The sequence below is a fragment of the Clostridium fessum genome (genome assembly GCF_003024715.1).
Classification (GTDB): Bacteria; Bacillota; Clostridia; order Lachnospirales; family Lachnospiraceae; genus Otoolea; species Otoolea fessa.
In genome coordinates this window covers 1-57,671 of the sequence record NZ_PYLO01000006.1, presented here as the reverse complement: position 1 = coordinate 57,671, position 57,671 = coordinate 1, and the positions used below count along the sequence as shown (strand labels likewise).

Genomic DNA, 57,671 nt, shown 5'->3' with positions numbered 1-57,671 from the left:
TAAATGTAGGGGAAAACCTCCTTGCAAAATAGATGCACTCCCAGTGTACATATAGTTATCCACATTATCCACATAGTTTTCAACATATTATGTAAAGGAACTATGTGGATTTTTTGCGCCTAAATGCGGAAATGGGGAAATGTCGAAAATGTTGATAAAATAAGGATTTTGTCGGGGGCAGGGTTGTTTTTTGAGGATTCTTGAAGGCTTTTTCCACATTATCCACATTATCCACAATCAAAATAGTGGAAAAATCGGTCTAAAAGTGTCGGTCGCGAACCATAATTAGGAGTATTTCTTTTTAAAAAAAGGTATGTTATGATAGGAACAGACGCAGTGAGCCTGTGATAAATGGATGAAAATTGTCTTGTCCGGAGCAAAACTGTGGAAAAGTCCGGAAACAAAATAAAAACGGTGGAAAAGTAAGAAAACAGGAAGATTTAGATGGAACAAATAGAGAATATTTTAAAATAAAAGTAAAATACAGCAGTTTGAACGGTTCACACAGCCACAGGCTGCTTATAGATAAATGGTAACAGGAAATGTGAGAACGCAGAATGGCTAAGAGGGAAGTTAGAAGATGGGAATAGGACTCAAAAACCGGCTGGCGGTGGGCGCAACGCCGGTTTCGGACGTATTTATTGATACATATATGGCGGGAGCCAGTGGAGAATATGTGAAGGTATATCTGTACCTGCTCCGCCACCAGCAGGAGGAAGTCTCGATCGGACAGATCGCGGACGCGCTCAACCACACGGAGGCGGACGTGCAGCGCGCGCTGGCATACTGGCAGAGAGCCGGGGTGCTGGGAACGGAAGTCGGTGAAGAGGCACAGCGATCGTTTCCGGAGACGCCGGGACAGCAAATTTCACCTGTTTTTGCTTCAACGGAATCCCTGGCAGGCGCTGGTTCTTTTGCGCCATCTGCCAAAACTGATGCCCGGGAAGCCGCAGCCTGCGATATGTCACGCCTGACCTCGGATGAGTCGTTTAAGCAGCTCATCTATATTGCCCAGCAGTATTTAAACAAGCTGCTCACACCGACGGACTGCCAGATTCTTGGAAATCTCTATTCGAATCTGGGATTTTCCGGGGAATTGCTGGAATACCTGATTGAGTACTGCGTGCAGAACCACCACACCAGCCTGCGCTATATGGAAAAGGTGGCGCTCGGCTGGCATAAGCGCGGCATCAAGGATGTGGAACAGGCGAAAGCGAGCGGCAGGGGCTACACGAAGGGTTCATTCGCGGTTATGCGGGCGATGGGGCTTTCGGACCGGAGCCCGGCGGAGGTCGAGAGTGAATTTATAGAAAAATGGTTCTGGGAGTACGGTTTCACGCGCGAGCTGATCGTCGAGGCGTGTAGCCGCACGATCCGGCAGATACATAAACCGTCGTTTGACTATGCAGACAAGATCCTGCGGGATTGGAAAAATGCCGGGGTCAAGAGCTTCCGGGATGTGTCAGAGCTAGATAAAAAACGGAAGGAAGAAAGCGGGGCGAAGCGCCGGCAGGCGTCTGCAGGCAGCAGCCGTTCTTCCAACCGGTTCCACAATCTGGAGGAACACGGATATGATTACGACGAGATGGTATGGAGCATGATAAACGGAGCGCAGAAGACAGGAGGGGACGATGGCACTCAGTAATTCGCAGTATGAATCGATCATGCGTGTTTATAACCGGACACAGCTTCAGAAGAAACATGAGCTGGACGCGCGGGTTGACGAGGTCTATGAGAAAATACCGGCGGTCCGGGAGATGAACGACGCGATCGCCGCCGCGGCGGTCAAGAACGCGAAAGAGCTTCTGGCGGGCGATGCGGACGCGGTGAAACGTCTGCGAGGGACAATCGCAGACCTGAAAGAGCAGCGCCAGGTGCTGATGAGCGCCTACGGCTATCCGGCGGACTATCTGGAGATGCAGTATAATTGTCCGGACTGTAAGGATACCGGGTACAAAGACGGCAAAAAATGCCACTGTTTCCGTCAGCGGGAGATCGATCTGTTATACGCCCAGTCGAATATCCGGGAAGTGCTGGAGCGGGAAAATTTTTCTCATTTTTCCTATGATTATTTTGATGACACGAAGATCGATCCGCGTAGCGGCAAGACTGCCCGCGCGTATATGGAGCAGGTGACGGCGTTCTGCCACCGCTATGTGGACGGATTTAAAGAAGAAAAGGGAAATATCTTATTTACCGGAAAAACGGGGCTTGGAAAGACGTTTTTAAGCAACTGCATCGCGAAAGAGCTGATTGAGCGCTGTTTCAGCGTCGTGTATCTCCCAGCGGTGGAGATGTATGAGATATTTTCAAGGGACCGCTTCGCAAATGATGCGACCGATGAGGATCGCGACCGCTCCCAGTATTTATTAGAGTGCGATCTGCTGATCATCGACGATCTGGGGACGGAGCTGGTGAATACGTTTACGACTTCCCAGCTCTTCTATGTGGTCAACGAGCGCTTAAACCGGAAGAAAGGCACGATCATTTCCACCAATCTGCCGGTCAATGAGATGCGCGACGAGTTTACCGATCGCGTCATGTCACGGATCATAAGCCAGTATCAGATCATTCCGCTCTACGGCGAGGATATCCGGATACGAAAAAAGCTGGAAAACCGGTAATGGGTTGACTTATAAGGGACATAATGATATAAAAGAGACGTTAGAATGCGCTAACATATGCAAAAAAAGCGAATTAACAGAGAGTAAACAGGCTGGAGGAAAATGGAAAATGTTGTACGAAGAGAAAATCATTGAGACGATACCGGTAGGTCCGCTGGGACTGATTCCATTAAAGGGATGTGAGGAACTGGTAGGCAAGGTAGACAAATATCTGGTGGACTGGAGAAATGAGCGCGAGAGCGAGCACAAGACGTCGATCGCATTTTCAGGTTATCAGAGAGACTCCTACATCATCGGGGCAAACACACCGAGATTTGGTTCCGGCGAGGCAAAGGGCGAGATCAAGGCGTCGGTGCGCGGCGATGATCTATATCTGATCGTGGATGTCTGCAACTACAGCCAGACATATTCTCTGTGCGGCATGGTAAACCATATGTCCCCGGATGATCATTATCAGGATCTGAAACGTGTCATTGCGGCAGCAGGCGGAAAAGCACGTCGTATCAACGTAATCATGCCGTTTCTGTATGAGAGCCGCCAGCATAAGCGCTCTGGCCGCGAGTCCCTGGACTGCGCGCTGGCGCTGGAAGAGCTGGTAGATATGGGCGTTGAGAATATCATTACCTTTGACGCACACGATCCGCGTGTCCAGAACGCGATTCCGCTCAAGGGATTTGAGACCGTTCAGCCGATTTACCAGTTTATCAAATATCTGCTGAAAAATGAGAAAGAGCTGGAGATCGACAGCGATCACATGATGGTCATCAGCCCGGATGAGGGCGGTATGTCCCGCGCTGTCTTCTTCTCCAACGTGCTGGGACTCGACATGGGTATGTTCTACAAACGCCGCGATTACACCAGGATCGTCAACGGACGCAACCCGATCGTTGCCCATGAGTTCTTGGGATCCAGCGTAGAGGGCAAGGATGTCCTGATCATCGATGATATGATCTCCTCCGGCGAGAGCATGTTAGATGTAGCGAAGGAATTAAAGAGCCGCAAGGCGAGAAAGGTATTCGTATGCGCGACCTTCGGTCTGTTTACCAACGGACTGCAGAAGTTTGACGAGTACTATGAGAACGGTCTGATCGACCGCGTCCTGACCACCAACCTGGTATACCAGACACCTGAGCTTCTCTCCAGACCGTACTATATCAGCGTCGATATGAGCAAATACATCGCGCTCATCATCGATAACCTGAACCACGATGCCTCCTTAAGCGAGCTGTTAAATCCGACTGGACGTATCAATAAGCTGCTGGCGAAGTATCGGGCGGGAATACGGGACTAAAAATAGACCTTTAAAATAGAAACAAAAAGAACGTCATTTCCGGACCAATACATGTCAGAAAATGGCGTTCTTTTTAATGTCATAGGAAACAGGCAATGTCACGGTTATGTATGAAAGGAGTCCTACAACCGCACTTCATGCACCGCAGCTCCTTCCGCCTTCAGCACCCGCATCTCCCTCTCATGACAAGTAAATACAAGAATCTGCCCGGAATAGGCGGTTGGCAGCCATTTGAGGACGGTTCTCAGGCGCTCGTCGTCGTAGAGGACGAAGCTGTCGTCAAAGATGAGCGGCAGCCGGTCTGCATCGCCCTGGATAAAGTGGGCGGCGGCGAGGCGCAGCGCCAGATAGATCTGGTCGGCGGTGCCGCTGCTGACCTGTTCAAGCGGGATCAGCTTCCGGCGGGTATTTAAAAACGCATTCAAGTTCTCATCGATGCTGATGCTGGAATAAATTCCGCCGGTAATTCCGGCGATCAGGTCGGACGCAGTCTTATTTAAGTACAGGCCGAAAGAATCCCGGATGGTCGTGGAAAGCTCTTTTAAGGTATCAAGCGCCAGATCCACGGAGGCGATCTCCTGATGGATGCGCTCATTTTCATTTAAAATGTGTTTGAGCGCCGCTGCCCGGTCTTTGCAGGCGGATAGGTGCTCCAGCTTTTTCTCTAACTCCCACTGGACGCGCTGTTGTTCCTCGATGACAAGGCTGCAGTCATTCTGCTTTGCCATCAGCGCCGAGATCTGTTCGGAACGTTTTACCAGTGAATCCTCCGAGTTTGTAACGGCGTGGCAGAGCGTGATGAAGCGGTCCAGCCGCTGGGACAAAAGCTTCATGGATTCATCCGAAATCTCGGATTCGCCCAAGTGGCGGCTCAAAATCTCCGATAAAACAGAGGCACTTTTCTCCGCCTCCTGCCTGCGGCGGCTCCGGTGCCGTGTGACGCAGATTCCCAGCATGAGAAGCACAAGAGCGGCGACGCCAAATATGAGGGCGGTGGGACCAGCTCCCAGCCACGGGGACGGAAGCGGGAAGAACGCCAGATATCCGCAGTATGCGGCGCAGATGGCGCAGATCGCCGCTGCGATAAAGAAAAACACCTGGAAAAACCGGGATCCCTTGCTGGAGGAAGACACCTGTGCATGCTGATAGTCCTGGTAGAGTGTTTCAGCCTGACTGCGGTACGCCTCGATGGACGCCTCATCCGTAAAGGAAAACTCATCCAGTACCTGACGGCTCTTCTGCAGCCGGTCGGATAAATCTTCTTTTTCTATTTTCTGATGTTCCAGTTCATTTCGGACCGAGTCACGTAGTTTTGAGTATTCCTGTAACTGATTCTCATATTTTGGCGAAGAAAGCTCGCGTTCCAGCGCGCGGATCTCGCTAAGAAGGGAGGTATAGTTGACCGAAGCCTCCGGGCTTAACTGGGATTCAAATTGTTTGCGCTGATTTTTCAGATAGGCGGTCGCCTTAGTGATATTGAGCGCCATATTGCCAGAGGTATTCATGTTAGCAATATAGTTTTTCAGTTCCGAAACCATGCCTTCATCGGTCGCACTCTTTAACTGGCTGATGCTGATGGTGTTGTTGTACATGGTTTCACTCATGCCGCCCAAAATTTCCTGCAATACGGCGCGGCCGTCCGGTTCCTCGCGTCCGGTCGTCTCGTTGATGACGGTAAATTCCTTCTTGTTTTTCTGGAACGAGCGCTCGATCCGGTAAATGGTGCCGTCGTCGGATTCAAGCCGGAGCTGCCCCTCGTAGGTGCCGCTGTTTTCCCACGGCTCATATTTGCTGTAGATGTCGTTTCTGGCGGCGCGCCCCCTCTGACGCTCGATGCCGAAGAGCATGCCGCGGATAAAGGTGTGGATCGTGGATTTGCCGGCTTCATTTTTACCGTAAATGACGTTTAACCCGTCCTCAAAGGAGACGGCTGTGTCATGAAATTTTCCAAACCCACTGATATAAAGATCAAGAAAACGCATGGAAGCTAACTCCTTTCATCGGTGGTGAGAAGCAGGGCGTGGATGCCGTAAAACAGCGCCTTTTTCTCCACCGGGCTCATGTCCGGTTTTTTCAGTGCCTGGATGTAAAAGCCGATCATATCGCTTGGATGCTCGGCAAACAGGGCGGAAAAATCGTATTGCGGTTCCGTCTCATCGATGATATCCGCGATGCGGAAACGCAGCTTTAAGGCGTCCAGATCGAAGAAAATATCGGGATCGCGCATGCCCTGCACCTTGAAGCGGAAAATATTGTCATTGCCGCGCTGTTCGATCTCATGGGCGATTTTTAAGTACAGTTCCGTGTTGGTCGTATCTGGCGTGACGCGGACGATGAGCGGGATGTAGCGGAGCTTCGCCATCGGAATAAAGTCCAGTGTCGTTACCTGACCGTTTTCCGGGTCGATCTCGCCGTAAAGGATACCGTGCCTGCCGGTCTCGGTCTTATCAAGCGGCTCCGGGGAACCGCAGTATGCCATCTTTTTGTCCAGTAGGATCTCTGGCCTGTGGATGTGCCCCAGTGCGATATACGAAAATCCGGAGGAAGCCAGCGCCGCCCGGTCGATCGGGACGTGGTTTGCGTCGCCGCCGTGCCCCAGCAGAATGTGGATTTTTCCATCCTCCGGCGCTTCAAGAGCATCAAGGCGCGGCTCCGGGATCTCCGCAGTATAGTAAGAAAAGCCGGTCACCTCGGTGTTGATATCCTCAAAATAGACGGATGAGACATCCTCACTTTCCAGAAACGTCACGTTGGAAGCCCAGGAAAAGCTTAAAACAGCTGAATTTTTGCGGATCCGGTCGTGATTGCCCGCGATGATGACAACCTGTGTCTGCGGGATCGTGGAAAACAGGTAATTGACCTCTTTCAGGTCGCGCAGCAGCGGCTGGCGGTGGAACAGATCCCCCGCGATGAACAGGCAGTCCACGCGCAGCTCCTTTGCCTTGGCGATGATGGCGGTAAACGTATCGCGGATATCGCGGCTGCGCTCCCGGCTCCAAGGCTTGTCGCTGTCCGGGGACATGCCCCAGTGGATATCGCCGGTATGGATAAATTTCACATTCTCTCCCCCTTTCAGGAGTCTGTCACTCCGTATGTACATATTGAAATAATAATAGAAAAGGGACTGCTGCAAATAGCAGAAAGCAGATTCCAGTATTTGCGACAGCCCCATAGTTGCTTATTGTTTACAGTTCACAGTTGTTTACGGTTCTCGGGAACGGGATGACATCACGGATGTTGGAAACGCCGGTTAAGTACATCACGCAGCGCTCGAATCCAAGACCAAATCCGGAGTGCCTTGCGGAACCGTATTTACGCAGATCCAGATAGAAATCGTAGTCCTCCTTTTTGAGTCCAAGCTCGTCCATACGCGCCTCTAACTTCTCTAAGCTGTCCTCACGCTGGCTGCCGCCGATGATCTCGCCGATGCCCGGTACGAGACAGTCCATCGCTGCAACGGTCTTGCCGTCCTCGTTCATCTTCATGTAGAATGCCTTGATCTCCTTCGGATAATCGGTAACGAAGACCGGTTTCTGGAAGATCTTCTCGGTTAAGTAGCGCTCATGCTCGGTCTGTAAGTCACAGCCCCAGAATACCTTGTAGTCGAATTCGTCGTTGTGCTCTTCGAGGATGCGGACAGCCTCGGTGTAGGTTACATGACCGAACTCGGAATTTAATACGTGGTTTAAGCGGTCAAGGAGTCCCTTGTCGATGAACTGGTTGAAGAAATTCATCTCTTCCGGTGCGTGCTCTAAGACGTAGCGGATGACATATTTTAACATATCCTCGGCAACTTCCATGTTGTCGTTCAGATCCGCAAATGCCATCTCCGGCTCGATCATCCAGAACTCAGCTGCATGACGGGTCGTGTTGGAGTTCTCTGCGCGGAAGGTCGGTCCGAAGGTGTAGATATTGCGGAATGCCATCGCGTAGGTCTCGCCGTTTAACTGACCGCTGACAGTTAAGTTAGTTGGTTTTCCGAAGAAATCCTGGGAGTAGTCAACCGTGCCGTCGTCCTTTTTCGGAACATTGTTCAGATCCATCGTGGTAACCTGGAACATCTCACCGGCGCCCTCGCAGTCACTTGCGGTAATCAGTGGAGTGTGGACATACACGAAATCGCGCTCCTGGAAATACTGATGGATCGCGTAAGCTGCCAGGGAACGTACACGGAACACAGCCTGGAAGGTGTTGGTTCTCGGACGCAGGTGGGAGATGGTACGCAGATACTCAAGGCTGTGGCGTTTCTTCTGAAGCGGATAATCCGAAGCGGACGGTCCCTCAACGGCTACCTCGGTCGCCTGAATCTCGAACGGCTGCTTTGCCTCCGGGGTCGCAACCAGGGTACCTTTTACGATAATGGATGCGCCTACGTTTAACTTGGAGATCTCCGCAAAGTTCGGCATTGTATCATGGTAAACAACCTGAAGCGTCTCAAAGTAGCTGCCATCGCTCACAACGATGAAGCCAAAGTTCTTGGAACCGCGCACGCTTCGTACCCAGCCGCCGATCTGAACTTCTTTGTCCAGATACGTCTCTCTGGAACGGTAAATTTCTCTTACAGTGGTTAAATTCATCTCAGTAAACTCCTTATTTTGCAAAATAAACTTTCTCATGCGGACTGCCCTGCAGTGTGCAGACCGTGTTTAACTTTCATTATACTGTATTTTCCTTGTAGATTCAAGGGACGGAGGGAAATTTGCTAGGGGAAGAAACCTGCCCGTATAAAAAGTGACAGCTTTAAAAATTAACAGAAACAAATGCAAAAACAGAAGGAAAGGGCAGAAAACAAGCTGGGTATTGTGTCAACTCTGTGAATACTTGTTTTACAGAGACAAATGCCCGGTGTTAGAATGGGGATAAAGAAAGAAAACCGCGGAATACTTTCAAAGAGTCTATCAAACGGAAAGGGTGTAGACAGAAGAATTATGACTGAACTTGACGCAAATAAAAAAGCGGAAGAGCTTCTGAAAGGTGCGTACGATTTACATGTACATTCATCGCCCTCTGTTTTTCCGAGAGAATTGGATGGATTCCAGTTGATCCGGGAGGCAGACGCGGCAGGAATGGCGGGAGTGATGCTGAAAAGTCATTATGAATCAACGGCTTTGCGGGCAGAACTGATCAACCGCTACAGCGGCTGTAAGGCGAAAGCGTATGGCGGGCTCTGCCTCAACTGCCCGGCGGGCGGCTTGAATGTATACGCGGTGAAAAATGCATTGCGGGCGGGGGCAAAAATTGTATGGATGCCGACCCGGGATGCGAAAAACAGCCTAGTATTCGGAAACATGGAGGGAGATTTCTTCGACCGCAGGGGTATTACCATTCTGGAACAGGATGGAACATTAAAAGAATGCGTCTACGACATCATGGATGCTATCAAGGAAAAAGACGCATTTCTGGCAACAGGACATATCAGCCCGGAGGAATCCCTGATTTTATGCAGGGAAGGACGGAAACGGGGGGTCAATATGATTTTGACACATCCAGAGTTTCCAAGGACGAGGATAGGAAGAGACGATCAGGCGGAACTGGCGAAGCTGGGGGTTGTGATTGAGAAGAACTGGTTTAATCTGGCACAGAAAAGTGTGATGCCGGAAGAGATGGCAGAGACGATTCGGACCGTTGGAAGTGGACACGTATATCTGGCAACGGACCGCGGGCAGAAAGGGGCGCCGACACCCGTTTCGGAATTGAAACGGTTTATCGCCGTGATGCTGACCTGTGGGATTGCGGAAGCACAGATACGGGACATGGTCCAGAAGGTACCGGAAGAAGTGGTATGCAGATAAATTTATATAAATGCACATTTTTTAGAAGGAGGATTTTACATTATGAGGAAAGACAGAGTATTGGCAGGGGCATTAGCGGCAGTGACAGCGCTCAGCATGACAGCGTGCGGCGGCGGACAGGCAGGTGGTACCACACAGGCAGCGGCGGCAGGAACACAGGCGGCAGTCGAGAACACCGCTAACCCGAATGCCGAGACAACACTCAGCATCGGTTATACGACCGCAGCAAACGCAGATGATCCGTATCACTTTACAGCAACCAAATTCAAAGAGATCGTGGAAGAAAAATCCGAGGGCAGAATTGCGGTCAACCTGTATGCGAGCAGTCAGCTTGGTTCCGAGCCGGAGATGTGGGAAGGCATGCAGACCGGAACATGCGACATGGCAGTCATGACGAATGCATATGTTTCTTCTTATGTACCGGCAAACGGTGCATTGGATCTTCCGTTCATTTTTAGCGATTTGGCACAGGCACGTGAGATCGTAGACGGCGATTTCGGTCAGTCCCTGATCGACAATATGGACGGAACAGGCGTTACATGTCTTGCATTTTCTGAGGGCGGATTCCGTCAGTTATGTACAAAGGACAAAGAAATCAAAGCACCGTCCGATTTGAATGGACTGAAGATCCGCTGCATGGAGACAAAGATTTACCTGTCTGCTTATAAGGCACTGGGTGTAAATGCAACCCCGATGGCATGGGGCGAGCTTTTAACTGCTCTGCAGCAGGGTACCGTAGATGGCTGTGATGCACCGTTAAGCGTATTATATACCAACGGTTTCCCGGATATCTGCAAATACATTGATAATGTAAACCTGTTCTATTCTCCACTTCCGGTATGTATTTCTACCAGCGTATATGAGTCCTTATCTGAGGAAGATCAGGCGATCTTAAAAGAAGCAGCACAGGAAGCAGCCAAAGAAACACGTGAAAATAACGATGCAACCGCTGAAAAGATGGAGTCGGATCTGACGTCTCAGGGCATGACGATCGTATCTTCTGAGGATGTAGATACAGAGGCATTCCAGAGTGCCGTACAGCCGTGCTATGACGAGATGGAATCCTACATCGGTTCTGAGTGGGTGGATCAGATTAAATCCCTGACCGGCACGGAGGAGTGATTGCAGAAAGAGGGTTTGACAGCATGAAAAAATTAGAGCAGGTTTCAGACATAATTAATAAGTGCGTCAGTTACATAGGAATGGTGATCTTTATTGTCCTGATTGTTGCCTGTGTGGCACAGGTGTTTTTCCGCTTCATTCTGAATAATTCACTGTCATGGAGCGAAGAACTTGCCCGGTACTGTTTTATTTGGATGCATATGCTGGGGGCTTCCTTGTTGATTGAGGGAAGCGGACATGCTACAGTAACAGCAATCCTGGATCTGATGCATGGAACGCTTCGAAAAATTGTCGATATTATCATTGAATTAGTTATCTTTTTTGATGGAACCGTAATGCTGTACGCAGGCTTAAAGCTTGCGTACAGCTCCAGAACCAACTTGAGCACCGCGCTTTCTGTCCCGATGTGGTGTATCAATTCCTCCGTGGCAGTCGGCGGAATCCTTCTGATGTTCCAGGCATTTGTAGCGATTGCGATGATCGTATCAGCGACAGAGAGAAAGGAGGATAAACCGGTATTATGACACTTGTATTAGTAGTATTATTTGGTCTGATGCTTTTAGGCATTCCGGTTGCATTTGCAATCCTTTCTGCCGGAATGGCATATCTGGCGACAACGGGAGGAAGTATGCTGGTAGTCGCACAGCGGCTGATTTACGGTCTTAACTCTTTCACACTGCTTGCAGTCCCACTGTTTATCTTGGTAGGAAACCTGATGGATTTCGGTGGTATTTCCAAACGTCTGACCGATTGGGCGAAGAGTATTTTAGGCTGGCTTCCGGGCGGACTTGGAATTGTAACCGTATTCAGTTGTGCGATCTTTGCAGCGCTGACGGGCTCCGGTCCGGCGACGGTAGCAGCGATTGGTTCAATTATGCTTCCTTCCATGCTGAAGGCAGGTTATTCCAGAGAAACGAGCGCGGGGTTAGTTGCATCGGCAGGTGCATTGGGACCAATCATTCCTCCGAGTATTCCCATGATTATTTATGGAGTTACAATGAATCTTTCAATTCCGGCAATGTTTATGGCAGGGGTTGTCCCGGGACTTGTTATCGCACTGGCGTTATCGTTAGTCAATGTCGTATTCGCATACAGGAATCCGGAGGTTCTGAAACATGCGAAGACGATGAAGTTTGATTTTAAAGAATCCATGAAATTGTTCTGGAAAGCGCTGGGCGCTCTGGGACTTCCGGTTCTGATTCTAGGCGGTATTTATGGCGGTATCTTTACACCAACCGAATCCGCAGCGGTCGGCATTGTTTATGCGCTGATTCTGGGTTTTGCATTGAAAGAACTGAAAGTAAAAGATTTACCGAAGATCCTGATCAATTCCCTGAAAACATCGACAATGGTCAATTTCATCATCGCGGCGGCGTCCCTGTTCTCCTGGGTTGTATCGAAATCCCAGATCGGAATCGTGATTTCCAATGCATTTATCAGCTTCGTAGGTGGCAGCCAGGCACTTTATCTCTTCGTACTAGTTGTAGTGCTCTTAATTGTAGGCTGTCTGATGGATAATGTAGCGGCAACTCTGATTCTGGCACCAATTTTAATTCCGGTTGGAATTGCACTCGGATGTAATGAACTCCACATCGGTATGCTGTTCTGTATTTGCCTGGTAGTTGGATTCGTAACACCTCCGTTTGGATATAATCTGTTTACGGCGGTTTCGATTTCAGGCTTGAATTTTAAACAGATTGTAAAGGGAGCGCTTCCGTTCCTTTTGACGGAAATATTGCTTCTGTTTGTATTTGCATATGTACCGGGAATCATCACATGGCTTCCGAGACTAATGGGGTACGGATACTAAGTATTAGAAAAATACGTAAGAAAAAGGGGCTGTGAAAAGACAGCAGAAGAGACTTGAAAGGTCAATGCGCTGTTTTTTTACGGCTCCTTTTGGTTAGAATAAGAAAATAGATAGAACTGAGAACTGGCGGAGGAAACAATGAAAATAGGATTCGAAGTTTTTTTGGTGGTAGCCAGAGAAATGAGTATTACAAAAGCTGCAAATGAGCTTCATATTACACAGCAGTGCGCCAGCGATCATATAAAGAGGCTGGAAAAAGAGTATAATGTCGTGTTGTTTGAGCGGCGTCCCAAATTCCGTCTGACGCAGGCTGGCGAGATCATGCTTCATAACCTGTTAAATATCCAGATTATGGAGACGAGTATGAGCCGGAGTCTGGCGGGGATAGCGGAGGGGACGGTGGGCGGTTTTACCTTGGGAATCAGTACATCCCGCGCGCCGATCATACTGCCCCGTGTGCTGCCGCGATATTACCAGTGTTACCCGAAGGTAAATATATCCTTTACGGAGGAGGACACACAGATCCTGGAGGAACGCCTGTTGAACGGACAGGTAGATTTATTTATCGGGGTCAATACGTCACCGCATCCGGATTATAAAATCCAGACCCTGACGACGGATGAGATCATCCTGGTTATCTCCGCCAAGCTTTTGAGGCGGGAATTTAGCAAGCAGGAGATCCGGCAGATGGAGGATGGGATTGATCTGAAACGGTTTTCCAACATTCCGTTTACGCAGAGTTTCAAGACCGGAAAAGTCAACCATGCGATTCAGGAATATCTGGACAGTTATAATGTAAAGCTTAATGTCATCTATAACATCAGTGATAGTGAGACGCAGATTCTGCTCTGCGCGTCCGGCATCTGTGCGGCGCTGTGCCCGAAAATGCTGCTGGCAGCTGCTTACCGTCACAATCAGACCTGTAAGCCAGAGGATGAACTCTATATGTTCCCGATCCGGAACCTGGGACGGGAGTTAAAGATTGAGCTGGTCAGCCACCGGAATGCGATGCATCCGATGTATATACAAGACTTTGTCCATATCTTACAGGAGGAGCTGCCGCGGATTGCAGATTCGATGAGTCTGGAAGAATTGAGAAAGAATATACAGTAAAAAAGCCTTGAATCGGAAATGCTTTTGAGTCAAAAGTGTCTCAGATTCAGGGCTTTTTTTCAGTTCACGGGAGGTTCGCTCTTAGATTCCACATCCCGGAATTACGAAAATATTATGTAAAAGGAACGAAAAATGTCGGAAAATGTACAAAATTGGGACAAATTCTATTAAAAATTTGTTCACTATTTTCGTGAAGTATGTTATAATAAAAACAGGTTTAAAATACACATTATATGTGAGCATCGAGGGGTGATATCGTGATTAAAAAGGAAATGATAGCTATGCTGTTGGCAGGCGGACAGGGCAGTCGTCTGGGTGTCTTAACTCAAAAAGTAGCAAAACCTGCGGTTTCTTTCGGAGGAAAGTATCGAATCATCGATTTTCCGTTAAGTAACTGTATCAATTCGGGAGTGGACACGGTAGGCGTTCTGACCCAGTATCAGCCGCTGCGGCTGAATGCACATATTGGAATCGGTATTCCGTGGGATCTGGACCGCAACGTAGGTGGTGTGACGGTACTTCCGCCGTATGAGCGGAGCAAAGGAAGCGATTGGTACACCGGTACGGCGAACGCGATTTACCAGAACCTGGAATACATGGAAACGTACAATCCAGAGTATGTGCTGATTTTGTCCGGCGACCACATCTACAAGATGGACTACGAGGTAATGCTGGAATACCACAAAGCAAACAATGCGGATGTGACGATCGCGGCGATGCAGGTTCCGATGGAGGAGGCAAGCCGTTTCGGTATCGTTATAACCGATGACAACAACCGCATTACGGAGTTTGAGGAGAAACCGGCGAATCCGCGTAGCAATTTAGCTTCCATGGGTATTTACATATTCAGCTGGAAGGTGCTCAAAGAAGCGCTCATCAAGCTCTCGGACGAGCCTGGATGTGACTTTGGAAAGCACATTATCCCGTATTGCCATGCAGCTGGAAAACGTATCTTCGCATACGAGTACAACGGCTACTGGAAAGATGTCGGAACCCTTGGCTCCTACTGGGAGGCAAACATGGAACTGATCGACATCATTCCGGAGTTCAACCTGTATGAAGAATACTGGAAGATTTACACGAAGAGCGATATTATTCCCCCACAATTTATATCGGAGCAGTCCAAGATAGAGCGCAGTATCATCGGCGAGGGCACCGAGGTATACGGCGAAGTCATTAACTCGGTCATCGGAGCAGGCGTTACGATCGGAGAAGGTGCGGTGATCCGTGATTCGATCATCATGAAGGGCACGACGATCGGCGCTGGCACGGTTGTGGATAAGGCGATCGTGGCGGAGGACGTTACCATCGGTGAGAATGCCGAGGTCGGCGTCGGAGAATATGCCGAGAGCAAGTACGACAAGAAGGTATATCAGTTCGATCTGGTAACGATCGGAGAGCGCTCCGTGATACCGGATGGAGTGAAGATAGGACGGAACACAGCGATTTCCGGCGTGACGACGGCAGAAGATTATCACGGCGGCGAGCTGGAGAGCGGCGATTATATCATAAAGGCAGGTGGAATACAATGAGAGCGATCGGGATTGTTTTAGCTGGCGGCAACAGCAAGAGAATGAGAGAATTATCCAATAAGAGAGCCATCGCAGCGATGCCTATCGCAGGCAGCTACCGCAGTGTCGATTTTGCTCTGAGCAATATGAGCAATTCCCACATCCAGAGTGTGGCGGTACTGACGCAGTACAACTCCCGTTCCCTGAATGAGCACTTGAGTTCTTCCAAGTGGTGGGATTTCGGACGTAAGCAGGGCGGCATGTATGTATTCACACCGACGATCACGGCAGAGAGCAGCGACTGGTACCGCGGTACCGCAGATGCGCTGTATCAGAACCTCGATTTCTTAAAGAAAAGTCATGAGCCGTATGTGGTCATTGCAGGCGGCGACTGTGTCTATAAATTGGATTACGGCAAGGTACTGGAGTATCATATTGAAAAGAAAGCGGATATTACCGTAGTATGCAAGGAGATGCCTCCGGAGGAGGACGTTACCCGCTTCGGTCTGGTGAAGTTAAACGATGACGGACGTATCACAGATTTTGAGGAAAAACCGATGCTGGCGACCTCCAGCATGATCTCCTGCGGTATCTATGTAATCCGCCGCCGTCAGCTCATCGAACTTCTGGAGCGCTGTGCAGCAGAGGATCGGTATGATTTTGTTACCGATATTTTAGTCAGATATAAGAACCTCAAACGCATTTACGCGTATAAGTTAGGAACTTACTGGAGCAACATCGCTTCGGTTGATTCGTACTACAAGACGAACATGGATTTCCTAAAACCGGATGTACGCCACTATTTCTTCAAGGAATACCCGGAGATCTACTCCAAGGTAGATGATCTTCCGCCGGCAAAATACAATCCGGGTGCAAATGTCAAGAACAGCCTGGTATCCAGCGGCTGTATCTTAAATGGTACGGTGGAGAACTCGGTTCTGTTTAAGAAAGTATATGTAGGCAATAACTGTATCATCCGGAATTCTGTTATTTTAAATGATGTTTACATCGGGGACAATACAGTGATTGAGAATTGTATTGTAGAGAGCCGTGATACGATCCGTGCCAACACGACGCACATCGGTACGCCGGAAGATGTAAAGATTGTCATTGAGAAGAACGAGCGGTTTACATTATAGGGTACATCAAAGAACAGACGGAAGGGGTAAATGGGTATGCAGATTACAGACGTAAGAGTGCGGCGGATAGAGAAGGAAGGTAAGATGAAAGCCATCGTATCCATCACACTTGACAATGAATTTGTGGTTCATGATATCAAGGTTATTGAGGGAGAGAAAGGACTTTTTATTGCTATGCCGAGCCGTAAGGCTGCGGATGGAGAATACCGGGATATTGCCCACCCGATTAATTCGGAAACCAGAGACATGATTCAAAATGTCATTCTTGCCAAATACGAGGCGACAGCTCTGGAACTGGCAGAGCTGGAGAAAGCAGAGTAAAAAGCAGGAAAAGAAAGTAAAAAGAGAGAAAATATGAAAAAATGTCCCCGGACGCTGGACAAAGTGCCCGGGGACATTTATTATGTAGATATAGTGTGCTCAAAAACGGGCAGAATTTGCCCGAATGTGTACAGATAATCCATAAGGGGGTAATTATGAGCGGTACGATTTTTTCTTTAATACCGCCTATCGTAGCCATTGCGCTTGCATTGATTACGAAAGAGGTGTACCTGTCTCTGCTGATAGGTATTATGTCGGGCGCGTTTTTATTTACGGGTCCAAATCCGCTTCATGCGGTGGAAACAATGATCGCGATCATGGGCGAGAAGATCGGGGGCAATGTCAACATTCTGCTTTTCCTGGCATTTCTCGGCATCGTGGTAGCACTGATCACAAAGTCTGGTGCGTCGAAGGCTTATGGTGAGTGGGCGTCCCACGCGATCCGCACGAAGAAGGGCGCGCTGTTTGCAACCATGTTCCTCGGAATGCTGATTTTCGTGGATGACTATTTTAACTGCCTGACCGTCGGCACGGTTATGCGTCCGGTGACGGACAAGCACAAGATCACACGTGCGAAGTTAGCCTACATCATCGATGCGACGGCGGCGCCGATCTGTATCATCGCGCCGATCTCAAGCTGGGCGGCAGCGGTCGGTTCTTCGCTTCCGGAGGACAGCGGAGTGGACGGCTTCAGTCTGTTCCTTCACACGATTCCGTTTAATCTGTATGCGCTTCTCACGATCTGCTTCATGCTCTTTTTGGTAGCAGGCGATTTTGATTTCGCGGCGATGAAACGCTATGAAGAACAGGTGAAAAAGACCGGAAAAGAGACGACGGTCGAGGCGGAGGCGATGGAGATCTCCGGCAACGGAAAGGTTATCGATCTGATTCTTCCGATCCTGGTTCTGATTGCGTTCTGCGTCAGCGGTATGCTGTATACAGGCGGCATCCTGGACGGCGTTGGTCTGGTCGAGGCGTTCGCCAACTGTGATTCGGCACTGAGCCTGGTGCTTGGTTCCTTCTTCACACTGGTGTTTATCTTTGCATTTTACATGATCCGCCGTGTCATCCGGTTCAATGAGTTCTGTGAATCCTTCACGATCGGCGTCAAGGCGATGATCCCGGCGATCATGATTCTGTGCCTTGCCTGGACTCTGTCTGGTATCTGCAGTGCGGATTACTTAAACATCGGCGGCTATGTCAAAGAGGTAGTGGGCGGCAATGCGCTGGTCGGCTCCCTGATGCCGGCCCTGATGTTCGTCATCGCGGCGGGGCTGGCGTTCTCGACCGGTACGTCCTGGGGTACCTTCGGTATTCTGCTTCCGATTGCATTTGCGGTGGTTGGCGCTGAAAATATGAACAGCCTTACGATCGTGACGGCTTCGATTCTGGCAGGTGCGGTCTGCGGCGACCATGTTTCCCCGATCTCGGATACGACCATCCTTGCGTCGGCTGGCGCCCAGTGCCACCACATCAACCACGTATCGACCCAGATCCCGTATGTGCTGTGCGTAGCGGCGTGCTGTTTCCTCGGTTATCTGGCGGCCGGAATTACCGCCAATGGCTGGGTGGGAACCGGCGTGGGATTCGCAGCGCTGATTGTGGTTCTGGTTATTCTGGATCGAAAGAATAAAGGGACGAAAGAGGCGTAAAAGCATCGGCAGTAAACGAAAATTGGTTCGTTTACTGCCGATTTCTTTCGTTTCATCGGAGGAAGCGGTCGTATCTTCCGCCGGTGTATCGGTAGCAGCTGCGGTTGTTTCTGCCGGAGCAGAAGATTGTCCGCATCCTCTTTATGAAATAGCGGTGGCATGGAAACTTTGGAAAAACGCATTCCCCACCAGCGATAAACTCCGTTCCTTCCGTTTGACCAGACAGATACTTGAGTGGATCTGCGGCTGGGTGATGATCCGGCGGATCAGGGCGGGATCGGAATTTAAACAGAGGGCAGATTCAGGCGCGAGCGCGATGCCCAGCCCTTCGGACGCCCATAAAAGGGCGGTTCTGGCATCGTCGGCAATGCAGACGATGTTCGGTTCCAGCGCCTGTTCCTCAAAATATCCCAGAATCAGCGGCTGCCAGCGGCGGTAAAGAATGAGCGGCGCGCGGGTGAGGGCGGATAGGGGAAGAGATGTGGGCGTATGGCTTTTTTGTGGTTCGGAAGCGTCGGATGCAGGCATAGGGTGGGAACTTTGAATCACAGAACCAGTGTCGGATGGAGGAATATCGGTCAGAAGGGCATTCGGGCATTCCTGGTAATGGCTCCAGATCATTTCGCGCCCGATCGCCAGAAATGCCTCCGGCGGCAGTGTCTGCATCTCCAGCCCGGCTTTGGCAAATGGCGTCCGGATCACGGCGAGGTCGATCTGGTTGGAGTGAAGCAGATCGAGCAGGTGGTAGGAATTGGACTCATGGAGTTCAAACAGGGCTTTGGGATAGGATCGCCGGAATGGGGCAAGATAATGCCGGGTCACAAATTCGACGGCGGAGGAGATGATGCCAAGGCGCACAACGCCCTGAATCTCCTGTTTCTGTGCAGTCAGCTCCGTGCGGGCAGCCTGGCTCAGATCGAGGATCGCAAGCGCCCGGTCGTAGAACGTCTTTCCAGCAGGTGTCAGTCGGATGCGGCGGGAACCGCGTTCAAATAGCGTCACACCCAGTTCTGCCTCCAGAAGCTTCATCTGGTGGCTGAGCGGCGGTTGTGAGATATTCAGTTTTTTGGCTGCCTGGGAAATATTTCCCTCGTTGACGATGGTGGTGAAGTAGGATAACTGGCGAAGTTCCATAAATGCTCCTTCCTGTTCGGATTCGTTGTAAAACTGTGTATACGGCAGATATATTATATAACAAAATCCGATAGAATAACAGGCGAACTATATTTTTCTGATATATATTCTATATCCGAATGGTATTTTTCAGGCTCCTTGAATTCTGGTATGATACATAAGCAGGTATATACTGGAAATTCCAGAGAAATAAAAGTGTAGGGATAATACGGAAGGGAGTGGGCAGAAATGAAAGAACTGCTGGATATGTTTCTGACGTTTGCCAGAATCGGAGGGTTTACCTTCGGCGGCGGATATGCGATGCTGCCGATGCTGCAGAAAGAGGTAGTCAATGGACGCCATTGGGCGACGGATGAAGAATTGATGGATTACTACGCGATTGGTCAGTGTACACCGGGTATCATCGCGGTCAACACGGCGACGTTTGTCGGTTATAAGAATCGGGGGATTCCGGGGGCGATTGCGGCGACGCTGGGAGTCATTGCACCGTCGCTTGTCATCATTATGATTATCGCGGCATTTATCTCGAACTTTATTGAACTTAGCGCTGTGAGCAGCGCCTTTGCAGGCATCCGCGCCTGCGTCTGTGTGCTGATCGGCAGTGCGGTTGTCAAACTGGCAAAGAAATCGCTGGTTGATAAAGGGGCGATCGCGATTGCGGCGGTTGTGTTTGTACTGGCACTGTTTACATCGGTTTCCCCAGCGCTTCTTGTTGTTGTGGCGGGTGCGATCGGGATTGTACTGAAGGGCGGAAAGGGGGAGAAGAAATGATGCTGATACTTGAATTATGCTTCCGCTTCTTCTGCTGCGGACTGTTTGCGATCGGAGGCGGACTGGCGACCCTCCCGTTCCTTTACAATATTTCCAAGGAGACGGGATGGTATACCTTTAATGATATTTCCAACATGATCGCTGTCTCCGAGTCCACACCGGGACCGATGGGAGTCAATATGGCGACCTACGTCGGCTTCCATATTAAGGGGATTCTCGGCGGACTGGCAGCGCCACTCTCACTGGTGCTTCCGTCGGTCATCATCATTGTGATTATCTCGAAGATTCTCGATAAATTTAAATCATCCGCGATCGTACAGAATGCGCTCTATGGACTTCGCGCGGCATCTACCGCCCTGATTGCGGCAGCCGGTATCGGCGTGGCAAAGATAGCGTTCCTCCATGTCGGCGAGGATGGCAGCCTGGTGCTTTCCAAGCTGTTTTCCATCATCAACTGGAAGGCGATCGTACTGGCACTTGCGATCTGGTACGGCTTAGTCAAATGGAAAAAGCACCCGATCCTCTACATCGTGGTGGCGGCTGTGACTGGAATCGTGTTCCAGTTCCACTAGGGAAGATAGAAGAAAATAGAACCATTTCCAGAAGAGGTAGTTCGGTATCGGCATATTCTTTTGGGGTGGTTCTTTTTTGTCATAGGAAGCTTCATCCTATGACAAAACGCTCTGCGGGATGCGTACTCACGCGAAGAAGAAACATGCCGCAAGCGGCCGTGCGAGAAGCCCGGATGTGTCAAGGCACATGATTTGTTCATGGGACTTTCTTCATTTTACAGGAAATTGCGCCCTATAAAACAAGAAATACAAGAAATTGCGATCGTAAAGCGCAATAATAGTTAGAAACAGAGCAAATAAAACAGAAATACACAACAATTACAAAAATATAATCAGATAAATAAAGAAAAATATGAAAAATAATTAGAAATAATACTTGACAAAATGGAAATTATCTAGTAAAATAAAACCATCAAAAGAAACAGAGATAACCCCAACAAACGGTTACCATAGTTTCTAGGACGAAATAAGGAACAAGGAGGACAGTCCAATGGGATAGTTAGTTACTAAAAAACATGATCATGGTTTTAAAAACCGAATTTATCCAATAAATAAAAAGATAAAAATCGGTATCGATGGAATCCATCATCATACAATCTCTAAAAGAGTTTACATAGATACATGTAATCAAAGGAGGAGATTCATATGAAAGGAAGAGGTCCATAGCACATTTAAAACAAAATATAAAAGAAAGAGAGGTTATATAGTGAAACTTCGGGATATTTCATAAAAGAGCTGTCTGATGACGAGAAAGTCGGACAGCTCTTTTTTTGTGCAATAGGAAATTCCTTGGAATTCCCCATTACACAAAAAGGCACATTCTTTGTTTTGTTTACAGAAAATCGAAGCAAGCGCGGCAGAAAGGTTGACGAATGAAGCCAAAAAGGATATTCTGGAGAATGAAAATTATATACATTACAAAATGAAGGGAATTGTTGGAGGTATCTATCTAAAATGAATGAAAACGACATGGTCATTAAAGACGCCAGAACACTGGGTCTGCCGAAGATGCTGCTTTTAGGTTTGCAGCATATGTTCGCGATGTTCGGCGCGACGATCCTGGTACCGATTCTGGTCAATACCTATTTTGAGGGAGAGGGACTTTCGATTCAGGTAACGCTGATGTGTGCGGGTCTGGGAACACTGTTTTTCCATGCCTGCTCTAAGTTAAAAGTCCCGGCGTTCCTCGGTTCCTCGTTCGCATTCCTCGGTGGATTTGCGACGGTGGCAAACTTGGACAGCGGTATTTTTGCAGATATGACGATGGGCGAGAAATTGCCATATGCCTGCGGCGGTATCGTGGTAGCGGGTGCACTGTACCTGATTCTGGCGCTGATCATCAAGCTGGCAGGCGTGGAGCGCGTCATGCACTATCTGCCGCCGGTTGTGACAGGTCCGATCATTATCTGTATCGGTCTTTCACTGGCGCCGTCCGCGATCGCCAACGCATCGACAAACTGGCTGATTGCGTTGATCGCGCTGGGAACCATCATCGTTTTTAATATCTGGGGCAAGGGAATGTTCAAGATCATTCCGATTCTGATGGGCGTTGTGATCTCCTATGCAGCGGCAGCAGTCTTCCAGATGATGGGAATGACAAACCCGGACGGAAGTGCGATCCTGAATTTCTCAGAGGTAGCGACGGCTTCCTGGGTCGGACTTCCTCCGTTCCAGCTGTGCAAATTTGACCCGACGGCGGTCATGGTAATGGCGCCGATTGCGCTTGCGACGATGATGGAACATATCGGCGATATGTCGGCGATCTCCGCGACGGTCGGAGAAAATTTCCTTGCGGATCCGGGATTGCACCGGACGCTGGTCGGCGATGGTATCGCAACATCTCTGTCGGCACTCGTTGGCGGTCCTGCCAATACGACTTACGGTGAAAATACGGGCGTTCTGGAATTAAGCCGTGTTCATGACCCGCGTGTCATCCGGATTGCAGCTGTCTTTGCGGTGATTCTGAGCTTTATTCCGAAGATGGCAGAGGTCATCGGTTCGATGCCGTCTGCCATCATCGGCGGCGTTAGTTTCATGCTATACGGTATGATCTCCGCGATCGGTGTCCGCAACGTGGTCGAAAACCAGGTGGATTTAACCAAATCCCGGAACCTGGTAATCGCTGCGGTAATTCTGGTCTGCGGGCTGGGATTCTCCGGCGGTCTGACCTTTGAGGCGGCAGGAACCTCGGTTACCCTGACAGGCCTTGCGATCGCAGCGATTGCGGGCGTTCTGCTCAATGTGATTCTTCCGGGTAATGATTACCAGTTCGGCAAGAATTTACAGGGCGACATCAACCGCGGTGTGGCGATCAATCCGAATCCGAAGAAACGGCAGGAATAAAAAACGCAAAAATTTTCAGTTCTAAAATTAGGACGAACCATTTCAGATGTATAATCCGCCTGCATTTCCACATACTACCCATAAGACACACGATATGGCAAACGTGGTATGCAGGAGGAAGAATCATGAAAGCTACAGGAATTGTGAGAAGAATCGATGATCTGGGTCGCGTTGTCATCCCGAAAGAGATACGCCGGACGCTGCGCCTTCGGGAAGGGACGCCGCTTGAGATATTCACGGACCGCGAGGGCGAGATTATATTGAAAAAATATTCACCGATGGTGGAGCTGGCGGCATTTGCCGTGCAGTACGCGGAGGCGATGGCGCAGTCCACGGGGCTGATGGTCTGCATCGCGGACCGGGATCAGATCATCGCGGTATCCGGGGGACCAAAGAAGGAATATTACCAGAAGACGATCAGCCGGGCGCTGGAGCTGGCAGTCTCCGAACGTCAGAATATCTGTGCGGCGCGGGGAGAAAAAGCATTTATCCCGATTACCTCGGATGAGGTGGAGGAGAGCAGCGCCGAGGTGATTGTGCCGATTTTGAGCGAGGGAGATGCCATCGGGGCGGTGATTCTCCTCAGCCGGGAGGCAAAGCAGGCGCTTGGAGGGGCGGAGATGAAGCTGGCAGCGACGGCAGCCGGATTTCTGGGACGTCAGATGGAAGGATAAAAAAAGATAAATGAGATAAATCTGCCTGGAAACAGGCGGTGAGAGAAAAAAAGACGGGATCGATGGAAAACGTAAAGAGAGATAAAACTCCTGGGCGGTTGTCCATCGATCCTGTTTTTGATAGTCCTGTATTTGATAAAAACTGGTATTTGATATAACAGATATATCGAAAAACAGACGAAAGCGCAGGGGAGTTCACAGATACTCCATGATTTTTCACAGAAAAAGCACAGCAAGGCGCACGACAAACGCATGAGTAAATAAATTGTGAACACGCCCCTTTTTTGTTAAAATTAAGAAAGAGAGGTTATATAGTGAAACTTCGAGATATTTCATAAAAGAGCTGTCTGATGACGAGAAAGTCGGACAGCTCTTCTTTATGCCTCAATGCGTTTATGTGTGCAGTGGAAAGGGTTCCGCTGTTATTTTTTTGCTTTGACACGGTCTCCGCGCTCTGGAAGCAGAAAGATACAGATTAAAGAACTGATAAACAGCATGCTTGGATAGAACAGAAGCGGCATGACCTCAAAGGCAGACAGTTCATAGCCCAGCTCATGAACCGCCGATAATGCTACCAGCATCTGAGCACCGTAAGGCAGGATTCCCTGGGAGATACAGGAAAAGGTATCCAGAAGGGAGGCTGTCTTTCTGGCACTGATGCCATAATCTTCAGAAATTTCCTTTGCAATAGGATTAGCCATAACGATAGCTACTGTGTTATTGGCAGTTGCGATATCCAGCAGGGTAACTAAAAGGCCGACACCAAACTGACCGCCGCGTTTTCCACGGAAGATGCGATGAATAACGTTAAGAAGAACGTCGAAGCCACCGTTTTCACGGATCAGTGCGCACATAGCTGCAACTAAGATGGCAACCATACTGGTCTCAAACATGCCGGAAGTGCCGGAACCCATGTTGGTAAGCATTTCCCAGGGAGTAGTCTGGCCGGAGCCCAGCATAATGATGGCACCGGATACGATTCCGACTAACAGAACGACAAATACCTGAATACCGGCAATGCCGCCTGCTAATACCAGAAGATAGGGGATCAGCTGAATCAGGTTGTATGGTTTTATGATGGCAGCTCCCGGATCCTGATGGAAGGAAACGACCAGGATAAGTGCCAGGGAAGCGATGGCAGCCGGAAGTGCGATGCCGAAGTTCTCACGGAATTTATCCTTCATAGCACATCCCTGACCGTTGCAGGCTGCGATGGTTGTATCGGAGATGAAAGAGAGATTATCTCCAAACATGGCACCGCCGATGACAGATGCGACGCAAAGGGCCAGAGAGAAACCAGAGGTCTCAGATACGGCAGTGGCAATCGGAACGATCAGGGTGATGGTTCCAACGGAGGTTCCCATGGAGGTAGAGACAAAGCACGCTACCACAAAGAGAACAGCAACGGAAAAACGGGCCGGGATAAGAGACAGCATCAGATAAGCAACGCTTTCAGCACTGCTTCGTCCTACGACACCGACAAAGGTTCCGGCTGTCAGGAAGATGAGAAGCATGGTGATGATGTTCTTATCTCCGATGCCTTGCCCCATCAGCTCCAGTTTCCGGTCAAAGGAAAGAGAACGGTTCTGGAAACAGGCCGTCAGGATCGCAAGCATAAATGCGACAACAATCGGAATGTTGTAAAAGCCCATCGGGATCTTCATGATATATTCTGACCAGATTCCTAGCCCCAGATAAAAGATCAGAAATACAGCGATAGGCAGAAGGGAAGATAGTTTTTGCTTTTTCATAATAATTTTCAGCCTTTCTATATGTTTGCCGTAATAGGCCGGATATACATTATTTGATCTTACCATAAGAATGGGATTCAGGCAAGTAAAGAAGACAGTGTAACTGTAACGAAAAGGTTGACGAAAGCCTGTAAAAACGATATTCTGAAAGACGGAGAAAAGCATGCAAAAACGATAGAAAACATGAGCGGAAATGAGATAAAAGCACAAGGGATTTCACAGATACTACACGGGTTTTCACCAAAAAATCACAGTGTGAAGTGCTTGCGTGTGCTTCACACTATGATTTTGGCGATGTTTCGCATTTAAAATCGGAATAATCTGCTGCCTCAACGGCATCGTACGGAATTTTCAGTTTAGAAAATTCCTATTTGCGAGTCGTAACGATTGTCGGTTCGGAATGTGAGGAAAAGTGCAAAAAACCTTGACAAAGCAAGGAGAAATGTATATAAATGTAAAGTAAGATTTGCGGGCATGTACGAAGAAAACTAAGAGGATTCATGTGCAAAGATATAAGCTAGGAGGAATATACGATGAACAAGACAGAATTAATCGCAGTTGTAGCTGAGAAAGCAGAGCTTTCCAAGAAAGACGCAGAGAAGGCAATCAAGGCTTTCACAGATGCAGTATCCGAGGAACTGGTTAAGGGCGGAAAGATTCAGCTGGTTGGCTTTGGTACTTTTGAGGTAGCTGAGAGAGCAGCTAGAGAGGGAAGAAACCCGAAGACCGGCGAGACCATGCCGATCGCAGCTTCCAAGACTCCGAAGTTCAAAGCTGGTAAAGCATTAAAGGATATGGTAAACGCATAATTATCTCAGACATATATGTGTGACAGACAGCCCTTCGTGATGAAATATCATGGAGGGCTTTAGTATTATAGGAGCGAAGGGATTCCGCCAGGATGAAAGTGCCCTGCAAGGGGGTATGGAAAGGAAAAATATGAGGCTAGATAAGTATTTGAAAGTGTCCCGCATCATCAAGAGAAGAACCGTAGCCAATGAAGCGTGTGACAGCGGACGAGTGATGCTGAATGATAAAGTGGCAAGAGCCAGTGCAGAGGTTAAGGTTGGGGATGTGATTGAAATTGCTTTCGGCAATAAATCGGTGAAGGTCCGCGTTACAAGCGTACAGGAGACCATCCGCAAGGAAGATGCCAAAGAAATGTTTGAATACCTGTAAAAATCCAAGAGACGTCAGTAAAAGGCGCGGAGGACGAAATGCCAAGAAATATAGAGCGGGATGAAAAAGAGGCGATGCGCCGGAAAGAACAGCTGATGGAAGCTGGATTCAGGCTGTTTTCGCAATATGGGATCGAGAATGTCAGTTTACAGAGGGTGGCGGACGCTGCGGAAGTGGGCGTTGCGACCCTATATAACTATTATCAGACGAAGGTCAAGCTTGTGATAGCGATCAGCGGAAAAATCTGGGGCGATCTCTGGAAGGAGATTCTGGAAGAAAAGGGACCGGAGATATTTGAATCATTCACGGCGTATCAGTACATTGAGTTTTATACGGACCAGATCATCCGGATTTACCGGGAACGACCGGAAATGCTCCGGTTCAGTAATAACTATAAAAACTTTATCTCCCGGGAGAAAGTCAAGGGGGAAGCGCTGGCTGAACATCTGGATGTTTTGAAGCCGGCAGGAGCGCTGTATCATAAGTTCTATGAGCAGGCGAGGAGCGATAAAAGCATCCGGACCGATATTCCGGAGCAGCAGTTATTTACAAGCGTTGCGATTGCGATGCTGGCAGTGGCTGAGCGCTATGCACAGGGAATTGTGTGGGCGGACGATCACAAGGCAGACCACACGCAGGAACTGGAATTTTTAAAAGAAATGCTCCTGACATGGTGCAGAACCCCGGAGAACCTGGAGAAATAATCATATAAAGAACGGAAATAAAAAAAGAAGTCAAGAGAATTGAGGTGCCCCCTCAAAGTTAGACTTTTACGAGACGACTTCGGTCGTCTCGTTTTTCTTTATGCGCTTAAAAGAACAGATTCTGTCTTGAATTTGTGAGAGTTGATTATTATAATATAAATATAGTGACGACTCATTTGTGTATACACACTTTATGACGGATAATCAACATTTCGAGAATGAGAGGAAAAAAGCGTATGAGAAGGAGAAAAAGAAGAATCCTGGCAGCAGGAATGGTGGTGGTGATAACGTGCAGTTCATATGGCTCTGTGCCTAGAGTTTATGCGAACACGAATTTTTATCAGATCCGGGAGATCGAGAGCTTATCGGAACAGGTCCTGTATCAGAAAGTTCCCTATGGCACCCGGTATCAGGATCTGGAGATGCCGGACAGCATAGACGTTTTTGTCAGCGGGGGGGGGCAAACCGAAGATGTGCCTGACGCAGGGAGCGATGAGAATGTAGCTGCGTTTGCCAACCGCACAAATGATGATGCCGTGCTGGAAAAGACAGACAGTGAAGAGAATGGAGAAAAAGAAGATACTGAAGGAAAAGATGCCGGAGAGGATAGCAAAGACAAAAGCGAAGGGGAAGAGGGCTTAGAGAAAGCGGAATCCGGTTCAGGTGAACAGGGAGATTCTGGGAAAGATGGAAATTCGGCGGAAAATGGGGACTCTCAGGATGAAAATGCAAATCCGGGGAACGGTGAATCGGACGGAAAAGGCGAAGATTCGGATTCTGGAGAGAATGGATCGGATGAAAAGGGCGAAAATTCAGATTCTGGGAAGAAGGAATCCGATGAAAAAGATGATTCCGGTAAGACAGATTTCGGTTCTTCGGGTGGAAATGCAGATTTGAATGAAGATGTCAAGACGGATGAGAAGACCGAGGAAGAGATTGGCGAAAAGAAAGGTTTCTGGCGAAAAGTAAAGGTGCGCTGGGTTCTGGATGCAGAAGAGAGCCAGGCATCCCGTTATGATGGAGAAAATCCGGGTATCTACCTGTTTCGCGCAGAGCTGAAAAGCAGCAATTATGAGGTAGATGAGGATGAACTTCCAGTGATCCAGATCACGGTCCTGGAAGAAGAGCAGGCGAAAACGACGCTGGAATTTGCACCGTTGGAAGAATCGATCACCGATCAGCTTCTCCCGCTTGGAAGCAAAGAATCCGACATCCAGTTCCCGGAGACTCTTACCGTGCGTGAGACGATGGGAGAAGAAACCACCGAGCGGACTTTGTCGGGTATCACGTGGAAACTGGATGCGGAAAACAGCGACTATTCTGAATTTCAGGGCGGACTGGCACCGGAGGACTATTTTGACCGCTTCGATGAGGACGGCGAACCAGAAGAAACCGAAGAAAAGACCTGGGAAGGCTACGATAAAGCCAATGAAGAATACAAGGGGGCGATCTATACCTATATTCCGGTGATTCCGGAAAGCGAAGAGATACCGGAAGACACTGCTTTGCCGGAGATCCATGTGCAGGTGGGAGACGCGGGGATTGCGCTGTATGCGGATGAAGGAATCACGGGAAGCGGTACATTGGAAGATCCGTATGTGATTACGACGGCAGATCAGTGGTCTATCGTCATGGGTAAAGGAAATAAAAATCAGTATAATGGAAGTGGTCAGTACAATTCTAATGTAAATAAATATATTAAATTGGGGAATAATATTGATCTTAGCGAAGTTGACCCGTGGGAGGAAAGAACATTAACAACTTGCTTAGACGGTGATGGCTATACTTTGAGTGGAATTTCACAGCCGTTGTTTAGCAGTGTGAAAGGAACGGTAAAAAATTTAGTTTTATCGAATGTGAAAATTAAAGAGGCGAAAAATTTCAAACATGTAGGCGCGATTGCTAGAACGACAGCAGGTACAGCCATCATTGAAAATTGTTATGTTGAAGGTGCCAAGGACAATGGCGATGATGATGCGGGGATTCTTAATACAGGAAACTACGCAGCGGGTGGACTAATTGGACAGGTTCCTTCAAGTAGCACGTTGACGGTAAAGAATTGTGTTGTTAATGCGGATGTTAAGAGTACAGGCTCAGATTCTCAAAATTCATTGGCTGGTGGTTTGGTTGGATTGGTTTCAGCAAAAAATATATTAAACATTGAAAATTGCATGGCAATGGGAAGTGTTTCAACAGAGTGTAATAGTGGCTGCGGTGGCTTAGTTGGCGGAAGAAATGTAAATGTTATAATCGAAAAAAGTGTAGCATTACAGAAAACAGTTTCCACAAAAAAACTTAGTAGTTATGTAGATAGAATTTTTGGCTATAGTGGAGATTCAACCGTTTATGTATCAGGAAATCAAAATTATGCTTATCAAAATATGGCAGGCGGATATAATGGAAATTTTGCTAACAAACATACAGAGCACCATGGCGAAGGTGTCACGAAAGCAGAACTTTTAACAACCAATTTCTGGGAAAACAAGATCGGCTGGGGAAATGACTCAAATTCAAGCTGGAAAATTGAAGCAGATCAGTTCCCTTCGCTGGAAACAACAAATGGTGATGTGATATTTTCAGGTGATGATTTACCAGATTACCTCCAGGCAACCAATATGGTAACAGGAACTGTAAGCTCTGGAGAAACAGGACTTGATGGTGCGGAGATTATCTTTAAGAAGGGGAATAGTGAAAAAAGTACCACAACCAATGCAGATGGTGATTTTGAGATTGAACTCGCAAACGGAATTTATACGGTAACAATCAAAAAGACCGGATATCTGACGTGGACAGATAGTGTTACAATTCCAGGAAACCTTGATTTCACCTTGGAAGCCAACCCGGTTTCCATGCCTGCGAGACAAACTGTGACAGGAACTTTCCAGACAACCGATGCGGAAAGTGCCACAGCAGAAGGGGAAATTAAACTTATATATGCAGGAACAGATAGTTTGCAGCCGAAAGATTTTACCCTTTCATCCGAGGAAGATGGAATGGAGTATGGCGAAGTTACAATTTCTGGAGTGGAAAAAACAGAAAATGGATGGGGGATAAAGATTCGATTTGCTAAATCGCTGGCTCTTGGCAGTATAAATGAAAAACAGCTTTATGTCCATTATAAGGGAAGCTTGATTGGCTCAATCACGCTGACAAAAGAGGTGAATCTTGTTCAGCTTGCAGCGCCTGCGGATGTCAAATGGGATGAGACAGTAAAAGGAAAAGCCGTCTGGAGTCCGGTTGAGAATGCGTCGGGTTATAAAGTACAGCTCTATAAGAATGGTTCATCACTGGGGGCTGGGGTAACACTTGGGGCGGATGCAGCCAGTTACGATTTTACCTCCCAGATTGCAGATAGCGGAACCTATACGTTTGGAGTCCAAGCAACGGGCGATGGTTCAACCTATGATGACAGCGAGGAAGAGAAGAGTGGAACCTATGAATTTTCCGAGCAGACATTAGCGGATGTCAAAAAAGCGGTAGCGGCAGCGCTGCAGGCGAAGACAGTGACAAATGAGACGACATCAGAGGAAATTTTGCAGGTTGTACAGATTGTTATCACAAATAACAAAATTCAGGCGAAGTGGTCCGATGAAAAAGGTTTTAAGCTAACACCGGCAACAGACAGAACAGATCCGGGACAAAACGGAAGTATCACGGGAACGATTGTTTTGAGCTATACCGCTGATAGCGCGTCAACAGAAACAGATACAATCGAAATAAATCTTCCAATCGCGGCGAAGTATGCAATTACCTTTACGTCTGGACGTAAGGATTCACAGGGAAAGGCGCCGACACTGGAAAATGCCGCAGCCGGAACCGTGATTACGCTTCCGGAGAATACCTTTAAGGTATACGGCATGAATTTTGGAGGCTGGAGTGACGAAACTAAGACATATGCCAGCGGTGCAAGTTATACAATGCCGGAAGGAAATGTGACATTTAAGGCGGTATGGGTGCAGGATCAGTGGGATGGACAGGCGGTTGTGGAACCGGCCAAAGATGAAAATGGTTATTATCAAATTAGTACAGGGGCAGAGCTTGCGTATTTCCGAGATACGAACAGTTCAAACTGGAAAGCGAAACTGATGTGCGATATTGATATGGGCGGTCACGACTTTGCCCCGATTAATCAGGCCGGAGCTGAATTTGATGGATGCGGACATACGATTCAAGGCTTGAATGTAGTCGGCGATGCTTATGTGGGATTGTTTCGAGCAATTTCTTCGAATTGTGAAATTAAGAATCTGACCATAGAAAATGCGGTGGTTAAGGCTTCCGGCGATAAAGCGAGAGTTGGCATCCTGGTTGGTGATGTATATGGTTCTCTGACAGTAGAAAATTGTTACGTCAGTGGAACAATCGAAACTGCAGATGGAACAAATAAGATTGAATCGGCAGGAGGTTTGATTGGAAACGTAAGGGAGTATTCGAATTATTCGGTAAATATTAAGTCCTGCTATGCAGATGCTAAAATCAAAGGAACCACCGACAAGGGATTTGCAGGTGGTTTGGTCGGTTGGACCGGTGGAACTACAACCATTGACAACAGCTATGCAGTTGTGGATATGGACGTTGATAAGGGATATTATATCGGCGGACTGGTAGGAAGCGGCAACGTAACGATCTCCCACAGCTACGCGGCAGGCGAAACGCTGACAAAAAATCCCACTGGCGCATCCGTGGCGGGCATTTCCAGCAACGGTTCGATTTCCTCCTGTGTCAGCATTTTCCCGGAGATGCGATCGCTCAACCGGATTGGTGGAAGAACGGGAAGTTACCAGAACAACTACGGCTTTGCCGGCACAGTTGCGAGAAAATCAGATGGAATGATTTTGACCCCGGAACCGGATATGATGGGGGCAGATAAGCTATATGGAGCGGACGCAGCGGCGGCAGATCTGAAAAATCCGGCATTTTATAAGGGGCTGGGCTGGGATTTTGATTCTACCTGGATGATGGATTCAACCGGCGAGTATGCCTTCCCGATTCTGAAAAACCAGACTTTACGTCCGGATCTGACGCTGGATCTGACACCTTCGGTTACCGGAATTACGCTGGATAAGACCAATGAGACGATTTACCCAAGAGGAAGCGTCCAGCTTACTGCAACCGTCGATGTGGCAAACGGAGCGTCCAGAGAAGTGACGTGGAAAAGCAGTGATCCGGCAGTCAAGGTAGAGGACGGCTTGGTAACCGCTGCGGATGTGGCAAATGGAACCTATATAATCACAGCCATCAGCAAGGCGGATCCTTCCAAGCAGGCAGAATGCCAGCTGACAGTTGATACGGCGGAGCACACAGTTACAGTAGGACGGGAGAATACGATAAACTCCCTGAATGCAGTTGTGAAAGCGTATGCATCCCTGGATGATGCAAAAAAGGAAACAAATCCGATTTCTACGATAGGTAGTGAAACTGGTACATTTACATTTTCACGGAAAGCCGGAGAAAAAGTGTACCTTGCATTTACGGGTCTGGATCCGAAAGATGTCGTAAGCGAAGTAACGATTACCGGTGAGAATAATTCAAAAGTGAATGCGACAATTTGCAATCTGGAGAATCCGACGGTGTATTGCTTTACGATGCCATGTTCAGATGCCTCCGTACAGGTTTCCTATGCGGAAAATATGAACGCGTACCAGTATACCTGGTTCGTAGGACAGGAATGGGGTACCTGGGGAACAACGGCAGCCTTTGAAACCAAAGAGTGGAGTGGAGTGGACCATATTGGCTCTCTGGAAGTAACAAAGATTATCAATGGCAAGCTGTTTAAAGAATTTAATATAAAATCAATGTCGCTGTATAAGAAAGGTTCAGTTACAACGAAAAAGGTAAATAGTAGAGCAGAACTTAAAGAGAACGGCGATTATTACATCGAAAAAGATAATACAACCGGTCTCCCGACTCTCTATGTATACTTAGCTGGACCGGGCATGGTAGCTGTGGATATCGAGGTTAAGAATGATCAAACTGCGATATTTTCGATCACAAAGAAGCCGGAAAGCAGTTCTTATTATATGCTGGACAAGCCTGCGGCAAGAGCCGGGGAAGTGGTAACGGCGACCTTGACAAATGAAGGTGTCAGACAGATGAAGGAGAATCCGAACAAGAATGCATGCCTTACATACAGCGGTGGTTTCCTTGTAGTTATTTACCCGCCGAAATTTACCGAATCCGATGGCAAATGGACGGCTTCCTTTAAGATGCCGGCGCAGGATGTTGAGACACATGTGTATTTTGGGGACAAAGATAAGGTTACACTGAATGGTACGGATAAAGAGGTTGATTACGATGGAACGCCGAAGTCTGTGGGGGATGGAATTCAGGCAACGATAGGTGGACAGGATCTTTCGGAACAGTTTCAGGGTCAGTATGAGGTTCACTATGAAGGTGTGAACGGAACCGTTTATTTCAGCACGACACCGCCGACCAATGCGGGAACGTATTCCTGTAGGATTAAGATCCCGGACAGCAACGTAAATTATAAGAGTGATCCGATTACAGTGCGCCTGACGATCAAAAAAATAGCAACAAAGACCCCGAAAGCACCGCAGGCAGCAGCGTGGACAGACACCAGCGTGACCCTGGAAGCACCGTCTGCATTTGTGGATGGAACCGCGATTCCGGCAGGATATGAAGTGGAATACTGCGTGGATCAGGGAGAATGGCAGGATTCACCGGTATTTACCGGGCTGACACCGGAAACGACTTACAATTTCTATGTGAGACTCAAAGAAGGTGTCAATACGACGGCATCCGCAGCCAGCGAGGCGGTAACGGTCCAGACAAAGAAAGCATCGTCTGACCCGTCCAATCCGACGAAACCCAACCCGTCGAACCCGAATCCATCGACTCCAGGCAATCCGCAGGGAACGGCCACTTCCAGCCGCGACAGAAGTACCAGCACATGGGTAAAAGAGAGTGCCGGATGGCGCTACCGCCTGTCAAATGGCACGTATCTGTCCGGAAGCCTGGTTCTGGATCCGATGACTGGCAGACAGGTTGAACAGGTTGTGTGGAAACAGCTCCGGGGCGCATGGTGGGCGTTTGGAGCCGATGGATATATCCGGACGGGCTGGGTCTATGATTACAGCGCAGGCAAATGGTACTATGTGGACGAAAACACAGGCATGCGGACGGGCTGGTATCTGGATCCGCAGGACGGCAGATGGTATTATCTGGATCCGGCAACGGGAGAGATGCTGACGGAGTGGCAGCTGATTCCGGATTTGGGCTATGTATACTTAAATCCGTATGCACCGCAGCCGACCTGGGCGTATGATGAAGCATTAAAAACCTGGGTTTACATGGAGGGCGCAGGGCGTCCATACGGCTCCCTTTATATGGCTGAGTGGACACCGGACGGCTATTATGTAAATGCAGACGGTGTCTGGGAACCGGCCAGATAATCATTCATAAACCTGAAAACCTCCCAATATATTTAACAATAGGCAGCTATAGGCTATAAGTTAGATAAATTGGGAGGTTTTTTGCATGGAAGAAAAATTGGATGCCAGACCTCACAAGCTGGAGCTTCTGAACCGGGAAAAGGGGAGTGTGACGGGGATCCAGGATGTGGTGTCATTTGATGAGAACCAGATGATTCTCGATACAAACATGGGGCTTCTGACGGTGCGTGGGAAGGCGCTGCATGTGAGCCGTCTGACGTTGGAAAAGGGCGAAGTGGATATTGAGGGCGAGTTTGAAAGCTTTTCGTATTCCTGCAACGAGTCCCACCGGAAATCGCAGGAGTCGTTCTTTGGACGGCTGTTCCGTTAGGCGGTGGCGGATGAGCGGGATGGTGAGAGGGGAAATATGGCTGCTTGGCGGCAGTGTGTGTACGGGAATCGCGCTGATGATGATGTATGACGGGCTTAGGATCTTCCGGTGGCTGGTACGGCACGACTCATTTTGGACAGGCATGGAGGATGCGGCGTATTGGCTCTTTGCCAGCTTTGCGACGTTCCGGCTTTTGTTCTGGCACAATGACGGAGTCCTGCGGGGCTATGCGGTGGCGGGCGTGCTGGGCGGCATGGTGTTTTATGACCGGACGGGCAGCCGTCTTTTGTTTACGGTATTGAAAAAATGCAGCAGATGGATTAAAATGAAAAGAAGAGGCAAAAAAAGCCAGAAGACCGGAAAGGAACATACAACAAGGGGACAGGCAGAGAATCTGGAAAGGAAGTGAGATGAAGGTGCGTAGACAGATGTCAGAAGGCAGACCGGGTGGGAATGCACGGAAAAAGAAAAAGGACAATTTAAACAACCGGATGGCGCTTGTGGGCGTTACGATGGTAGTGCTGAGTCTGGCGGTTGCCGTGCACATCAAGGGCATCGATCTCAAGGAAAAGGATAGGAGTTATTCAATTCGTGAGGAAAATCTGGAGGCACAGGTTGCGAAAGAAGAAGAACGTGCCAAACAGCTTGAGGAATACCGCGTATACGTGCAGACCAAGCAGTATATCGAGAAGGTAGCGAAGGAGAAGCTGGGACTTGTAAACCGCAATGAGATCCTGCTTAAGCCGTCGAATCCGAATTAGGCTTGCAGCACATCCTAGAATGCCTGGAGTATGGCACACGGGGGAGCAGTGTTCATAGATAGGTCGGAAAATGTCGAAGTTTTCCCTGGTTTTGCTCCCTCCGTTTGACAAATATTTCCCTCCAGCCTGTATATAATGGCGTTATACAGGTTAGGAGGGATTTTTGTGCTTAAACGGAGAACTTTACATAGAGATATGGCGGATGTCAACGTCTACACGGCAAGACGTTTAAAGAGCATGGCGCTGTCACTGGGTGGTCTGGCGCAGGCGTTTGCGGATGAGATCGGCGGGCAGGGGCATCTGACGAAGGAGGACGGACTGGCGGCAATGCAGACGGCGGCGTCGGCGGTATGCGGCGATTGTACACGGTGCAACCTGTATTATGGCAGCCGCCGGGACGACAGTTATTATCTCTATTATCTGCTTCGGACGTTCGAGCAGAAAGGGAAAATCGACCTGGAGGACATGCCTCGCCTGTTTCATGAGATCTGTTCCCAGAGAGAGGCATATTTGCGGGAATTGAACCGGAGTCTCGGGCGGGCGACGATGAATCTGGGATGGAAAAACCGTTTTCTGGAAAGCCGGGACGCGGTGATCGTCCAGTTCCGGGAGCTGGCGGCGATTCTGGAGGAATTTTCCAACCAGATGGAACAGGCGGCGGATGTGACGGCATCCTGGGAGGAGGTGCTTTCAGGGATACTCCGCAGAAGCCATCTGCGCGTGGACAACATGCTGGTGCTTCAATATGAAAATCAGCAGAAGGAGGCGTTTCTCACACTCCGCAGCGTCAACGGGCGATGCATGACGGCGCGGGATGTGGCGGAACTTCTGGGACGCGCGATCGCCGGAAGCCACTGGAGTGTGGCGAAAGACAGCAAAAGCCTGATCACCCGCAATGCGGCGACCTTCCGTTTTGTGGAAGAAGGTAAATACCGGATGGTGTACGGCATGGCGTGCAGCCCCAGGGAGGGTGAACCGATTTCAGGCGATACGTGTACGGTGCAGACCGGGCTTCCGGGGCAGGTGATTATGAGCCTGTCGGACGGTATGGGAAGCGGCAGAAGCGCCAGCGAGGACAGCGAGAAGGTCATTGAGCTGACCCAGCGCCTGCTGGAGACGGGATTTTCGGCGCGATCGGCGCTCAAATTGGTAAATACGGTGCTTCTGCTGGCGGGTACGGAGCAGAATCCGGCAACAATTGATCTATGTTGTATCGATCTGGGGACAGGTGTGCTGGAAGCGATGAAGCTGGGCGCGGTGCCGACCTTTATTCTGGGGCGTGAGGGTGTTGAGTTTCTGGAAGCAGGCGGGCTGCCGATGGGAATTGTACAGAACGCGGAGCCGGTTCTGATGTCGCGGAAAATGTGGGACGGCGAGAAAATCATTATGATAAGCGACGGCATTCTCGAAGCGATGCCGGGGGAACACAAGGAAGAGACGTTCATGGAATTTGTATCAAACCTTTCCGGCGGCAACCCGCAGGAACTGGCAGAACAGATCCTGGCGTTTGCGTCCGGGCTTTCGGACGGGGGTGTGGTGGATGACTGTACAGTGTTGGTCGGGACGGTGCTGGAACGTGGGTAGTTACTGTTTACGGGTAGGCACTTTTGGAACCGAAAGTGCCGTAAGAAAACGCGGTGGCAGCAGGAATTTGCCGTATTTAAATGCGAAGCCACGGCAAATTCCGTTACTGGGCACGTATGCGTGAACAGTAACCGTGGATAAACGGTAGAATCTGGCAGGTTGAGAAATAAGGGGAGATCCGTTATACTGTGAAGGTATTGAACAGTTACGAGTGGATTTATTTTTAAGAGGGATAAAAAGAAATATAAAAGAATGCAGAAACAAACAGAAATTTATATGAAACAAAATCATATGACCAGGCCGGGGGATGGCGTTCTGGTCGGTTTATCCGGGGGAGCGGATTCCGTCGGTCTTTTGCTGGTGCTCTGGAAGCTGCGGGAGACGTTTCAGATTTCCCTGCGGGCGCTCCATGTCCATCACGGGCTGCGCGGCGCGGAGGCAGATAGGGATGCGGCATTTTCACGGATGCTGTGTGAACGGCTGGAAGTTCCTTTTTATGAGTTCCGTATCGATGCGGCGAAAGAGGCGCTTGACCGGAAATGTTCCGTCGAGGAGGCGGGACGGCAGGCGCGGTACCGCCTGTATGAGGAGACGGCGCTTGCGTGGGAGGAAGAGATGTGTCCGGATTTGACATCGGAGAATGCGGGGGAAAAAGAGGCGGCAGCCGCCCGGGTTCATATCGCCACCGCCCATCATGCGGATGATAACGCGGAAACGGTTCTTTTTAACCTGTTCCGCGGAAGCGGTCTGACCGGGCTTTCTGGCATTGCTCCGGTGCGGGGGCGCATCATCCGTCCTCTTCTCTGGGCGCAGCGGAGCGAGATTCAGACCTGGCTGCGGCAGCAGGGACAGGACTGGGTCGAGGACTCGACGAACCAGGAGAGTGAATACAGCCGCAACTGGCTTCGGAATGAACTGCTTCCGGCGGTAGAAGAGCGCCTGAATGCACAGGCAGTCCGTCATATCGACCAGGCGGGCAGACGCATCCGGCAGGCAGATGCCTATCTGGAAGAGGTGGCAGAAGAATGGCTTCAAAAGCATGCACCGGACGGAAAGGCGGATGCAGGAGCGCTGGCAGAACAGGCGGAGATTGTGCAGGGTTATATCGTGCGGCGGTTGTTTTTAAAGAGCAAAATGCCGCTCCGGGACGTGACGGAGACGCATGTGCAGGCGGTGCGGGAACTTCTGCACCAGGGAACCGGAAAGAGTATTTCGCTGCCGCATGGGTTCCGGGCGGTAAATATATATGGATTTCTTGAAGTGCGCCCTCTTAGTCATCCAGGGGAAAGAAAAGGGGTTTTGCTTCCGGGCATCCAGAATGGGAATCTTTTGCAGATGCATACTTTCCCCTGTGAAAAGGGGGATGAATTTCCGAAAAACCAGTATACGAAATGGTTTGACTATGATAAAATAAAAGGTACCTTATCGCTGAGACACCGGCAGCCGGGGGACTACCTGACATTGCCGTCCGGCGGTCGGAAGATGCTGAAATCCTGGATGATCGATGAGAAAATTCCGAGACAGGAGCGGGAAGAAATCTGGCTTCTGGCGGAAGAAAAACATATCCTGTGGATAGTGGGGCACCGGATCAGCGCATATTATAAGATAACAGAACAGACAAAAACCATCCTTGAGGTGGAATTTAACGGAGGAAAAAGCAGTGGCTGATAAGATTCGTGTATTATTAACGGAAGAAGAAGTAAACAAGAAGATCAGTGAAGTGGCAGCACAGATCAACAAAGATTATGAGGGAAAGGAAGTCCACCTGATCTGTATCTTAAAGGGCGGCGTATTCTTTACCTGCGAACTGGCAAAACGCCTGACTATTCCAGTTTCCCTGGATTTCATGTCTGTATCCAGCTACGGTTCCGGCACCAAGTCAAGCGGTGTGGTAAAGATTATCAAGGATCTGGACGAGCCGCTGGAGGGCAAGAATGTCATCATCGTGGAGGACATCATCGATTCCGGACGTACCCTGGCATATCTGATCGAGGTATTAAAACAGAGAAATCCGAAAAATATCGAGCTGTGCACCCTGCTTGACAAGCCGGAGCGCCGCGTGAAAAAACAGGTTCAGGTTAAATATACCTGCTTTACAATCCCGGATGAGTTTGTCGTAGGTTACGGCCTGGATTACGATCAGAAATACCGCAACCTGCCGTACATCGGTGTTGTGGAAGTATAAGGAGGAAGCCAGTTGAAACAACGTCAGTCGATGGGAGGCGTGGGGCTTCTGATCCTCATGCTGCTCGTTATCATGTTTTTCTCGTTGAAAGTCCCTGGAATGGCGACGGAGCGGGAATTAAGCTATCCGGAGTTCATGGTATATCTGGAAAATAAGACCGTAGAGAGCGCACAGATCCGCCCGAACCGCGAGGTGCCGACCGGTGAGGTTGTTTTTGAGACAACCTCCGGCGACCGGGAGGAATTCAATGTGCTGGATGTGAAGGAAGTAGAGATGGCGCTGCGCAAGGCGGGGGTTCCGTATACGACCACCAGCGTCCGCCAGGATAGCTATTTTATGACGGTGATCTTGCCGATCGCTTTGTCCGCAGGCGTCCTGATCTTCCTGTTTATGTTTATCAATTCCCGTTCCGGCGGCGGGGCAAATGCCAAGATGATGAATTTTGGACGCAGCCGTGCCCGGATGGTATCGACCAGCAAGGTCAACTTTACCAAAGTTGCCGGTCTGGAAGAGGAGAAAGAGGAACTGGAGGAGATCGTAGATTTCCTGAAAAATCCGCAGAAATACACCGGCGTCGGGGCGCGCATCCCGAAGGGCGTGATCTTAGTCGGACCTCCAGGAACCGGTAAAACCCTGCTTGCCAAAGCGGTGGCGGGTGAGGCAGGCGTTCCGTTCTTCTCGATTTCCGGTTCGGATTTTGTTGAAATGTTCGTCGGTGTCGGCGCATCCCGTGTCCGCGACTTGTTTGAGGAAGCCAAGAAAAATGCCCCGTGTATTGTCTTTATCGATGAGATCGATGCGGTTGCCAGACAGCGTGGTACCGGCATGGGCGGCGGTCACGACGAGCGAGAGCAGACGCTCAACCAGCTCCTGGTTGAGATGGATGGTTTCGGAGTCAATGAGGGCATCATCGTCATGGCGGCGACGAACCGCGTGGATATTCTCGACCCGGCGATTCTGCGGCCGGGCAGATTTGACCGAAAGGTGGCAGTCGGACGACCGGACGTCAAGGGACGCGAGGAGATTCTCGGCGTTCATACGAAGGAAAAACCGCTGGGCGAGGATGTGGATTTACACCGCATCGCGCAGACAACCGCTGGATTTACCGGAGCCGATCTGGAAAATCTGATGAATGAGGCGGCGATCAATACCGCAAAAGAGGGACGTAAGTTCCTGACCCAGATGGATATTGAGAAAGCCTTTATTAAAGTGGGAATCGGTGCTGAGAAGCGCAGCAAGGTGATTTCTGAGAAAGACAAGAAGATTACCGCATACCATGAGGCTGGTCATGCGATTTTGTTCCATGTCCTCCCGGATGTGGGACCGGTTCACACCGTTTCGATCATTCCGACCGGTGTCGGTGCGGCAGGCTATACGATGCCGCTTCCGGAGCAGGATGAGCTTCATATGACGAAGGGCAGAATGCTTCAAAATATCATGGTTTCGCTGGGCGGACGAATCGCCGAGGAGATTATCTTTGACGACATCACGACCGGCGCCTCCCAGGATATCAAGCAGGCGACCTCGATGGCGCGCGCGATGGTAACCGAGTACGGTATGTCAGAAAAACTGGGCATGATCAACTACGGTGGAGACAACAACGAGGTCTTTATTGGCCGTGACCTGGCGCATACGAGAACCTACAGCGAGGAAGTGGCGAGCGAGATCGACAGCGAGGTAAAACGCATCATCGACGAATGCTATGCCAAGGCAAAACAGATCATTCTCGATCACGAGGATGTCCTTCATTCCTGCTGTGCCCTGCTGATGGAGAAAGAGAAGATCGGTCAGGCTGAGTTTGAAGCGCTGTTCCAGGATGGAGAAAAGCCGTCAGGGGAAGCTGAAACTCCGGTGACAGAAGCATAAAAAGTTCAAAGCATGAAACAGGTCTGGAAATAAGCCTGAAAAAAGGTGCCAGTCAGCTGCCAGAATGTGCGGGAGACATCCCGGACAGCCATCGGATAGATGGAAATGGCAGCGGTGGCACCTTCTTTTATGCAAATTTCAGGCGGATTTTGCTGGACATTTCGGGAGAGAGTGTTGATTTGCACAAAAAAGAAATCGAAATAAAACGATGTTTGTGCACACTTATTTCCGCTCCTATGCTATTATAATAGACGTAACCCCCCCCAATACATTATATAGTTTTTGCTACACCCCATAAAACGAAATACCTTCTCCTAAAAAGGTCAGCTACCCCGCTGACCTTTTTTATTTCATAGGAAATTACGTCCTATGAAACAAAAAACGCTCCGCGAGGATGCACACTCGCGCGAAGCAGAAACATGTCGCAAGCGACCGCGCTCGGCGCGAGAATGTGCCAAGGCACATTCTTTTTTATTACCTAAAATTAGGGGCGTGAAAATAACTTGTGTAATTTTGGGAAATCCTGTAAAATATGGGCAGAAAATAACATGATTGTGAAAGCGGTGAAACCGCTGGAAAGGGAAACAGATGGAGCAGATCAATCGCGACGCGCTATTTTGCGACGAGACAGAGGATTACCGTTGTCCTTCGGAGGCAGATGCGGGTGAAGTCGTTACATTTTATTTCAGAACAGAGAAAAATGGAGCAGATGCGGTTGTACTGCTGGAATATGACCCGGAGACCGGGGCGCTTTTGCAGGAGTGGCAGATGAAACGGCTTTCGTGGGAGTGCTGTGCTGGCAGCGTTGGGAACGGTGCAGATACAAATCGAGGCATAGATGGTAGCGGTATGGCTGACAAGTCAGACAGCCGTTTTGATTACTACAGCTGTGCGCTGACTCTGGGAACGAAAACATTTTCGTATGTATTTCAGGTAACCTGGGGCGAGAACGTCTGTCTTTACAACCGGATCGGGCTGACAGAGGATGCGGCGGCGCACCCGTTCCGCCTGATTCCGGGATTTCATGTGCCGGAGTGGAGCAAGGGCGCGCTGATGTATCAGATCTATGTGGATCGGTTCTGCAACGGCGATCCTACAAACGATACGGAAACCAATGAATATATTTATCTGAAAAAGCCGGTCACCCGGGTGACGGACTGGAAGGAACCGATCAGTACACTCGATGTGGGACGGTTTTACGGCGGTGATCTGCAGGGTGTTTTAGATAAACTTGATTATTTAAAGAGTCTCAAGATAGAAGCAATCTACTTAAATCCGGTATTTGTATCACCGTCGAACCATAAGTATGACTGTCAGGACTACGACCATATCGATCCGCATTATGGAGTGATTCTGGAGGACGCAGACGGGCTGGTGTGCCCGGAAGATACGGACAATGACCGCGCACATAAATATATGACGCGGACGGCGGATGAGCAGAACCTGGAGGCGAGCGATGCCTTTTTTGCCCGCTTGATTGAGGAAGCGCACAAGCGGGGAATCCGGGTGCTGGTGGACGGTGTGTTCAACCATTGTGGTTCTTTCAATAAATGGCTGGATGCGGAACTTCTGTACCAGCACGCGGGCGGCTATCCGCAGGGGGCATATGTCTCGGAGGACAGCCCGTATCGCTATTTCTTCCAGTTTCACAATGAAAATGCCTGGCCGTTTAATGACAGCTACGATGGCTGGTGGGGACACGCGACGCTTCCGAAGCTCAATTACGAGGAATCGCCGGAATTGTACCAGTACATTCTGGGGATTGCGAAAAAATGGGTATCGGCGCCGTTTGGAGCAGATGGCTGGCGGCTGGATGTGGCGGCAGATCTGGGGCGGAGCGCCGGGATGAACCATCAGTTCTGGCGTGATTTCCGCGCGGCAGTCAAGGAGGCAAATCCGGAGGCGGTCATGATCGCGGAACATTACGGCAGCCCGTATGACTGGCTGAAGGGCGATCAGTGGGATACGGTCATGAATTATGATGCATTTATGGAGCCGCTGTCATGGTTTCTGACCGGGATGGAGAAGCACAGTGACGAAGAAAATCCGGCTCTGTTTGGGGATGGATGCGCCTTTTTTGAGGCGATGCGCTACCATATGAGTGAAATGCCGACGGCTTCCGTGCAGTGTGCGATGAACGAGCTGTCCAACCACGATCACTCCCGCTTTATGACGCGGACAAACCGCCGGGTGGGCCGTCTTGCGTCGGCAGGTGCAAAAGCAGCGGAGGAAGGCATCAGCTATGGCATTTTCCGCCAGGGTGTTGTCATGCAGATGACCTGGCCGGGCGCACCGACGATCTATTACGGCGACGAAGCGGGCGTCTGTGGATGGACCGATCCGGACAGCCGCCGGACGTATCCGTGGGGCGGGGAAAACCTGGAGCTGATCGAGTTCCACCGCTACATGAGCGGCATCCGGAAACGCTGTCCGGCATTTAGAAATGGTTCCCTGAAAGCGCTGGCGGCGGGAGATGGCTATATTGCCTATGGACGTTTTCAGAGTGCTCAGAGAGCTGGCGGCGCGTGCTGCGGCGTGACGGCGGTCAATACAGGTGATGAGTGGCTGACGCTCAAGATTCCGGTCTGGCAGATCGGGGCGTGCGACGGGGCGGTCCTGCGCCGGGAAATGATGACCTATGAGGACGGTTACAACGCCGGACAGGTTGAACATGAGGTAAAGGACGGCTATATCGAGGTGAAAATCCCACCGGTCGGAAGTATCGTTTTGACGGGAAATGATACGGCATTGTAGGAAATGCGGCTTCGACAAGATATATGATTTCTGGCAGTTGAGCGAGAAGAATCAAAAGCAGGAAAAAATGGAAATAAAAATATTAAATAAAATATATAAAAACACTTGCTTTTTTGAGACAGCCATGTTATAATCTTCAACTGTCAGAGCAATTTTGGATGGGTTCCCGAGTGGCCAAAGGGGGCAGACTGTAAATCTGTTGCGTCTCGCTTCGGTGGTTCGAATCCACCTCCATCCATTTGGCTTTGTGCCAGTCATGAGTAATCATGATGCCGGCGTGGCGGAACTGGCAGACGCACAGGACTTAAAATCCTGCGAGGGTTAAACTTCGTACCGGTTCGATTCCGGTCGCCGGCAGTATCGGGAACAGTTTTTAACTGTTCCCGATTTTGCGTTATACGGACGTATTTGCAGCGTTGGTTTATATCAGGATATAGAAATCCTGTCATAAACCGGCGCTTCTTTTGCATATAATACAAAGCAAAGGAGTGAAAACATGTCTGCATATCATCGGTTAATATCATATATCTATGCATACGAGGGCGGAATCAAAGGGAAAAATACGGGATTTGCGAAATTGGAGACGCGGGGAACTTCCTGCCGGATTCAGGTCAGCGTCCGCCGTGTCTTTGCGGGCGGCAGCCCGATCGGCGTATACCTTCTGGCAGGGCAGGAGGAGATCCGTATCGGCACCCTGTTTGTCCGTGGCGGAAATGGGGAGTTCCGTGCCGTCGTCAATTGTGAAAATATTGAAGGAAGCGGCTGCAATATGGAAGAGTGCTGTGGTCTGACTCTTCATGAGACGGACAGCGCATGGCGTGCCTATACGACGATCTGGGAAGATGCCGTCGCGCATGCGGCAGAGGTTGAGCTGGCGGATGTGACTGCTGAGAAAGTGCGGGAGCAGGAAGCAGAGAAGGAAGAGGCAACGCGGAAACTGGCAGAGAATGTATCTGGGGAAGTGAACAGTGCGTCTGTAGGGAAAGAAAAATTGGATGAGGCGTCAGAACTTACCCGGTCGGGAGAAATGGAGAATCAGGACACATCCACGGAGACAGAGAAGAAAGAAGATGTGAATATAAACGAAACGGACTTCGGAATCAGCCAGCCCCAGCCAGAAAAGCTGGAGGATTCAAACCTGGAGATTTTCGAGGACACGGAAACCATGGAAGCGGTTCCAGATATCTCAGAAACATCCGATCATCAAGAGGCAGAAGTTGTTCAGGAAACGCAAACGGAAACACCGCAAGAAAGTTTTCAGGAATCCACTCAAGAAGTGCAAACGGAGACACCGAAGGAAAGTTTTCAGGAATCCTATCAGGAAGCACAGACAGAGGCGCGACGGAAAGATTCTCAAGAATCCACCTGGGAAGTCCGGAAAGAAATGCCTCCAGATTCTCCACCAGACCATCAAGAGGCATTTCGGTCGGACTCTCAAAATCAAAAACAACCGCAACCAGATTCATCCAAGGAATTTTCGAAAGAAGATCCCGCCGAGTCCCTCTGGAACCGTCTGCGTGCTGCCTATCCCAAAGTAACCGCCTTCGAATGCGCCGACGGCTGCGAGATTCTGGTAATCAAACCGCAGGATATCGGGCTTCTGCCGCGGGAAAACTGGGTGTATGGAAATAACAGCTTTCTTCTGCACGGTTACTACAACTACCGATATCTGATTCTGGCGAGACTGGGGAAACCCGGCGAACGGGGGCGCTACATTCTGGGCGTGCCGGGACATTATGGAAACAATGAAAAATATATGGCGGCGATGTTCGGCTTTGACCGCTTTGTCCGTTCCACCCGCCAGCCGCCGCGCGACAGCCGGTTCGGGTATTGGTATACGGATTTGAATTTTACATAAAAGCCGGTCGCTCCTTTTACAGAACTCTTGACAAAGGATAGCTTTTCTGGGTAGGATGGATATAGGTCAAATGCTTTCAGGTGTTTGGTTGGCAGCGGAGCAAACTTGCCGGGAAACTGAGATAAGGATGTCTGTTGTTGGAAGCGGATAAATTTGAATGGAGGAAAAGATAGAAATATATAAAACAAGAAAGAGGAAAAAACAGTGGCAGCAAAATTGACACAGGAAGAGAAATATATGAAAGCGGCGATCCGCGAGGCGAAGAAAGCCTGGGCGCTCGGAGAAGTGCCGATCGGCTGCGTGATCGTGTATGAGGACAAAATCATCGGCAGGGGTTACAACCGTCGGATGGTCGATCATAGCGCGCTGGCACATGCGGAGATCGCGGCAATCAAAAAAGCGTGCAAGCGCATGGGCGACTGGCGCCTGGAAGAATGTGAGCTGTACGTGACGTTGGAACCATGCCCGATGTGCGCAGGGGCGATCGTGCAGGCGCGGATTCCAAAAGTTTACATCGGTTCCATGAACCCGAAAGCCGGCTGCGCCGGTTCGGTACTGAATCTTCTGGATGAAAAAAGATTCAATCATCAGGTGGAGACAGAAGAAGGACTTTTGGGCGAGGAATGTTCGATGATGTTGAAAGAATTTTTCAAAGAATTGCGTGAAAAGAGAAAAAAGAAGAAAGAAGAAAAAGCTGGTGAATGATTTCCACCAGCTTTTTGCATTCCATATTTCCCATTCAAACCGAAAAATACAGTCCTTATTTGATTACGTGGATCCAGCCCTCCGGAGCTTTGATGTGACCCATCTGGATGCCGGTCAGTGTCTCATAGAGTTTCTGGGTAACCGGACCCATCTTCTCCATACCTGCCGGGAAGCAGATTTCCTTGCCGTGGTCAACGATCTTGCCAACCGGGGAGATAACAGCTGCGGTACCGCACAGACCGCACTCTGCGAAATCCTTTACCTCGTCTAAGTATATTTCACGCTCTTCGGTCTCCATGCCGAGGTAATCTCTTGCAACCTGCAGGATAGAACGGCGTGTGATAGACGGAAGGATGCTGTTGGACTTCGGGGTTACCAGCTTGCCATCTTTGGTGATGAAGATAACGTTTGCGCCGCCGGTCTCCTCGATCTTGGTACGTGTCTGCGGATCCAGATAGATGTTCTCATCGAAACCGTTCTTATGAGCATCTACGATCGCATGCAGGCTCATCGCGTAGTTTAATCCGGCTTTGATGTGACCGGTTCCGTGAGGTGCTGCACGGTCGAAATCGCTGACGCGGATGGTGATCGGTTTAGCGCCGCCCTTGAAGTACGGGCCAACCGGTGTACAGAATACACGGAACTGATAGATGTTTGCCGGTTTAACGCCGATGATGGAATCATAACCGAACATATACGGGCGGATGTACAGGGTTGCACCGGAACCATACGGCGGTACGAATGCTGCGTTGGCTTCTACTACTTTTGTGATGGCGTCTACGAAGCGCTCCTTCGGGAATGGCGGCATTTCAAGACCTTTTGCGGAATTCTCCATACGCTCGCCGTTTAAGTCAGGACGGAACGTAACGATATGGCCGTCCTCGGTCGTATACGCTTTCAGACCCTCGAAGCAAGTCTGTGCATACTGCAGAACACAGGCACATTCATTCAGGGTAATATTCGGGTCGGAGGTAAGGACGCCTTCGTCCCAGGAACCATTCTGGTACATGGAAACATAGCGGTAATCCGTTGGCATATAGCCGAAACCGATGTTGCTCCAGTCGATGTTTTTCTTCTCCATAATCGTTGCTCCAATCTTACAGAATTTTATGATTTAGTAACTGTTTGACTTTTTGCAGTCGCTAGATTTATACCTATTATAATGATTTCTTTCTTCTGTTGCAAGATTCTGGGATAAAAAATGATAAAAAAACAATAAAATGTATTCTTGTGTATTTTTATACAATGCTTGTTAGTCAAGCTCCGGCTTGACAAAACGGCGGCTGCCATGTATACTAAACAGGCTGACGGTCTGCAGGTCATTCCGTCATATAAGATCAAGTCATAAAGTTTCCGCACAGCCGGGGAGTTAGCGGTGCCCTGTACCTGCAATCCGCTATAGCAGGGGTGTTGTCCGACCGAGGGCGTTTTTACTGTGGGGCTGCCCCTGAAAAGTGGCGTTGAAGTCTGGGTCTTGCGCAACAGAAATCTGTGAACCGTGTCAGGGCAGGAATGCAGCAGCACTAAGCAGAAGCTTCTGTGTGCCGCAAGGCAGCCTGGACCGAGTTAACTGTCAGGGTAACGTCCATGGCATACGTTCGAAGCCGGGCGTGCGGATTTTTTTATTTCATAGGAGATTGCCTCCTATGAAATAAAAAATAGAAAATAATAGATACAGAAACAAGCATTTTTGCAGGTGTGTGAATATAGCCGGGATATGTGGAATTTGATTTGCCAAGGGGTAGGAATACCGTGCCGGAGCAGATTAAAAGCGCGTATCCCGGTATTTTTATGTCTATGATATTTGTAAGGAATTTTTTCTTGCCCGCGGGATATGATTGTATTATAATTACAAAATGGGTGTAGTTTATCCTGATATGGGGGTTGTTGGAAATTTAGAATAAAGGTAACTGTGAAGGTACTGGACGGTTATGAAGAAAGGGAAAGCGCTCATGAGAAGAATCGGTATGTTAACCAGCGGCGGCGACTGCCAGAGCTTAAATGCGACGATGCGAGGCGTGGCAAAATCGCTGTACAAGATGTTCGATGACATAGAGATAGTTGGATTTGAAGACGGCTATAAAGGTCTTATGTATGCAGACTACCGGATTATGAAACAGTCGGATTTTTCCGGGATTCTGACACGCGGAGGTACGATTCTGGGAACTTCCAGACAGCCTTTCAAGCTGATGCGGATGCCGGACGAGAACGGTCTGGATAAAGTGGAAGCGATGAAACACGCCTATTACAAGCTGAAACTGGAATGCCTCGTCATTTTAGGTGGCAACGGCAGCCAGAAGACGGCAAATCTGCTGCGGGAGGAAGGACTCAATATCGTTTCTCTTCCGAAGACCATAGACAACGATCTCTGGGGCAGCGATCTTACGTTTGGATTCCATAGTGCGGTTGATGTAGCGACCAATGCCATCGACTGTATTCATACGACGGCGGCGTCTCATGGCAGAGTCTTCATCGTGGAGATCATGGGCCACAAGGTGGGATGGCTGGCGCTCTATGCAGGCATCGCGGGCGGAGCTGACATCATTCTCCTGCCGGAGATCCCGTATGATATTGATGTGGTGGTAAATGCGATCCGCAGCCGTACTAAAAATGGCAAGAATTTCACGATTCTGGCGGTCGCAGAGGGCGCGATTTCCAAGGAAAATGCAGCCCTGACCAAGAAAGAATTAAAAGAAAAGAAGAAAAATGGACCGGTTTATCCGTCGGTCGCTTACGAGCTGGGCGCCCAGATTTCCGAGCGGACGGGGCAGGAGATCCGTGTGACGGTTCCGGGGCATATGCAGCGCGGAGGCGAGCCATGCCCGTATGATCGCGTGATTGCGACGCGCCTCGGCGCGGAGGCAGCAGAGATGATCCGCCGCAAAGAATACGGCTATATGGTCGCTTTAAACAACAATAAGATTGAAAAAATTCCGCTCGCGGACATTGCCGGTAAATTAAAGATGGTCGATCCGAAGAGCGATATTATCCGGGAAGCTAAGGATGTAGGCATCAGCTTCGGCGACGAATAGTAAGGAAGTAGTAGTTTATGTCATATACAGCACTGTACAGAAAATGGCGTCCGACGTCCTTTGAAGAGGTCCGGGGTCAGGACCATATCGTAAAGACCCTGAAAAATCAGATCAACTCCGGGCGGATCGGGCACGCGTACCTCTTCTGCGGGACGCGCGGAACCGGTAAGACGAGTATTGCCAAGATCTTTGCACGGGCAGTCAACTGTGAACATCCGGTGGACGGCAGCCCCTGCGGCGAGTGCAGTATGTGTCGCCAGATTGCGGAAGGAGCTTCCCTCAATGTGGTGGAGATCGATGCGGCATCCAACAATGGTGTGGAAAATATCCGCGATATCCGGGAGCAGGTGCAGTACCCGCCGACGGACGGGCGCTACCGCGTCTACATCATTGACGAGGTTCATATGCTTTCGATTGGCGCGTTCAATGCGCTCTTAAAGACGCTGGAAGAACCGCCGTCCTACGTTATATTTATCTTGGCGACGACGGAGGTCCACAAGATCCCGATCACGATCCTGTCCCGGTGCCAGAGATATGATTTCAAGCGGATCTCGATCGATACCATCGCGGGACGGCTGGCGGAGCTGACGCAGGCGGAGCAGATCGATGTAGACGATCGGGCACTTAGGTATGTGGCACGTGCGGCGGATGGCTCGATGCGAGATGCGTTAAGTCTTCTCGATCAGTGCGTGGCGTTCCATTTCGGGGAAAAGCTGACGTATGACAATGTGCTCGAGGTGTTGGGCGCGGTCGATAACCGCGTGTTCAGCAAGCTGTTTCAGGCGGTGCTTGCAAGTGATACGAAGGCGTGCATCCGTGAGATTGAGGAAATGATCATCCAGGGGCGCGATCTTTCGCAGCTTGTCAACGATTTCGTCTGGTATATGCGAAATCTCCTGATTGCCAAGACGACCGACGAACCGGGCGATATGCTCGATATGTCGGAGGAAAATCTGGCAGTTTTAAAGGAAGAGGCGGCAGGCGTTGATACGGAAACGCTGATGCGTTACATCCGTATTTTCTCGGAGCTTTCCGGGCAGCTGCGCTACGCGTCGCAGAAGCGGATTCTGGTGGAGATTGCCTTTATCAAGCTGACGACGCCGTCGATGGAACAGAATCTTGATTCCATTTTACAGCGGATTACGCTATTAGAGCAGAAAATGCAGGAAATGCCGGACAATTTACAGAAACTGGCGTCCCTTGCACCGGCAGCGGGGCAGGCTGCATCCTCCAAAACGGCTGTGGTGGAAACGCCGCCTGAGCCGAAGATGGTATCCCTTCCGCCGGCACAGTACGAAGATCTGATGCTGATGCGGAAAGAATGGGGACGGATTGCGTCCCTGAGCCAGCTTGTGGGTTCGATTAGGCTCAGTCTTCCCAAGACAAGTGTAGAACCGGCGGGCGAAGGCTGCCTTTGCATTGTGTGTACAGATGAAAATACGTTTGGAATTATCAATCGGGAGCCTGAGCTTAAGAATTTGCAGGAAGTAGTGCAAGAAAAATACAAAAAGACTCTGCAATTTAAAGTCCGTTTAGAATCATCTGCTGTGCCGCAAAGAACGGTTTATGTCAGTGATGAGGATTTAAAGAACGCAATCCATACCGATGTGATTGTCGAAGAGGATGATTCCGTGTAGTGGAGCTTGCCAAAGATGAGCCTTGTTTTGTAATGTAAGAAGCTGTGATTAAATGCAGATAAATGATATTAGTGGGTTTATATGATATATAGAACCGGCTGCAATCGGCAGCCAGTCTGAATATAAATAAAAAGAAGTGAAAGAGAGGAATGACACCATGGCAAAACGTGGCGGTTTCCCAGGCGGTATGCCGGGCAATATGAACAATTTAATGAAGCAGGCGCAGAGAATGCAGCGCCAGATGGAAGAGAAGCAGAAAGAGCTGGAGGAGAAGCAGTACAGCGCATCCGCGGGCGGCGGCGCTGTAACCGTGACCGTATCTGGTAAAAAAGAGGTTCTTTCCGTGAAACTGTCTGAGGAAGTAGTGGATCCGGATGATATCGAGATGTTAGAGGATCTGATCGTGGCGGCGACCAACGAGGCATTCCGTCAGGCGGAAGAGGACAGCAGCCAGATGATGTCCCAGTTGACCGGTGGCCTTGGCGGTCTGGGAGGCGGATTCCCGTTTTAAGCGATGGATTATTACAGCAGCCAGATTAGCAAGCTAATCGAAGAATTGTCAAAACTTCCCGGAATCGGAAGTAAATCGGCGCAGCGTCTTGCATTTCATATCATCAATATGCCGGAAGAACAGGTCAGGCACTTGTCCGGCGCGATTCTGGAAGCCAAGCAGAATGTGCGTTACTGCAAGGAGTGCTGCACATTGACTGATAAGGAACTATGCCCGATCTGCAGCAGCGACCGGCGTGATCATGAGACGATCATGGTGGTGGAAAATACGCGCGATCTGGCGGCATATGAAAAGACAGGAAAATACAACGGGGTCTATCATGTGCTGCATGGAGCGATCTCCCCGATGCTGGGGATCGGGCCGGGCGACATCCGGCTCAAGGAGCTGATGACTCGCCTGCAGAAAGAGGAGGTTCGTGAGGTCATTATCGCAACCAACTCAAGCCTGGAGGGCGAGACGACCGCGATGTATTTGAGCAAGCTGATTAAGCCGACAGGGATCCGGGTGACGCGAATCGCCAGCGGCGTTCCGGTCGGGGGCGACTTGGAATATATTGATGAGGTAACGCTTCTGCGCGCGCTGGATGGGCGTACAGAGCTGTAGCCGGTGAGCAAATAAAACGTTACTGGGCACGTGTGCGTGAACAGTAACAATAAAACTTCTGCCGCGGCAGGAAGTTAGGAGATGCATAAGATGGATAAATACGAGTTTAACATCAAGGTAGAGCAGATTAAGAAACTGGTTAACAAGGGAGATTTCGAGACGGCGATGAAGATCGCCGATACCATCGACTGGCGTCGTGTACGCAGCACCAGCCTGCTTACGATGATTTCCCAGATTTATGAGAAAAATGCAGAGTATCAGGATGCCAAGGATATTTTATTGCTGGCATATGAGAGAGCGCCGCTTGGAAAGGGGCTTTTATATAAGCTGACTGACCTTGCATTGCGTGAAAATAATATTCAGGAGGCAGAGGCATATTACCGGGAGTTCTGTGAGCTGTCCGGCGATGACCCGCGCCAGTACCTGCTTCGTTTCCTGATTCTGGAGGCGAAGGATGCGCCGTTAGAGCAGCAGATCAATTCTCTGGAGAGATATTGTCAGGAAGAGCTGGATGAGAAATGGCTGTACCACCTGGCAGAGCTTTATCATCAGGCGAACCAGGCGGACGACTGTGTGCGGATCTGCGACAAGATCATGCTGATGTTCGGTCTTGGCAAATATGTGGACAAGGCAATGGAACTGAAACTTCAGTATGCGCCGCTGACGAAATATCAGATGGATCTGGTGGAAAACCGCGAGAAGTACGAAGAGAAGCTGCGTGCGGTGGAAGAAGAGTACAAGAACGGTACATACCGCAAGCCGGAGCCGGAAGGAGAGTATCTGGATACGGATGAGCCGGAGGCAGAGCTGGACGACGAACCGGAGAACGAGCCGGAGGGACAGCCGGAGCAGGCAGAGCCAGAAGAGAAGGCTGGAAAACCGAAAGCTGAGACAAAACCGGCGGACGAGAAAGTAGAAAAGGCTGCGCTGGACGAGGATGTAGTAGCAAGCCTTCATGAAGCACAGGCGGAAGAAGCGCTGGCAAAAGAAGTGTCCAAGATCAAGCCTTACGATGAGGAAGAGGGCGCATCCGAAGGGGAGACACGTGTTTTCAGGAATCTCCGCGACCTAGAGCCGGCAGAGGCAGAGGAAAAGAGCGAGGAAGCTCCGATTCATGAATTTGAAGAGGAAGAGGAAACCATAGTGGAAGACTGGGATTTCGAACCGGAAGAGGAAGAAGAGGAGATCAAGGAATCAAATCATCTGATGATCGAGGCGGAAGATCCGGCAGCCGGTCTTGCGATGGCACTTGATTCCCTGAAAAAGATTCACCGCGAGCTGGGAACCAAGCATCCGGTTGCCAAGATCAGCGGTGCAAACCTTTCCCATCGCGGCATCGCATCGGTGGCGGAGCGCCTGGCAGGCAAGGATCTGGTGGTCGAGCATGCAGCTGATCTGGACGATTTGACGGTGGAAGAGCTGGAAGAACTGATGACACAGGATGAAACCGGCATGGTCGTTGTTCTGATTGATACGCAGGCACGTTTAGAGCAGATGCACCGCGCATATCCGGCATTAGCAGAGCGTTTCCAGTATATCGGCTGTGAAAACCAGAAAGACGATGCAGCGAAGCTGGCACAGGCGCGCGAGGAAGAGCTGAAACGCCAGCAGGCGCAGCAGGAAGCAGAAGCAGCCAGAAAACGCCAGGCAGAGCGTGAAGCGGAGATCCGCCGTCAGGCAGAAAAAGAGGCAGAGGAAAAACGCAGACAGCAGGAAGCAGCAGCCCGCCGTGAGGAAGAAGAGCGCGCCAAGGAAGAAGCACAGGCACTGGCAGCCAAAGAGGCAGAAGAAGCGCGTAAAGCGGAGGAAGACCGCCGTCTGGCAGAGCGGCAGAGAGAAGAACTGCGCCGTCAGGAAGAGGCGAGACGCGATGACGAGCCGGAGTATGAAGACGAAGAAGATCACTACGAGAAGGACGAGTATGAGCCGGAGGATGATTATGCGCGTGGCGGCTATCGTGATGATTATAAGGACGATTACAAAGACAGCTATAAAGACGAACGCGAGGACGACGAGTATTCCAATTATCCAGAGGATGAGCCGGAAGAGAAACCGTCCAAAAAGTCCGGCGATATGGATGTTGAGGAGTTTGTTCAGTACGCCTGCAAATATGCATCGGAGATCGACTGCAGTATTTCGGGAAAGAGCATGCTGGCTCTGTACGAGCGCGCTGAGATGATGGAGGAGGACGGAGAACCGCTTACCAAGACAAGTGCCGAAGATTTGATCGAGGAAGCTGCAGATAAGGCGGAGAAGAAATCCTTCAGCGGACTGTTCTCATCGAAATATGATAAGGATGGACTTCTGATTCTGAAAGAGAAACATTTCTTTGATTAATTAAAACAATTCGAGAAATTTTAAAATTAAAACTAATTAGTAAAAGAGAGCGCTGCGGGGGAATGCTTCCCGGCAGCGTTTTCTGGTAGTGGACAGTAAAAAGAGATACGGGAGAGAAAGATGGGAACACGGTTAATAGCCCTCGATTTAGATGGGACACTGTTAAATGAAAAAATGCACGTGTCGGAAAAAACAAGACAGGTGATGGAACTGTGCGCGCAGCGGGGGATTGAGATTGTCCCGGCGACCGGGCGCGCGCTCCCGGCAGTGCCAGAGGAGGTTTTGAGTCTGCCGGGCGTCCACTATGGCATATTTACAAATGGGGCGGTCGTCCGGGATTTCGGGAAAAATACCTGGGTGTCGGAAAGCTGCCTGAGCTGGGAAGAGACGATCCGGGTGATTGAGGTGCTGCGCCGGCATCCGGTTATTTACGATATGTATGTATCGGAGGGCGGCGTCAGCGAGACGCGATTGCTGGCACAGCTGGAAGAATACGGGATACCGGAACGTGAATGCGCCTATATCCGGGCGACGCGCCGGGCAGTTACTGACATGGTGGAGTATCTGCGGGAGAAAAAAAGCCCGGTGCAGAAGATGAATTTAAATTTTAAGGACCGGGAGAGCAAGCAGGCAGTCCGGGCAAAGCTGGAAGCGATGCCGGAGGTTCTGGTGACCTCCTCGCTTCCGTGGAATCTGGAACTCAACGCGGCGGGCATCACAAAGGGGAGCGGGCTGCGGAATCTCTGTCAGTATCTGGGAATTGAAGCGGAGGAGACGATGGCATTTGGAGACGGCGAAAACGACTGGCCCATGCTGGAGGCAGCAGGAATCGGCGTAGCGATGGAAAATGGCGCCCCATTTTTAAAGGAACGCGCAGACCGGATTGCCGCTTCGAACCGGGAAGAGGGCGTAGCGGAGGCGATCAGACAATGGGTGCTTATATAAAAGAAAACTGGCTGTTCGTGGTGGTGGCAGTCTATCTGGTTTCCATGGTACTGTACGGGCATTACCGCGGATTTGTCCGCCTGGCAGTCTCGGCCGTTTCCCTGGTGCTGTCGCTGGGGGTGGTTCATTTTGGTGCGCCGTCTGTCGCGAATCTGCTTCGCAGCAATGAGGTGGTCTATCAGGCGGTGGAGGACAGCGTGACGAAATTTATTCAAAAGGACGATGAGGCGGAAAATGAGGCAGCTGACGCGGCGCCGCCATCCGTACAGCGCAGTATTATTGAAGAAATGGAGCTTCCGGAACAGTTAAAGGATGCGCTTCTGGAGAATAATAACAGCGAAGTTTACGAGGCGCTGGGTGTAAGCAGCTTTACCCACTACGTCAGCCGTTATCTGGCAAACAGCCTGATCAATATTATAAGTTTTTTTCTGCTGTTTGCAGCCGTGTTCGGCGGACTGCGTGTTCTGTCCGTATCGCTCAATGTGGTCTCCCGGCTGCCGATCATATCGGGGCTGAACCGTCTGGCAGGTGCCGTGCTGGGGGGCGCGGAAGGGATCTTTTTCGTCTGGATTGCAGCACTGCTTATTACACTGTTCTCGGCAACGGCGATTGGTGAACTTTTCCTGAACCAGATAGAAAGCAATATCTGGCTGACCTGGCTGTATGACCACAATATGCTTGGAAGCATCCTGATGGGTGTTGTGAAACGGATTATTTAAAAGCGTATAGAGAAAAACTGTGATATTGAAAAACGGCACACCGCATTCTCGCTACTTAGTGATGAGTTAGGTGTGCCAAATTTTTTATTTCAGTCGAGAAGACTCCCACCTCTTTAGGTGGCGAGTAATAGCAAATTTGTCTCAGTGGGAGTTGGGTCTTCGGCTGAGATAAACGCTTCGCGAGGATGCGCAATGATTCTGTATGGAATATGTCAGCGAAAAAACAAGTGAAAATCGCTTGACAAGTTAATGCTGAAATGGTAAACTTTAACTCTAACGTGTTTTGACGTTGGTCTGCATATGCAGGGAAAATCGAATATCACAGGTTTTCTTATTTGCGAAAATGTTTTGAAAATTAAGAAAAAATAGTTGACAACGACAACTGCCTATGATATGATATTCAAGCTGTTGAGTGAAAGCTCAGTTGCAAAAAATAAAATAAAAAAGTTGTTGACAAAGATAACTGCTTGTGGTAATATAAATGAGCTGTCAATGAGACAACAACAAAGAACCTTGAAAACTGAACAGTATGTAAAACCCTGAAAATTCTAAGAACAAAGGCTTTTGGTTAAGCCTTGAAGTTCAAGAGAACATTCAGAACAAAACCAAAACAACAGTAATAACGGTTAAAATTAGCCAAGCGAATTTTGACTGGAATCAAAACTTTAACATGAGAGTTTGATCCTGGCTCAGGATGAACGCTGGCGGCGTGCTTAACACATGCAAGTCGAACGAAGCAATCTAACGGAAGTTTTCGGATGGAAGCTAGATTGACTGAGTGGCGGACGGGTGAGTAACGCGTGGGTAACCTGCCTCACACTGGGGGACAACAGTTAGAAATGACTGCTAATACCGCATAAGCGCACAGGACCGCATGGTCCGGTGTGAAAAA

At 49.7% G+C, this 57,671-nt stretch carries 44 protein-coding genes, 2 tRNA genes, 1 rRNA gene and 1 other RNA gene (1 of these 48 running past the window's edge); 42 read left to right on the top strand and 6 right to left on the bottom strand.

What is annotated here, in order from left to right; all coding sequences use genetic code 11:
• The 4 genes from murC to C7U56_RS13840 all read left to right on the top strand — a co-directional run.
• A protein-coding gene (gene murC, locus C7U56_RS13855; protein ID WP_107001711.1) for a UDP-N-acetylmuramate--L-alanine ligase crosses the window boundary here: on the top strand, window positions 1-32 show its end. 1,360 nt of this gene lie to the left of the window's left edge; the window shows 32 of its 1,392 coding nt (coding positions 1,361-1,392); the start codon falls outside the window, past its left edge; its stop codon occupies window positions 30-32.
• A gap of 548 nt (window positions 33-580) precedes the next feature.
• Window positions 581-1,645, top strand: coding sequence for a DnaD domain protein (locus C7U56_RS13850; protein WP_107001710.1), 1,065 nt, complete (start codon window positions 581-583; stop codon window positions 1,643-1,645).
• Entirely contained in the window at window positions 1,632-2,624 is a 993-nt protein-coding gene (locus C7U56_RS13845) for an ATP-binding protein (protein WP_107001709.1), read from the top strand. The genes C7U56_RS13850 and C7U56_RS13845 overlap by 14 nt, the downstream gene beginning before the upstream one ends.
• A gap of 109 nt (window positions 2,625-2,733) precedes the next feature.
• Entirely contained in the window at window positions 2,734-3,915 is a 1,182-nt protein-coding gene (locus C7U56_RS13840; protein WP_022359580.1) for a ribose-phosphate pyrophosphokinase, read from the top strand.
• Window positions 3,916-4,037: 122 nt separating this feature from the next.
• On the opposite strand, the gene C7U56_RS13835 is transcribed toward C7U56_RS13840, so the two are convergent.
• The 3 genes from C7U56_RS13835 to asnS all read right to left on the bottom strand — a co-directional run bounded on the left by C7U56_RS13835 (window position 4,038) and on the right by asnS (window position 8,492).
• Window positions 4,038-5,897 (bottom strand): ATP-binding protein, encoded by a 1,860-nt coding sequence (locus C7U56_RS13835; RefSeq protein ID WP_107001708.1) that lies wholly within the window; start codon window positions 5,895-5,897, stop codon window positions 4,038-4,040.
• Between the two features lie 5 nt (window positions 5,898-5,902).
• Complete coding sequence (locus tag C7U56_RS13830) at window positions 5,903-6,973, bottom strand: metallophosphoesterase family protein (RefSeq protein WP_107001707.1); 1,071 nt, start codon at window positions 6,971-6,973, stop codon at window positions 5,903-5,905.
• 127 nt (window positions 6,974-7,100) lie between these two features.
• Window positions 7,101-8,492 carry an asparagine--tRNA ligase gene (gene asnS / locus C7U56_RS13825; RefSeq protein ID WP_107001706.1) on the bottom strand — a complete coding sequence of 464 codons (1,392 nt, stop codon included), beginning with the start codon at window positions 8,490-8,492 and terminating at the stop codon, window positions 7,101-7,103.
• Window positions 8,493-8,843: 351 nt separating this feature from the next.
• Here asnS and C7U56_RS13820 point away from each other — a divergent pair, with 351 nt between their 5' ends.
• The 9 genes from C7U56_RS13820 (at window position 8,844) to C7U56_RS13780 (ending at window position 18,375) form a co-directional block, all read left to right on the top strand.
• Window positions 8,844-9,707, top strand: a complete 864-nt coding sequence (locus tag C7U56_RS13820; RefSeq protein ID WP_107001705.1) for a DUF6282 family protein — start codon at window positions 8,844-8,846, stop codon at window positions 9,705-9,707.
• Between the two features lie 42 nt (window positions 9,708-9,749).
• The gene (locus C7U56_RS13815; RefSeq protein WP_107001704.1) at window positions 9,750-10,829 is read left to right on the top strand and encodes a TRAP transporter substrate-binding protein; all 1,080 of its coding nucleotides are present in this window, start codon (window positions 9,750-9,752) and stop codon (window positions 10,827-10,829) included.
• Window positions 10,830-10,852: 23 nt separating this feature from the next.
• Entirely contained in the window at window positions 10,853-11,353 is a 501-nt protein-coding gene (locus C7U56_RS13810) for a TRAP transporter small permease (protein ID WP_107001703.1), read from the top strand.
• Entirely contained in the window at window positions 11,350-12,639 is a 1,290-nt protein-coding gene (locus tag C7U56_RS13805; RefSeq protein ID WP_207722853.1) for a TRAP transporter large permease, read from the top strand. Before C7U56_RS13810 ends, C7U56_RS13805 begins: the two co-directional genes overlap by 4 nt.
• A 138-nt stretch (window positions 12,640-12,777) precedes the next feature.
• The gene (locus tag C7U56_RS13800) at window positions 12,778-13,752 is read left to right on the top strand and encodes a LysR family transcriptional regulator (RefSeq protein WP_107001701.1); all 975 of its coding nucleotides are present in this window, start codon (window positions 12,778-12,780) and stop codon (window positions 13,750-13,752) included.
• A 257-nt stretch (window positions 13,753-14,009) separates the two neighbouring features.
• The gene (locus tag C7U56_RS13795; protein ID WP_107001700.1) at window positions 14,010-15,284 is read left to right on the top strand and encodes a glucose-1-phosphate adenylyltransferase; all 1,275 of its coding nucleotides are present in this window, start codon (window positions 14,010-14,012) and stop codon (window positions 15,282-15,284) included.
• Window positions 15,281-16,402 carry a glucose-1-phosphate adenylyltransferase subunit GlgD gene (gene glgD, locus C7U56_RS13790; protein ID WP_022359575.1) on the top strand — a complete coding sequence of 374 codons (1,122 nt, stop codon included), beginning with the start codon at window positions 15,281-15,283 and terminating at the stop codon, window positions 16,400-16,402. The genes C7U56_RS13795 and glgD overlap by 4 nt, the downstream gene beginning before the upstream one ends.
• Before the next feature lie 36 nt (window positions 16,403-16,438).
• Window positions 16,439-16,723 (top strand): septation regulator SpoVG, encoded by a 285-nt coding sequence (gene spoVG, locus C7U56_RS13785; protein WP_107001781.1) that lies wholly within the window; start codon window positions 16,439-16,441, stop codon window positions 16,721-16,723.
• A 155-nt stretch (window positions 16,724-16,878) separates the two neighbouring features.
• Window positions 16,879-18,375: a Na+/H+ antiporter NhaC family protein gene (locus C7U56_RS13780; RefSeq protein ID WP_107001699.1), complete on the top strand. Its 1,497-nt coding sequence runs from the start codon at window positions 16,879-16,881 to the stop codon at window positions 18,373-18,375.
• A 141-nt stretch (window positions 18,376-18,516) separates the two neighbouring features.
• On the opposite strand, the gene C7U56_RS13775 is transcribed toward C7U56_RS13780, so the two are convergent.
• A complete protein-coding gene (locus C7U56_RS13775) occupies window positions 18,517-19,509 on the bottom strand; it encodes a LysR family transcriptional regulator (protein WP_107001698.1) in 993 nt (330 codons plus the stop codon).
• A gap of 228 nt (window positions 19,510-19,737) precedes the next feature.
• Here C7U56_RS13775 and C7U56_RS13770 point away from each other — a divergent pair, with 228 nt between their 5' ends.
• The 4 genes from C7U56_RS13770 to spoVT all read left to right on the top strand — a co-directional run bounded on the left by C7U56_RS13770 (window position 19,738) and on the right by spoVT (window position 23,869).
• A complete protein-coding gene (locus C7U56_RS13770) occupies window positions 19,738-20,280 on the top strand; it encodes a chromate transporter (protein WP_107001697.1) in 543 nt (180 codons plus the stop codon).
• The gene (locus C7U56_RS13765; protein WP_207655665.1) at window positions 20,277-20,852 is read left to right on the top strand and encodes a chromate transporter; all 576 of its coding nucleotides are present in this window, start codon (window positions 20,277-20,279) and stop codon (window positions 20,850-20,852) included. The genes C7U56_RS13770 and C7U56_RS13765 overlap by 4 nt, the downstream gene beginning before the upstream one ends.
• 954 nt (window positions 20,853-21,806) lie before the next feature.
• A complete protein-coding gene (locus C7U56_RS13760; RefSeq protein ID WP_107001696.1) occupies window positions 21,807-23,195 on the top strand; it encodes a uracil-xanthine permease family protein in 1,389 nt (462 codons plus the stop codon).
• Window positions 23,196-23,320: 125 nt separating this feature from the next.
• The gene (gene spoVT, locus C7U56_RS13755) at window positions 23,321-23,869 is read left to right on the top strand and encodes a stage V sporulation protein T (RefSeq protein ID WP_107001695.1); all 549 of its coding nucleotides are present in this window, start codon (window positions 23,321-23,323) and stop codon (window positions 23,867-23,869) included.
• Between the two features lie 422 nt (window positions 23,870-24,291).
• Here spoVT and C7U56_RS13750 read toward each other — a convergent pair whose 3' ends face one another.
• Window positions 24,292-25,785: a Na+/H+ antiporter NhaC family protein gene (locus C7U56_RS13750; protein WP_107001779.1), complete on the bottom strand. Its 1,494-nt coding sequence runs from the start codon at window positions 25,783-25,785 to the stop codon at window positions 24,292-24,294.
• A gap of 368 nt (window positions 25,786-26,153) precedes the next feature.
• Here C7U56_RS13750 and C7U56_RS13745 point away from each other — a divergent pair, with 368 nt between their 5' ends.
• From C7U56_RS13745 to tadA, 16 genes are all read left to right on the top strand, one after another.
• Window positions 26,154-26,429 (top strand): HU family DNA-binding protein, encoded by a 276-nt coding sequence (locus C7U56_RS13745; RefSeq protein WP_022360642.1) that lies wholly within the window; start codon window positions 26,154-26,156, stop codon window positions 26,427-26,429.
• 130 nt (window positions 26,430-26,559) lie between these two features.
• Window positions 26,560-26,799, top strand: a complete 240-nt coding sequence (locus C7U56_RS13740) for an RNA-binding S4 domain-containing protein (protein WP_022360641.1) — start codon at window positions 26,560-26,562, stop codon at window positions 26,797-26,799.
• Between the two features lie 38 nt (window positions 26,800-26,837).
• Window positions 26,838-27,503, top strand: a complete 666-nt coding sequence (locus C7U56_RS13735) for a TetR/AcrR family transcriptional regulator (RefSeq protein WP_107001694.1) — start codon at window positions 26,838-26,840, stop codon at window positions 27,501-27,503.
• 236 nt (window positions 27,504-27,739) lie between these two features.
• Window positions 27,740-34,912: a carboxypeptidase regulatory-like domain-containing protein gene (locus C7U56_RS13730; protein ID WP_181357258.1), complete on the top strand. Its 7,173-nt coding sequence runs from the start codon at window positions 27,740-27,742 to the stop codon at window positions 34,910-34,912.
• A gap of 85 nt (window positions 34,913-34,997) precedes the next feature.
• Complete coding sequence (gene yabP / locus C7U56_RS13725; RefSeq protein WP_022360387.1) at window positions 34,998-35,282, top strand: sporulation protein YabP; 285 nt, start codon at window positions 34,998-35,000, stop codon at window positions 35,280-35,282.
• Window positions 35,283-35,292: 10 nt separating this feature from the next.
• Window positions 35,293-35,691 (top strand): spore cortex biosynthesis protein YabQ, encoded by a 399-nt coding sequence (yabQ, locus tag C7U56_RS13720; RefSeq protein WP_107001692.1) that lies wholly within the window; start codon window positions 35,293-35,295, stop codon window positions 35,689-35,691.
• Between the two features lies 1 nt (window position 35,692).
• Window positions 35,693-36,043 carry a septum formation initiator gene (locus C7U56_RS13715; protein ID WP_233430281.1) on the top strand — a complete coding sequence of 117 codons (351 nt, stop codon included), beginning with the start codon at window positions 35,693-35,695 and terminating at the stop codon, window positions 36,041-36,043.
• A gap of 165 nt (window positions 36,044-36,208) precedes the next feature.
• A complete protein-coding gene (locus C7U56_RS13710) occupies window positions 36,209-37,627 on the top strand; it encodes a SpoIIE family protein phosphatase (protein WP_107001691.1) in 1,419 nt (472 codons plus the stop codon).
• A 276-nt stretch (window positions 37,628-37,903) separates the two neighbouring features.
• Window positions 37,904-39,295, top strand: a complete 1,392-nt coding sequence (gene tilS, locus C7U56_RS13705; protein ID WP_233430280.1) for a tRNA lysidine(34) synthetase TilS — start codon at window positions 37,904-37,906, stop codon at window positions 39,293-39,295.
• A complete protein-coding gene (gene hpt, locus C7U56_RS13700; RefSeq protein ID WP_107001689.1) occupies window positions 39,288-39,812 on the top strand; it encodes a hypoxanthine phosphoribosyltransferase in 525 nt (174 codons plus the stop codon). Before tilS ends, hpt begins: the two co-directional genes overlap by 8 nt.
• Window positions 39,813-39,842: 30 nt before the next feature.
• Window positions 39,843-41,678 (top strand): ATP-dependent zinc metalloprotease FtsH, encoded by a 1,836-nt coding sequence (ftsH, locus tag C7U56_RS13695; protein ID WP_477100011.1) that lies wholly within the window; start codon window positions 39,843-39,845, stop codon window positions 41,676-41,678.
• Between the two features lie 588 nt (window positions 41,679-42,266).
• The gene (locus C7U56_RS13690) at window positions 42,267-44,432 is read left to right on the top strand and encodes a glycoside hydrolase family 13 protein (RefSeq protein WP_107001688.1); all 2,166 of its coding nucleotides are present in this window, start codon (window positions 42,267-42,269) and stop codon (window positions 44,430-44,432) included.
• Window positions 44,433-44,588: 156 nt separating this feature from the next.
• A tRNA-Tyr gene (locus C7U56_RS13685) sits at window positions 44,589-44,670 on the top strand.
• 33 nt (window positions 44,671-44,703) lie between these two features.
• A tRNA-Leu gene (locus C7U56_RS13680) sits at window positions 44,704-44,789 on the top strand.
• Between the two features lie 139 nt (window positions 44,790-44,928).
• Entirely contained in the window at window positions 44,929-46,290 is a 1,362-nt protein-coding gene (locus tag C7U56_RS13675; protein WP_107001687.1) for a DUF6128 domain-containing protein, read from the top strand.
• A gap of 204 nt (window positions 46,291-46,494) precedes the next feature.
• Window positions 46,495-46,995, top strand: coding sequence for a tRNA adenosine(34) deaminase TadA (tadA, locus tag C7U56_RS13670; protein ID WP_353956891.1), 501 nt, complete (start codon window positions 46,495-46,497; stop codon window positions 46,993-46,995).
• Window positions 46,996-47,050: 55 nt separating this feature from the next.
• Here tadA and C7U56_RS13665 read toward each other — a convergent pair whose 3' ends face one another.
• A complete protein-coding gene (locus tag C7U56_RS13665; protein WP_107001686.1) occupies window positions 47,051-48,076 on the bottom strand; it encodes a branched-chain amino acid aminotransferase in 1,026 nt (341 codons plus the stop codon).
• Window positions 48,077-48,348: 272 nt separating this feature from the next.
• Between C7U56_RS13665 and ffs the strand changes: the two genes are divergently transcribed.
• The 9 genes from ffs to C7U56_RS13620 form a co-directional block, all read left to right on the top strand.
• Window positions 48,349-48,611: signal recognition particle sRNA large type (gene ffs / locus C7U56_RS13660), an RNA gene on the top strand.
• Window positions 48,612-48,947: 336 nt separating this feature from the next.
• On the top strand, window positions 48,948-50,027 hold the full coding sequence (locus tag C7U56_RS13655; RefSeq protein WP_107001775.1) for a 6-phosphofructokinase: 1,080 nt from the start codon (window positions 48,948-48,950) through the stop codon (window positions 50,025-50,027).
• A 17-nt stretch (window positions 50,028-50,044) separates the two neighbouring features.
• Window positions 50,045-51,664: a DNA polymerase III subunit gamma/tau gene (gene dnaX / locus C7U56_RS13650; protein ID WP_107001685.1), complete on the top strand. Its 1,620-nt coding sequence runs from the start codon at window positions 50,045-50,047 to the stop codon at window positions 51,662-51,664.
• Window positions 51,665-51,821: 157 nt separating this feature from the next.
• The gene (locus tag C7U56_RS13645; protein WP_022359050.1) at window positions 51,822-52,175 is read left to right on the top strand and encodes a YbaB/EbfC family nucleoid-associated protein; all 354 of its coding nucleotides are present in this window, start codon (window positions 51,822-51,824) and stop codon (window positions 52,173-52,175) included.
• 3 nt (window positions 52,176-52,178) lie between these two features.
• Window positions 52,179-52,778 carry a recombination mediator RecR gene (recR, locus tag C7U56_RS13640; protein ID WP_022359051.1) on the top strand — a complete coding sequence of 200 codons (600 nt, stop codon included), beginning with the start codon at window positions 52,179-52,181 and terminating at the stop codon, window positions 52,776-52,778.
• Window positions 52,779-52,868: 90 nt separating this feature from the next.
• The gene (locus C7U56_RS13635; protein WP_107001684.1) at window positions 52,869-55,115 is read left to right on the top strand and encodes a hypothetical protein; all 2,247 of its coding nucleotides are present in this window, start codon (window positions 52,869-52,871) and stop codon (window positions 55,113-55,115) included.
• Between the two features lie 120 nt (window positions 55,116-55,235).
• On the top strand, window positions 55,236-56,060 hold the full coding sequence (locus C7U56_RS13630; protein ID WP_107001683.1) for a Cof-type HAD-IIB family hydrolase: 825 nt from the start codon (window positions 55,236-55,238) through the stop codon (window positions 56,058-56,060).
• Window positions 56,045-56,779: a CvpA family protein gene (locus C7U56_RS13625; protein ID WP_107001682.1), complete on the top strand. Its 735-nt coding sequence runs from the start codon at window positions 56,045-56,047 to the stop codon at window positions 56,777-56,779. Before C7U56_RS13630 ends, C7U56_RS13625 begins: the two co-directional genes overlap by 16 nt.
• 666 nt (window positions 56,780-57,445) lie before the next feature.
• A 16S ribosomal RNA gene (locus C7U56_RS13620) occupies window positions 57,446-57,671 on the top strand; the annotation flags it as partial.

Excerpts from the sequence above, each read along its gene's own strand:
- C7U56_RS13645 (WP_022359050.1), top strand. The coding sequence starts at position 51,822 with ATGGCAAAACGTGGCGGTTTCCCAGGCGGTATGCCGGGCAATATGAAC.
- spoVT (WP_107001695.1), top strand. The coding sequence starts at position 23,321 with ATGAAAGCTACAGGAATTGTGAGAAGAATCGATGATCTGGGTCGCGTT.
- glgD (WP_022359575.1), top strand. The coding sequence starts at position 15,281 with ATGAGAGCGATCGGGATTGTTTTAGCTGGCGGCAACAGCAAGAGAATG.
- yabQ (WP_107001692.1), top strand. The coding sequence starts at position 35,293 with ATGAGCGGGATGGTGAGAGGGGAAATATGGCTGCTTGGCGGCAGTGTG.
- C7U56_RS13835 (WP_107001708.1), bottom strand. The coding sequence starts at position 5,897 with ATGCGTTTTCTTGATCTTTATATCAGTGGGTTTGGAAAATTTCATGAC.
- C7U56_RS13715 (WP_233430281.1), top strand. The coding sequence starts at position 35,693 with ATGAAGGTGCGTAGACAGATGTCAGAAGGCAGACCGGGTGGGAATGCA.
- C7U56_RS13775 (WP_107001698.1), bottom strand. The coding sequence starts at position 19,509 with ATGGAACTTCGCCAGTTATCCTACTTCACCACCATCGTCAACGAGGGA.
- C7U56_RS13635 (WP_107001684.1), top strand. The coding sequence starts at position 52,869 with ATGGATAAATACGAGTTTAACATCAAGGTAGAGCAGATTAAGAAACTG.
- recR (WP_022359051.1), top strand. The coding sequence starts at position 52,179 with ATGGATTATTACAGCAGCCAGATTAGCAAGCTAATCGAAGAATTGTCA.
- ftsH (WP_477100011.1), top strand. The coding sequence starts at position 39,843 with ATGGGAGGCGTGGGGCTTCTGATCCTCATGCTGCTCGTTATCATGTTT.
- C7U56_RS13690 (WP_107001688.1), top strand. The coding sequence starts at position 42,267 with ATGGAGCAGATCAATCGCGACGCGCTATTTTGCGACGAGACAGAGGAT.
- C7U56_RS13845 (WP_107001709.1), top strand. The coding sequence starts at position 1,632 with ATGGCACTCAGTAATTCGCAGTATGAATCGATCATGCGTGTTTATAAC.
- C7U56_RS13675 (WP_107001687.1), top strand. The coding sequence starts at position 44,929 with ATGTCTGCATATCATCGGTTAATATCATATATCTATGCATACGAGGGC.
- C7U56_RS13740 (WP_022360641.1), top strand. The coding sequence starts at position 26,560 with ATGAGGCTAGATAAGTATTTGAAAGTGTCCCGCATCATCAAGAGAAGA.
- yabP (WP_022360387.1), top strand. The coding sequence starts at position 34,998 with ATGGAAGAAAAATTGGATGCCAGACCTCACAAGCTGGAGCTTCTGAAC.
- C7U56_RS13840 (WP_022359580.1), top strand. The coding sequence starts at position 2,734 with ATGTTGTACGAAGAGAAAATCATTGAGACGATACCGGTAGGTCCGCTG.
- tilS (WP_233430280.1), top strand. The coding sequence starts at position 37,904 with ATGAAACAAAATCATATGACCAGGCCGGGGGATGGCGTTCTGGTCGGT.
- C7U56_RS13760 (WP_107001696.1), top strand. The coding sequence starts at position 21,807 with ATGAATGAAAACGACATGGTCATTAAAGACGCCAGAACACTGGGTCTG.
- C7U56_RS13750 (WP_107001779.1), bottom strand. The coding sequence starts at position 25,785 with ATGCTTTTCTCCGTCTTTCAGAATATCGTTTTTACAGGCTTTCGTCAA.
- dnaX (WP_107001685.1), top strand. The coding sequence starts at position 50,045 with ATGTCATATACAGCACTGTACAGAAAATGGCGTCCGACGTCCTTTGAA.
- C7U56_RS13815 (WP_107001704.1), top strand. The coding sequence starts at position 9,750 with ATGAGGAAAGACAGAGTATTGGCAGGGGCATTAGCGGCAGTGACAGCG.
- C7U56_RS13630 (WP_107001683.1), top strand. The coding sequence starts at position 55,236 with ATGGGAACACGGTTAATAGCCCTCGATTTAGATGGGACACTGTTAAAT.
- C7U56_RS13810 (WP_107001703.1), top strand. The coding sequence starts at position 10,853 with ATGAAAAAATTAGAGCAGGTTTCAGACATAATTAATAAGTGCGTCAGT.
- C7U56_RS13625 (WP_107001682.1), top strand. The coding sequence starts at position 56,045 with ATGGGTGCTTATATAAAAGAAAACTGGCTGTTCGTGGTGGTGGCAGTC.
- C7U56_RS13850 (WP_107001710.1), top strand. The coding sequence starts at position 581 with ATGGGAATAGGACTCAAAAACCGGCTGGCGGTGGGCGCAACGCCGGTT.
- C7U56_RS13800 (WP_107001701.1), top strand. The coding sequence starts at position 12,778 with ATGAAAATAGGATTCGAAGTTTTTTTGGTGGTAGCCAGAGAAATGAGT.
- C7U56_RS13780 (WP_107001699.1), top strand. The coding sequence starts at position 16,879 with ATGAGCGGTACGATTTTTTCTTTAATACCGCCTATCGTAGCCATTGCG.
- C7U56_RS13765 (WP_207655665.1), top strand. The coding sequence starts at position 20,277 with ATGATGCTGATACTTGAATTATGCTTCCGCTTCTTCTGCTGCGGACTG.
- C7U56_RS13805 (WP_207722853.1), top strand. The coding sequence starts at position 11,350 with ATGACACTTGTATTAGTAGTATTATTTGGTCTGATGCTTTTAGGCATT.
- spoVG (WP_107001781.1), top strand. The coding sequence starts at position 16,439 with ATGCAGATTACAGACGTAAGAGTGCGGCGGATAGAGAAGGAAGGTAAG.
- C7U56_RS13745 (WP_022360642.1), top strand. The coding sequence starts at position 26,154 with ATGAACAAGACAGAATTAATCGCAGTTGTAGCTGAGAAAGCAGAGCTT.
- C7U56_RS13770 (WP_107001697.1), top strand. The coding sequence starts at position 19,738 with ATGAAAGAACTGCTGGATATGTTTCTGACGTTTGCCAGAATCGGAGGG.
- C7U56_RS13655 (WP_107001775.1), top strand. The coding sequence starts at position 48,948 with ATGAGAAGAATCGGTATGTTAACCAGCGGCGGCGACTGCCAGAGCTTA.
- asnS (WP_107001706.1), bottom strand. The coding sequence starts at position 8,492 with ATGAATTTAACCACTGTAAGAGAAATTTACCGTTCCAGAGAGACGTAT.
- C7U56_RS13665 (WP_107001686.1), bottom strand. The coding sequence starts at position 48,076 with ATGGAGAAGAAAAACATCGACTGGAGCAACATCGGTTTCGGCTATATG.
- C7U56_RS13730 (WP_181357258.1), top strand. The coding sequence starts at position 27,740 with ATGAGAAGGAGAAAAAGAAGAATCCTGGCAGCAGGAATGGTGGTGGTG.
- C7U56_RS13735 (WP_107001694.1), top strand. The coding sequence starts at position 26,838 with ATGCCAAGAAATATAGAGCGGGATGAAAAAGAGGCGATGCGCCGGAAA.
- C7U56_RS13820 (WP_107001705.1), top strand. The coding sequence starts at position 8,844 with ATGACTGAACTTGACGCAAATAAAAAAGCGGAAGAGCTTCTGAAAGGT.